Genomic DNA, 50708 nt, shown 5'->3' on the forward strand with positions numbered 1-50708 from the left:
TTTTCTGGCACAAGTCCATGCTTCAGAGAAAAGATGAAAAAAGCTATTGATCAGTTCTATGCCGAGGCTAGCGTAGATGGGCCGAAATTGAGTTCTGAAGCTTTCGATTCAAAATGGTCTTCAAAAGTCGAAGTGGTTACGCAGCAGATTGCCAATGAGTGCCCCAGTTCAGATTTGGACTTTCTCAGTGAGGTAGCGTTAAATGAATGCAAATATTAAAAAATGGGTCCTTCTGACGTCATTCTCAGATCGTTTGCAGGCGGATCTTGCGGCATGTGCAATACGAGGGTCTGGAATCAGAGTTGAATTGAAATCAGACGACGCTGGCGGCCTCTACCCGCCCCTCACGGTAGCCTATGGAGTTGAACTGTATGTTCCCGAGGAGCAGCTCGATCATGCCAAAGAACTTCTGCAAGGTATATCGGATGCGTAATATTCAACCTAAACCTTCTTAATGACTACAATGAAATACTAGCTTTTAACGACCTTGAAGCTTTTGAGCACGGGCTGCCTTGATTATTTCACATAGCAGCTCCAACATCAGCCGTAAAGACTCGCAGCGATGGACGACGTGTTTTTTTTACAAAGCCAAATTGGCTCTTTTGGTCCGGATTTTTAGATCGTGAGCCCTCCATCACCACCCTGTGCCTTGTGAATCGCGTACAGGAGAGCTTCACGATTCATGCGATGACTTCCTGGAATGTAGAGAGAATCCGCGAGGGCTCTTAGACTGATGATCGAATCGTCAGAATTGTAATCCTCTGGGGTGTCTTCTTTGAGGTTGGGCGATGTTTCGTTGCTCTCTTCCGGATGTAATGTATCTGCTGACATGACCGTCTCTCCCGAGAAGCTGGGCCGACGTGGGGCCTGTTTCACAACCCATCGTAAAGCCCCCCAGCGCCCAGGTGAATTCCTAAAGTTATGCAGACCGCCCGTCCTCAAGGGAGCCACTTGCATAATAATATCTTTTGACAGCATCACCACCCGGCCCCATAAAAAAAATTCAATGCATGTGCATGACACGAAGGGACACATCATGACAGTGACGCCTCTGATTCTTGGCAGTGGACGGTCCGGTCATGCCATTGCTAAGAGTCTCGCCTGTCTTCAGCTCGCACGGCCTGAGCTGAACATCGAAACCCCAGTGTGGCTGGAACGCGGCTCGTCGCTCGCTGACGCACGAAAAAAATATTCCCGTCCCGTTCTGTGCATAGCCAATCCCCACGGATTGCATGCGCCCTCCATCCTGGACGCTGACCGAGCTGGCTATGCCGCCATCCTCTGTGAAAAGCCTGCTTGTATTAACCTGGACGAAGTCCGCGCCCTCCGTGAGGTCAAAACTCCTGTCGCCATATTGCATGTCTATCGACAAACCTGGGGCCTTCAGACTTTGAAACGCCTGCTCGATGAGCAGACCCTAGGTCGCATCATTACAATCGAAGGCCGCTACTGGCAGGCGTCAGCTGCCGAACGCGCTTTGCACCAAAAAAGCCATCAAGCCCAAGGCTGGAAGGACGATCCCAGAATATCCGGGGCGTTTGATACGTATCTGGACCTCGGCACACACTGGATTGATGCCGTAAGCTTTCTCATGGGAGCAACGCCGAATCGCATCGACGGTTGGCGCTCGTATATCAATGCGGAAACACCCCATCGGGATACCCATGTGCAGCTCACACTGGATTATCCACAAGGACGGGCCTTAGGATCGATCTCCAAGACCGTCCATGGAGCCACCAATCATTTTGAAATCAACGTGCTCGGATCACAGGGTAGCGCGACCTGGCAATTCCTGCAGCCGGATGAAATTATTTTAGGTGTGGGTCGTGATCGGAAGGTGATGACTCGCAAGGATACGGAGTTGGGTTCGAGGCAGCCGCCCTATCATGGGATGGGGTGGCTGGAAGGTTACATTGAAATAGCGTCCTGCCTTCTCGATGAGGCTTTTGGCCAAAAAAAACGTTCCTATCCGCATCTCGCGACCAACCTGGATATCCTGGAGGCCATGTTTCAAGCGAGATGGCAGGAGGAACGTTGACTTTCAGAAGCGGAAACCAATGCCGCCGTACAGCGCGAACAGGTTTTCAAAACCCTGATCGGTGGCCAGAAGGGTCATGTTCCGCACATAGATCTTAATGTGAAACATGCGACCAAAGTGAAATTTCTGGCCCAGGCCAAGATTCAAAAGCGGATTGCTATCATCACGGGCCGTGGGACGACCGGCTGTGCCGTAGAACTGAGGTGTATCGGGCAACGCACCGATTTTATTATTGTTCGCAGCCGCTTGAGCCGGATCGTTATTAGGATCGGTCGGGTCAATATAAACGCCGCGCGGCAGGTTGCCGTTTTTCAGGACTTCCTGCTTCTTATAAAACTTGGATTGAGCCAAACCCACGCCCAGTTCCAAAAACAAATCAAAATAACTGGTGGTTGAACCCAGACTGAACAGCTGCTTGCCGTAAACTGGCGTCCAGATCACGTTGGCCATCAGCATCTGCTGGATTTCGCGAATCGGCACATAAGCAGGCCCGAAACGTGGAAACTGATCATTATTCTTATCAGCCGTTTTCAGATTGTCATTGCCGCAGGCTACGCCGACTTCATTGCTGGGATCATAGTAGAAATTTTCAATACAGGTCCGTTCCGCCTTGTCCTCGTTCACACCTTTGTTGACGACAAAGGAAAAACCGAGGGTTTCATTCAGGAAATAGGACGCGTCAGCGCCTATGAGGAAGGTATTCACATAGGATTGGTTCATGACAAAGCCAATAGCCGGCAGGCCAAGCTCAAAGCGCTCGGACTTGGGATAAAGCTTGTTCATCACCACGTCCCGACCTTCAGTGGCCTTTTTATAATCGGCCCATGCGGTTGGCATCGCACTTACTAAACCGATCAGAAACACAAGTTTTTTCATCGAGGCCTTCCTTGTCAAGGACGCAACGCCGCGGGGGCTGGGCACAATCGCTCATCACCTGCTATTGTATCATGGCTATGGCTGACGAGGGATAGGGCTCGCCAGGAACCGCATACACAGTCCTGGCTGTCGACTTGGGGCCTATCGGAAAAAAACGAAAAAACTTGAGCCTTGCCGTATGAATCCGCTCCCTCAGGACCGGGCCATCGCGTTAAACGCCGCTTCGAGCTCCGTCAAACGTTTGGCACAACGGGCCTTGGCTGATGATAACTCAGCCGGGGAGGCCGTCTTGCTTATGGTTTCATGGACCGAGAAATAAAATTTAATCTTCGGTTCGGTTCCCGAAGGACGGGCACTGACCTTGGAACCATCGGCGAGGACAAACTGCAAAACATTGGAGCGTGGCATATCATAGGGTTTGGTTACGCCTTTGCCCTTGTCAAAGCTTGTTTCCTTTTGCGCATCGACGTCGCGCAAAATGCGAACCTCCGAACCGGCGATCTCCCGAGGCGGATCAGACCGCAGACGCTCCATCATCTGACGGATGCGATCGGCACCCTCCTTGCCCGGTAGTGTCAGGGTTGCCAGCGACTCCAGATAAACCCCGTGACGCAAATAGAGCTCATCGAGCACCATGCTCAGGGTCTTGCCCTTGGATTTATAATAGGCCACCATTTCAGCCGCAAGGCAGCAGGCACTGACGGCATCCTTGTCCCTTACAAACGTGCCGGCCAGGAAACCGTAACTTTCCTCACCGCCGCACACATACTGGCGATAGGGTTTGCTACGACCTTTTTCAATGTCGTCCACAAGCTGACAGATCCATTTGAAACCGGTCAGCGTCTCTTCACAGGTGGCGCCGTAGTGTTGAGCAATATCAATCTGCTGATCGGTGGTCACAATCGTTTTGATCACCAAAGGACTGGCCGGCATGCGACCGGCATCCTTAAGACCGGACAGATAAAAATCCACCAGAAGGGAACCAATCTGGTTGCCGTTGAAAACGCGATAATCGTTCTCCTCACGCACCACGATCCCGATCCGATCCGTGTCAGGATCGGTACCAAGGACCAGGTCCGCTTTCAGTTTACGGCCCAGGTCGATCGCCATCTGCATGGCCTCGGGATCTTCGGGATTCGGAAACTTCACAGTGGGGAAATTACCGTCAGGCTTGGCCTGCTCAGGAACCACCGAGACATCCTTAAAGCCATAGCGCTTGAGGGACTCGGTGACGGGATAAGCTCCGGTCCCGTGGAGCGGAGAATAAACAATCTTAAAACCTTCACGGCCCTCTTTGCGAACGGAAAGCTTTTCCACTTCCTTGAAATAAATTTCATCGAACTCGACGCCCACTTCATGAATGAGGCCCTTCTTCACGCCTTCTTCAAAAGACATGAAACGAATCGATTCATACTTCGTTAGCGCCGCATAACGCGCAATCACAGCTTCATCATAAGGTGGCACGATCTGTCCGCCGGTTTCCCAATAAACCTTATAGCCATTGTATTCAGGAGGATTGTGGCTGGCGGTCACGCACACGCCGCCTTTGCAACCGTAATGACGAACCATGAACGACAGCATCGGCGTCGGCCGCAGTTCCTTGGTGATGTAGGCATGAATGCCATTGGCTGCCATCACGCCCGCGGTGGCTTCCGCAAACTCTCGGGAAAAATGTCGCGAGTCATAGGAAATCGCGATCGACTTCTTGGCCTGATCCTTGAACACAGAATTAAGTTCATCCGCAAAAGCCTGGCTGGCTTTCCGCACGTTATAAATATTAATACGCGCCGAGCCGGCCCCGAGGATGCCGCGCATCCCGCCAGTGCCAAACTCCAGATCGCGATAGAATCGTTCCGTGAGTTCTTTTTCATTTTGACTGCTGAGAAGCCCGGTGATTTCCGTGCGAGTCTTGTCGTCGAAAACCTGGGAAGTCGACCAATATTGAGCGAGCTTGCGGATATTGTCTTGCAAGGGGGCACCTCTTTGATGCTTCGTTGGCCATGGAACCGGTGCTCAACGCACACACAAAGCCATAGAAGCACAAAAGGATGCCCGGCTCAATCAGTCTAATTGCGGCCAGGCGGCAAATTCTGTCAACTCGCGCACACTGGACTGGCAGGCCTGAGGATAAGCCAACAGATAAGCGATACCCAGGCCATTGAGACGGTAATCACCGCAAAGCTTGCGACCTGCAACAGGCAGGTTGACATCCATCCCGACGGTCGGAAGATTCAGCAGAACGTTCGGCGCCCGCAACTGACTGACCCATGGTTTGGTCCGTTCCACAGGCCCGATCAAAGACGTCACCAGGGACGCTTCCGTATTATTCGAGGCCTGAATGGCCTGATCCACATCACGATAGCTATAAACAGCCACATCAGGACACATCAGGACGTTGCTCTGATAGGAACTGCTTGAATCCATGTCCGCAAAGAAGTGCACGCCGGGCGTTACGAAATAGCCAGCTGTCCCGGTATTGTAAACCTTGCCCCATACCCAGGTATCCGAGGCTTCACGCTTGGCCATGGTCTGATAGCGCAGAAACTTGTCCACGGCCTTCTGTGCGTAAAGCGGCCCAAGATGCGGATCTTCCGTACCATCGGTTGGCCCGATCCTCAGAGCCCGAACCGCACGAACCATTTCCTTTTTGAATGCCTCAAGTTTAGATTCGTGAATATAAACCTGGCTGGTCGAAGTATTCAACTGACCGGCGTTTTTAATCACGCCATACATCACGCACCGTACCGATTCTTTGACATCGGCTTCACTATCGACGATCACCGAATTCTTACCGCCGGATTGCAGCAGAAGCACACGACTGATCTGGCCCATGTAATCGCGGCGAATGGTATCGCAGTGTTCGCGGGATCCGGAATAGATCACAGCCTGAACGCGTTTGTCCTGAAGGATCTTCACAAAGGTCTGGTAGTTACCAAACACAATATTCACGGCACCCTTGGGCAGCTCAAGCTGATTCACGACGCATCCAAAGAGCACACCGGACAGCACCGCATGAGACGATGGCATGGCCAGCAGAGGTGCCCCTGCGATCAAGGCTCCCGCAAAAGTTTGCACGAACGTGGCGAGTGGCGTGGAAAACGGCAGAAAAGCCACGGTAATACCGTTGGCTTGCAGATTGAATTCCGTGTCAGGCCAGGCGAGCCGGACAGGCCCCAAAAGGGATTCACGGATCCGACTGCTTTCCGCCAACACCGCATCCAACTGCTGACAGGCGCTATGAAAGTCCGCCTGCGCTTCCCAGCGCGGTTTGCCAGCCTCGATACAGAGCGCATCGACAATCAGGGTCCGGTAATCTGTGATCACCTGTCGCAGGCGCGCGAGGTATTCCAGGCGCTTTTCCATCGACATGGCGGATAAATCCTTTTGCGCCTGGTCAGCGGCATCCACGGCCGATTCCAGCAATTTTTTACTGACTAAAACTTTGACGATGGCGTCCCCGCGGGATGGATTGAAAGATCCCTGCAGGACCTCGGACTTGGGGTCGAGGCTCCATTCACCACCAATAAAATGCCCCGGAAATTCCAGGGGAAATCGTCGTTCCTGGAGCGCCTGAAAGAAAGTTTCAAAGCCCATGGTCTCCCCCTTATTGGCGAATCTGGGCCCCGCATTCGAGAAAGGTCGAGTGCACGCGTGCCCGACGCCTTATATTCTTTCGACTTTTGTGCGGAAAATCTCGACTCTCCTGAATTGTATCGGGAGAGCCCCTTGAAGTCTAAGCTATTTTTGGCTCGAAAGCATGGGCTTGTTTTACTTTCCGACGCAAAAATCTCGAAAGATTTTATCCAATACATCCTCGACATCAATCGTGCCAAGGATACTGCTGAGTGCCCTTGCTGCATTTTGCAGCTCGAAGGCCAAAAGTTCATCGTAGTGACCGGCCGCTTCAGCGTTAAAATACGCGATAAGATCCGCCTTCGCCGTTTGCAGTGCAGCAAGATGACGAGCGGAACTCACGAAGGGTTCTTCGCTGAGTTTTCCCACAAAACCGTCAACTCTTTTTACAATTTCTTCTTCCAATTGTTCAAGTCCCCGCTCAGCCTGGCAGGAAATCATCAGATAACCCTTGGCCCAGGCGGGAACGCCGAGATCCGCTTTGGTCAAGACGCGCAGACAGCGTTCAGCTCCGAGCTGAGCTTCCAAACGGTCGGTTTCCTGAAGATCCTCGGCTTCGGCATCCGCTGCGTTCAGGAGGAGGATAAGATCGGATTCCTGCGCCAGCTCCAAACCACGCGCAATACCTACTTTCTCCACCGCATCCTTGGCTTCACGAACTCCTGCCGTATCCACAAGGCGAATCAGGCGACCACGTACGCGGCAGGGTTCCTCAAGATAATCGCGGGTGGTCCCTGCATGCTCCGTTACGATCGCCCGCTCCTTGCCCAGCAGCGTATTCAAAAGCGTGGACTTGCCCATGTTGGGCCGACCAAGGATCGTCACCATCAGCCCCTGGGCGGCGACTCGACCGCTGCCGTAGCTGTCCTCCAGTTTCTGAATGCGCTGCATGACTTTTTCCACGCGCACCCGCACCATGGATAAATCCACATCCTGGGTATCGCCCTCATCTGGAAAATCAATCCTGGCGGCGAGATAAGCCATGGACTCAATCACACTGGCCCTTAGCTCCTCGATCGTCCGCGCAAAACGTCCCGTGGCAAGTTGCCTTGCGGCCAACCACTGCTGCTCAGTTTGGGCCTCCACGAGCTGCTTAATGCCTTCCGCCGAGCTGAGATCCATTTTTCCATGCAGAAAAGCCCGCCTCGTAAATTCTCCAGGTTCAGCTGGTCGAAATCCATGCGCATAGAGAATATGCAGAAGGCGTCCCACAATATAGGGTCCGCCGTGACAATAAAGCTCGGCGGCATCCTCGCCTGTAAAGGAGGCGGGACCATGAAACACAGCCACCATCAGCTCATCCACCACAGCCTGGCTGGATGGATCCAAAAATTGGGCCATCATCATTACGCGAGGGGTGACCGGGGCTGCCGAACGGCGCCGCAGGAGTTTTTCCAGAAGCGGAAGAGCATGGGTCCCGCTGATGCGGATCATGGCCACGGCGGACGCGCCTGAGGCTGTGGCCAGCGCGGCGATCGGTTCGCCCACAAAGCGAAGCCCGGCAGATGCCGGGCTTGCAGTTGGCGCCGATGATGCTTGTCGATTGGAATCTTTAGCGTTCATCACCATACTCAGGTTCATCTTTTTTGCGAATCGGCAGGATCATCAGTTTGCGATTGGGTCCTGTGCCGATCGATTTGGTATAAACTCGGTCATCCTTATCAAGCGCCATGTGAATGATCTTGCGATCATACGAGCTCTTGTAATTCAAAACGATAGGGCGCTTGTTCTCGTGTACTTTTTCCGAAAGGTCCCGAGCCAGTTCCACCAGATCGGTTTCCCGCTTACGGCGTACACCCTGGACATCCACGAAAATCCGAAACGGCAGCTCGCGTTTGATATGCCGCGGCTTTTTCCGCAGGATGTGCTCCAGCGCTTCCGCCAGCTTGCTGTTTTTCATCATCTGACCCGCGAGGTACTCATCATCGCAGTCCAGGATCAAACGATTGCCTTCGAGTTCGGCTTTAACCGTCACGGGCTTATTGCTGATGGCACTGCAAATGTCCTGACAGAATTTTTGCAGGTCGCGTTTCAGAGCTTCGACTTCCTGCGGGCTCAGGGCTTCGACTTCACCATCGTTTTCCTGGCCGTCTTCCGTCATCAGCTGTTCAATGTCGATTGCTTTTTTCCAGGCAGCGATCTCTATTTTTTTGCCAAGAAAGGAGAAAAGGCCTCCACTTCCCTGCGATACCACTCTGTAATCGAGTTGGCTTTGATCCACTTGCAAACGAGTCGCGGCCTCGGAAAGTGCGAGATCCAAGGTTTTGGCAGTCACGCGAACTTCATTGCCTTTATTCTGCATCGAATACTCCTCTGTGATTGGGCCCCAGACAGCCATCGTCTGCTGATCCAGGCCGCATCCGCCCCTCTCGGCTCAACCCAACTGCTTTGCCAACCTTTTATTAAGCCACTGCTGCTGAACGATCGATACGATCGTATTGGTGATCATATACAGCACCATACCCGCTGGCATTGACAGCATCATCAGGCCGAAAATTACTGGCATCATTAACATGATCTTTTCTTGATTCTTATCCATACCGGGGTTGGGAGTCAATTTTTGTTGCAAAAACATACCCACGGCCAGCAGTATTGGGGTGATGTAATAAGGATCGCGAGACGCCAGATCCGTGATCCAGCCAAAGAAAGGCGCGTGCCGCAGCTCGATCGTCTGTGATAGCAGGTTGTAGAAGGCGATGAAGACCGGAATCTGAGGCAGGATCGGCAAACAACCTTTAAATGGGTTCACTTTGTTCTGAGACATGAAAGCCATCAGCTCACGCTGCTGACGTTGCGGGTCATCTTTGAATTTTTCACGGATAGCCGTCATCTCAGGCTGGAGCTTTTGCATTTTTTTCATCGACACCGCAGCTGCTTTTGTCAATGGATAAAACAAAAGTTTCAACAAAACCGTGATGACGATAATCGCAAGACCCCAGTTGTGAAGAAGTTTATGCAATTCCTTCAGAACGATCATAAGCGGATGCGCAAAAAACGAAAACCAACCCAGCTTGATGCTGCTGGCCAGAGCGGGATCATGAGCAGCCAGGATATCCCTCTGCTTCGGACCAAAATATCCAGACAGGTCCACAGAAACCGTTCCACCTGCCTCAACCAAGCCAAACTTCTGCCAGGCGAGGATTGTCGTCGGGCAGAACAAAGCATTCGCTTCGGACGATCGCTGCAAAAGATAATTCATGGGCTGATCTTTGGCCCAAAGGAAGGACAGGAAGTAATGCCGATCGATACCGATGTAATCAAGTTTCTCGCCGGTCAGGTTGAAGGCGGTGGGATCCGCATCTTCCTTGCAAAGATCGTGAACCAGCATTTCATTGGTTTTACCGTTTACGCTGTAGACAAAGGTGGTGGCACTGGCTGGATTGCCTCCAAACATGCTGCTTAGAAAACCACCGCTGCTGGGCGGTTGCGCGATATTCTCTTGCACCAAAGCGCCGCCGGTCAATTCCTGGGGAACCGCCGCGTTGTTCTTGAAATTCACTTTCACCTGCAGACCGTAGCCATCTTCGGGAACTGTGAAGATCTGTTCAATCGCCCAATTGTTTTCCGTGCGGCTGAAACGAATCGTATTGCCTTCGCGCTGTCCGGCAAAGCCTTTTTGTCCCAATTTATCCTGAATATTGGTCGTGCCCTGCACCAAAATCGGACTATCCAGCACTTCCACCTGGTAACCGGATTTCTGATCCTGCGCATAATCCTTCAGTTGAATGCTGGCGATGCCACCGAGACTTTGATCGAAACGGATGATCCGCGTTTTCGTGTCAAACGTGAGTTCCTGAGCCGTGAGGGAAGTGACCTGCGCGGGAGCCAGAGTCGCGGCGCCTGGAGCAGCTGCATCAGCAGGAGGAGCCGATGCGGCAGCAGCGGGGGCGGGATTCGGCGTGGTGGGCGTTGGGGCCGGTGTCGGCTCCTCCACCGTCTCACCTCGATTGCCCGCGTAAAAGTCGGGATACTTGCTTTGTAAATAGGTCATATAACCCATAAAAAGCAACGTACAGATAAACACAGCGACAATAGACTTCTTATCCCAATTCATGGAAGGTCCACTCCTCCTGGATGCCACGGATGGCACCTAAGTATGCGACAACAGATTTTCTTGATGGCTACGGAAAAAGGGTCCTTTTCCAGACAAGCAACGGCGTAACGGGAGCAGCTCGGATAAAACCGACAGCGTGGTCCCAGGAGCGGCGCCAGGCAAATCTGGTAGATTCTGATGGGCACGATGAAGATACGCCCAATCATGCACAACGCTCCCCGATGTGGCGTGAAAAGATAAAAGCAGGGGGCTGGACTCAAGACAGCGGCTGAATAGGACTAATCGTTTTTCCACCCGAACCCGGACGCTGTTGCAGGCGATTCTGCAAACGGTCCAATGCCGAATGAAACGAACGCGCGACCTCGTCAAAGTCAGCTTCCGCGGCCAGACCACGAGCGATCACAACGATGTCGATCCCCTCGGGTTTGTGCAGACGCGTCCGAAAAATCTCGCGGAGCCGCCGCTTCACCAGATTCCTGATGACCGCGCTACCGACCTTTTTCGACACGATAAAGCCGATTTTTGACAAAGTCTCATCATTGCGTCGACCGATCAAGACCAGATGCGGGGTCACCACTTTGGTGCCAGCATCCATCGTCCTGGTAAACTCGGTTCGGCGCAGCAGTCTTTGCTGTTTTGAAAACTCCAGCATGAAATTCTCTGGAGCGTTAGGTTACTTCTGATAGATCGTTGGAACGAGGCGCTTACGACCTTTGGCGCGGCGACGACGAAGAACTTCACGACCACCAGGCGATTCCATACGAGCGCGGAAGCCATGGGTACGTTTACGTTTCAGATTGCTGGGTTGAAAAGTACGTTTCATTAGTTACTCCTTAAAAGCAGCTGGCCCACGACTTACATTTTGAATATGGCCACCTGAGCTGAACAGCAGGCGATTCATGTATGAGACAGCCGCGAGACTCTAACAGAACACCTAAGGCATGGCAAGTTCTCTGAAAACCTTGTGGGCATTCACTTTTCACTTGCACTGAGTCAAAGAAGTCTATAAACATAGCCAAAACGACATTGGAGTGTGCCGCTATGGTTAAGACGTTGGCGTGTTTTCTCATATTTTTCAGTATGTTACAAACGCACTCCGCCGCCCTCGAAGCCGCTCCTTATGCCCTGGAAGTCCAGCCTGTACGTGTCCAGGCCGATTTCGATGGTGTCGTCAAAGTCGCTTACCTGGAGCCCTGTGGCGCTCAATTTGCCGGGTTTGTCTATCGAGTCGAAGAAGGCAACGAGCTCAAAGTGGCCGTTGTGCTGCGCCGCTATCACGCACGTTGCATGGGATTGCTCGGGATGCAGGAAACCACGCTGCCCTTGATCCAGGCTCGAAACTATGCCGCAATTACCTCGATGGATCCCAATCAGGAGCCTTTGATCGTGAAAGCGGCTCCGATTCAAAATCTGCATTTCACGCGCACGTCCGTGCAAGACCTGGGCTCAGCTTCCGGTCACGCCGTCTATACCTCGCAATGCGGGGAAGCCCGTGGACTTCTCGTACTTCCCGAGGCCACCGGCACACGCTTTGCGGTCCTGGAAAGCAGCACCACCCGTCCTTCAGCCTGTAACCGCAGCACCGCGGTTTATACCCTGGATGGACTCGATACGACCCATCTCGCCAACTTTCATCTGATGCAATCGCCGGCCGAGGAAAAAAATCCCGACTACAGTCTGCGCCGCGTTCCTGTGCAACTTCTTGCAACCGACGCTGTGGAACCTTTGACCAAACGCTATCAGGTTTATTATCTGCGCCGCTGCAATGAAGCGCCGATCGGTCTTGTGCAGCAGAATCACAAAAATAAATTGCAGGTGTCCATGCTGGTAGCCCATTACCCGGACATGGCCTGCTCGGATGATGTTCCTAAAAAGATCTGGACCGCTTTTGAGCCGGGCCTGACTGTGCCGGTTCAACAACTGGCTCAGGGTTTGCGGCAAGGCCCTCGGGAGGACCTGACTCTGGTTCGTCCGACCAGTTTTCGCTGGAATGAAACCAAAACCGCCAACGGTCGCGCCAACCTCGAAATCTTTACGATGAGTACCTGCGGTCGCGATCTTGGACTTGTCAGCCGCAGTAATGCAGCCGGATTGGCTGTTGGCATCCTGCAACTGCAGAGTGCTGAACCGTGCAATTCACCGCTGAAAAAGGTAAGCTACGCCTATGACCTGGAACTTCGTCCGCAGGCCAGTCGCGATGTCAAACCTCTGCAACTGGTAGGGACCTGATGCAAAGGAAATGATGTGCGCTGCTGGATTGAACTCAACGCTGCCGCCCTGAAACATAATGTCGAAGTCTTCCGCAAACTGGCCGGCGCAGCCGTGATGGTGCCGGTGATCAAATCCAACGCTTATGGTCACGGCCTTAAAGAAATCCATGAAATTCTTGCGCCTTTGCAACCGGAATGGTTGGGCGTCAACTATCTGAGCGAAGCGGAATCGCTGCGACAGCTCGGTTATCAAATGCGCATCCTGGTGGTCGGACCTATTCATCCCAAGGCCTGTCGGCAGGCATCCCAGCTTCATGCTGATATTTTTTTAAGCGAAGAAACCACACTTCAGGAATGGTTGGCCACCCCAGACGAGCACAAGCCACGCGCGCATCTGAAAATAGACACCGGCATGTCCCGGCAGGGTTTTTTGCCGGAAGAGGCCACCGCCCTGATCGCTCGTCTGCAGCCGCACAAGGACAAACTGGTCGGCATCTGCAGCCATTTTTCCAACGTCGAGGACGTGCTCGAACAAAATTACGCCAATCAACAGATCGATGCTTTTACCGGTGTCGTTCATCAATTCCGCGCAGCGGGCTTTAAACTCCTCTCGCACATGGCGGCCAGTTCCTCGGCGCTGATCATGCAGTCGAGTCGCTTCGATCTCATTCGCGTCGGCATCTCGATCTATGGCCTATGGCCCAGCCGGGCGACTCAGCTTTCCTTCCTGCAAAGCTTTGGTCAGCTGGTGGAACTGGAACCTGTTCTCAGCTGGAAAACGGAAGTGGCCATCGTCAAAGGGGTTCATGCGGGTCAATTCATCGGCTACGGCTGTACCTATAAAGCCCTGCGGGACATGACCATCGCTGTTTTGCCGGTTGGCTATTATGAAGGCTATCCGCGACTGGCCAGCAACCGCGGCCATGTCCTGATCCGCGGTCATCGCTGCCCTATTGTGGGCCGCATTTGTATGAATATGATGATGGTTGATATCAGTCATGTGCCCGCCGTGAAAACGGGTGAACCGGTCACGCTGATCGGCAATGATGGCAAGGAGCATATCGATGCCGCGCAGATCGGCGAATGGGCTGAAACCATTCATTACGAAATAGTCACGCAATTGAATCCAGACATCCCACGTCGTGTGAGTGCGTTATGATTCATCCGCATCGTCTCTGTCAGCTTGAATTGCATTCGGAAAACATCAAAGCATCCATCGCCTTTTTCGCCGAGATTTTTGGCTGGCCGGCGGTCCCGATCGCAATCCATGAATACACGGTGCTTGAGGTGCCGGATGACTGCACCTTCGGCATCAGCATTGTCGGTCACCTGCCGCAGGAGCATCATCCCTATAGTTCCGGTGTGGTGCCGTATTTTGCAGTGGATGGATCCATGCCTGGAATTTTGGAAAAGGTGGAGCAGCTGGGCGGCAAGCAGGTCTGGGGACCGCGCCCTATGCCGGGCTACGGTCAGCTATACTGCATTGAGGATCCGGGCGGCATTCGCATGGGTCTCTATTCGCGTGAAGAGAAAGAGAAACCAACGCCCGTTTGATCAGGCGCGAACTTCAAGCATGCCTCGGGAATTCACCCGCACGCCATCGGCAATGTAGCCATCAGTGAATTCCTGGGGATTGTCCACAGTCCACGCGCGATCCACATAGGCCTGAATCACGGCCTGTCGCAGACGGCGGTTTTCCGACGAATCATCTTTCAGAAACAGACTGATCTTGGGTTTGATCGCATCACTTTTCTGCGCGATCAAAAGTTCGGCCGCCGCAAAGCGCACGCGCTCATCAGGATCCTTCAGGAAATGAGCGATCTTGTCGATCGAATCAGGAATCTGGTACTCGCGCAGATAGCAGAGGATATCGTAATTTTTATCCACGGCCTGCTGATCAAAAGCCACGTCGTTATAATCAAGCGCGGCCTGCAAAGCGTCGACGACCAGCGATTCCTTGCCCAGCGACTTCAGACATTTAATGGGCCATGCGATGCGGCTGGTTTTCTTCAGCCAGTCTTGCAAAAAAGGAACGCCAGCTTCACCGAAGCGGACGATGCCTTCCTGGGCAAGTTCCTTTTCACGGGTGTCGTTAATACCGTGCTCAAGACTATATTCGAAGCGATACAAAAGCAGAGGGATGGCCTGATCGGCTTCCTTAACGTCCCTGGCTAAAAATTCCAGAGCCGCCCAGCGATCTTCCCGAATGGCCTTGGCATTGCGAATCAACTTGCCGGCCCGGTCGAGGCGCTTGGTTTTACGGGAAGCGAAATATTCCTTGATGCCATCAAAAAGTGCCATGGTTCCTGTCCCTCGTTTTGGATCACCAGACTAGTCTAATACCGGAAAAACGTCCAGCAAGACGTCCTCACCAAATTTATCCTGCAAGTCGCGTTTGACGCCATTCATTAGGGTCAATCGCGACGAGGGACATCCCTCACAGCCACCACCTAGACGTATTGTGGCAGTGCCGTCCTGATAGGCTTCCAGACGGGCAAAGCCGGAATGGAGAGCCAGCATCTCAGACACGGGACCTTCCAGATAAATTGCGATCTGATGAGCCATTCCCTCAAATCGATCCGAGGTGAAGGGTTCCAGGAGACGACCCGACGTATCCATGCCCAGAAGTTCTTTCATGGCCGCCAGGACCTCGTCCTCGCTGGAACCTTCCGTGATACGCCCGGATGGCTCATGCAAGGCGCGCCAATGGCCAGGAGTTTCCTGATCAACTGTTACAGCCGGAAGTGACATCGTCATGAGAATATCCTCGATCAAAAGACAAATCAGGGGTCGGCAATCCGCCGTTTTATCATACCTTATCTACACCAGCCATCGGCATGGATCAAGGAGACTCTCAAGGATAAAGACTTTTTGAGGCTGAGCCACTCAGCTATAAAGGAAGTTTCAACACTGACCAGGAGACGATCCGATGCGTGCTGAATCCCGCCAATTCGCTGCTATTGTTTTGGCTGCAGGCAAGGGAACCCGAATGAAAAGCCAGCTGCCCAAAGTTTTGCATCCCTTGGCTGGCGTACCGATGGTGGGACGGGTCCTATCCACCTTAAATAGCATTGGCATTCATGATATTTGCGCCGTGATCGGCGGTGAATTGGATCAACTCAGCGCCTGCCTGGAAAACTATCAGCCTTTGACCCTGACCGTTCAAACGGATCGGCTTGGAACGGGGGAAGCCGTCGCATGTGCGGGATTTGGTTTTAACAATACGCAGATCCCCTCTTATGCCAAAGGCTATTGGTGGAGCGGCGGCAAGCTGGACTGCACTCACGTTTTGATTTGCGCCGGAGACACGCCGGCCCTGGATGGGCAGGTCCTGCGTTCCTTTCTGGATTCCTGTCAATCGAAAGGGAGTCGGCTCGCGGTCCTTGCCATGCGCCATCCCCAGCCACGAGGTTACGGCCGCATCCTGATGAACGATCAGGGTCAGCTGCAGGGCATCGTCGAGGAAAAGGATGCCACCGCCACCGAAAAAAAGATTGAAATCTGCAATTCGGGAGTGATCTTTGCGGAAAAGGATCTGCTGTTTTCCCTGCTGGGGCAGCTGACCACGGCCAACGCGCAGAAGGAATATTATCTGACCGATTGCTTTGCCCTGGCGCGCAAGCAAAACATTGGTGCTGACGTTTGGGTGACGGATCACTATGAAGCCTTTGACGGCATCAACGACCGACGACAACTGGCTGATTTGGAACAAAGAATTTTACGCCGTATCCGCGAAAACTGGATGCTGGCGGGCGTGACCTTTCAGATGGCGGACAGCTGTTATATTGAGGAAAGTGTACTGATTGGCGAAGATGCACGGATTGGACCGCACTGCACTCTGCTCGGACGCACGCGGATTGGAAAATCGTGTGAGATCGGTAGCCATGTTTGCCTGAAAGATGTAATCATTCCTGATGGCACGAAGGTTCCATCCGGGACCATCCAATCCTCCACCACTGCTTCCTGACCCTGTTTGAGGAGTCCTTAGAATGTGCGGAATTATAGGTTATATCGGCTCGCGGAGCTGTTTGGACATCGTTTTTGATGGATTGAAGCGTCTGGAATATCGCGGTTATGATTCCGCCGGTATTGCCGTGTTGCACGAAAGCCACATCTCCATCACCAAGGAAGCAGGCAAGATCGACAACCTGAAGGCATCCCTTTCACAGCTGCCTGCTCTTGCCCAAATCGGGATTGGTCACACGCGTTGGGCCACCCATGGCACACCCACTAAGGCCAATGCCCATCCGCACGCTTCCGATCGTCTGGCTCTGATTCACAACGGTATCATCGAAAATTACCGGCAACTGAAGCAGGAACTCCAGGACAAGGGCGTTGCCTTCCGCTCGGATACGGACACCGAGGTCGTCGCGCACCTTTTGGGTCAGGAAATTAAGCAAGGCACGCACCCGCGTGAAGCTTTGATGCGGGTGATCAAGCGTCTCGAAGGGGCTTTTTCCCTGGCTCTGATCACCGACCAGGATGATCAGCACATCTATCTTGCCAAGCAGGGATCCCCTTTGGTGATTGGTCTGGGCCAGAACGAAAATTTCTTTGGCAGCGACATCACAGCGTTTGTCAGCTTTACCCAGAAAGCTGTGTTCCTGCACGATGGTGAGTGCGCATCCGTGGGCAGGAGCGAAGTCAAACTTTGGAACCGTCAGGGCGAAGAGCTGCCGCTCAAGACCACCTTTATTCAGTGGTCGCCTGGCAGCGCCGATAAGCAAGGCTATCGGCACTACATGTTGAAAGAAATCCATGAGCAGCCGCGCGTCATTTCCAAAACGATACAGGCTTTTGCCCCACAAGGCGCGTTCGATCATGAAGCTCTGGGCTTGAATAGCATTCAGCTGGAAAAAGTGAAGAGCATTCACATTGTGGCCTGCGGCACGGCTTACCTTGCCGGCATGGTTGCCAAGTATTTTATGGAGCCAGCGCTGGGAATTCCCGTCAACGTCGAGCTGGCGAGCGAATTCCGTTATCGGGAACCTTTGCTCCTCGGTGAAGGCCAGACCCTCGTGATGGCGATCTCGCAATCGGGTGAAACCGCCGATACACTCGCGTCCATCAAGCTGGCAAAAGACAAAGGCTGTCAGATCTTTAGCATCTGCAACGTTGCCTACTCCACGATTCACCGGGAAAGTCATAGCAGTATTCTCATGCATGCCGGTCCGGAAATAGGCGTGGCTTCCACCAAGGCGTTTACCTCGCAGGTGCTGTGCGCATATCTGTGGTGTATGGCCGCTGCGGAAAAATTGGGCCGTTTGACTCCAAAGGACAAGGAAGCTCAGCTCCAGGAGCTGAAGAGTTTGCCGCTTTATATGGATCAGGCCCTGAATGCCGAGGAATACATTGCGGAACTGGCGACCAGTCTCTACGAATACCCGAACTTTTTATTCGTCGGCCGCGGTCCCAATTGGATCATTGCTCTGGAAGGCGCGCTGAAGCTGAAAGAGATTTCTTATATCCATGCGGAAGGTTATGCGGCTGGGGAATTGAAACACGGACCGATTGCCTTAGTCGACAAGCACATGCCGATCGTTTGCATTGCCCCCCACGATTCGTATTATGAAAAAACCCTAAGCAACATCGAAGAAATTCGGGCCCGGGAAGGGCTTGTGATTGGCATCGGCGACGAAAAGGACACCCGTTTGCGCGCCCTAAGCCAGATGTATATTCCTTCGCCTAAAATGAATAACCCTTATTTCCAGGCTATTCTGACAACTGTTGCCGTTCAGTTCCTGGCCTACTATATTGCCATCAAGCGAGGGACCGATGTGGATCAGCCACGCAACCTTGCCAAATCTGTGACCGTTGAGTGAGTGAATGAGCGTTCTTCTCGAGTCCTTGAATCAAGTCCAAAAAACGGCCTGTCTCCATCGGGACGGGCCTTTGGTCGTTTTCGCCGGAGCTGGCAGCGGCAAAACCCGCATTATCACCACGCGCATTGCGTGGCTGATTGAGCAGGGTGTGCTGCCCTGGGAAATCCTGGCGGTAACTTTTACCAACAAGGCCGCCGAGGAGATGAAACATCGGGCCGAGGCTCTGACGCCGGAAGCCCGGCGTTGCCTGGTCACAACCTTTCACTCCGCCTGCGCCCGCTGGCTGCGTGAATTCGCAACCGAGCTGGGCTTTGATTCCAACTTCAGCATTTATGATGATGCCGATAGCAGCAAGGCCCTGAAAAACATTCTGAAGGAAATGGTGCCCAAGGGTGATCTGCCGACCCTGGTGAACGAGATGAAAAGCTTTATTCATCGTGCTAAGACGGCAGGACTGTTTCCCAACGAAGCGGAACAACTGGCCATCAACACAGCCAACCCGATTCCTGCCGGAGCTGTCCAGGTTTATCGGCAATACCAGGAGTATCTGCAGCATAGTAATGCCATGGACTTCGACGATCTTTTGATGAACCTGCTTCTGCTCTTACGTACCAACAAAAAAGTACGCGGTATTTTGAGCCAACGTTACCGCTACATTATGGTCGATGAGTTTCAGGACACCAATCGCACCCAGTTTGAAATCATCCAGATTCTGTCGGAACAGCACAGAAATCTGATGGTGGTGGGTGATGATGATCAGTCCATCTACAGCTGGCGGGGCGCGACGCCATCGAACATCATTGATTTCCATCAGACCTATCAAGAGGCTAAACGCATAGCTTTGGAGCAGAATTACCGGTGTACCGGCAACATTGTGAATGCTGCCAGCAAACTGGTCGCTCAAAACAAACGGCGCGCTCCCAAAACACTTTTCACCGAAGCGGATGCCGGTGACCTCATAGAGGTGCACCTCGAATCAGACGGCGAAATGGAAGCCTACTGGATTGCCGATCGCATCCAGGCCGAAAGGCGTCAGTTTCAGTATGATGACATCGCCATCTTCTATCGCACCAACAGTCAATCGCGTTCCCTCGAAGAAGCGTTGCGACGCAACAGGATCCCTTACACGATTTTCGGCGCTGTAGAATTCTATGAGCGTCTGGAAATCAAAGATATGCTGGCTTATCTGCGTCTTCTGCTCAACGACAGTGACAACATGAGCTTTCTGCGGGCGATCAACGTCCCCACAAGGGGCATTGGTGACAAAGCCGTGGATCAGATCGGACAGTATGCGCGGGCCAACAATCTGACCCTGATGCAGGCCAGTCGCATGCTGGCGACCACGCCCAAGGTGGGCCCTAAACTGAAATATTTTGTCGATCTGATTGCGGCACTGCGTATCGATATTCTGCAGGCCCCACTCAAGGACGCGATTAAAATCCTGCTCGAGGCTCTGGAATATCCGGATTATCTGAAGAAAAAGTATCCTGATCAGTATCTCGATAAGATCGATAACATTCAGGAATTGGCGGCCGCGCTGGCGGAATTTCAGAAGAAAAATCCGGAAGCCAGGCTTGACGAGTGGATGCAGACGGTCTCGCTCGTCCGTGACGATCCCGAAAATGATCAGGAGATCATCGGCGTTTCCATGATGACCCTGCATATGGCCAAGGGCTTGGAATTTCCGCGAGTCTATATCGCCGGCCTCGAGGATGGTCTTTTGCCGCACAAGAATAGCGTCGACGATCACAGCATGGTGGAGGAGGAGCGACGGCTTCTCTATGTTGGCATCACCCGGGCCAAGGTGAAGCTATCTCTGACCTGCGTCAAGCGTCGACGCAGCTACAACACCGAAAGCATGAATCCACCGTCCCGCTTTCTACAGGAAATTCCAAAAGAATATGTGAAATTTTCACAGAAAGCGGAAGAAGCTTTCAACCCGCAGCCTGCGGCCAGCGCTTATTCCTATGATTACGAAGATAGCGGCGACCCCATCCTCAAGGGCAGCCGGGTCTTTCACCCGACTTACGGCCACGGGGTTGTGGAAGGTTTCGATCAGCACCTCGGCCAGAACAAAGCCATCGTCCGCTTTCGCGAATTTGGTTTTCGCAAAATCCGCCCCAGCCAGCTGCAAAGTCTTGGAGAGCAGGACTGATCCGTGGGGGCATACGCCCCTTTCCCCCTTTATGGTATAATAGTTTCATCGTATGAAATCCCGAGGTCACTCATGGGCGTTCGCATCGTCTTTTGCCTGACGCTGACTGTGCTGGTTATCGGCACGTTGCGCGGCGAAGTTTCGATCATGGATTATTTCAAGCTTCGAAAAAGCCTAAGTATTCTGGAAGGAACTGTGGAAAAGCTCAAAACCGACAATCTGGAATTGAGCGAGGAAATTCGCAAAATCAAAAGTTCGCCGGCTTACGCGCGGAAAGTCCTGCGCGATAAATATCATGTCACAGACGCGAACGAGAAGATTATCTTCTTCGCCGATTGAACGGAGGTCCGAATATGCAAAAGTTTGCGCTTGCACTGGGTTCCGCCTGGCTTTTGACGGCTTGCGGGAGCAACAACTTCAACGCCTTCTTTAACAGCAAAGAGCAGGACCAGGCTCAGGACCAGCTGCGTATTCGGGCTCAATATGAGTACGATCAAGGCAACAACGACAAGGCCTTGGAAATCACTGACGATATTCTGAAAATGAATCCCTATGAAGAAAAAACCCTAGTCCTGCGTTCCTACGCTTATCTGGGCAAGGCCGGGCTGGACGCGTTCAGTCTTTCCAAAAACCTGATCAATCAGTCCGATAACAAGGATACGACCACATCCAGCGGTGATGCCACCTCCGATAACCTGAACTCTTTGGCTTCGGTGATTGGTCTAAGTTCCGCGGATTTTGATGAGCTGGGTGCCAAGGACTCCACCACAGAGACCACGATTTATATTCCCAAATCACGGACGGACGCCCGGGAATCTCTGAGCGACATCATCCAAAACATCGGACTTGCGGTGCAAACTCTGTGTCCTATCATCCAGGCTGGCGAGGCCAAGAATGCCACCAATGATCCAAGGCATGATTGTGTGAGCAGTCCCCAGGCTGTGCAAGGTCGCGCCCAGTCACACTTCGCCTGGGCCCTCGCGCATTTGGGCGAAGCCATCGCGTTTTATTCTGTGGTTCTTTATGATGATGGAGCGGTAGGGACAGATGGCAAGGCCTTGGGCGCCAACCTTCAGCGCGTTTCCTCAAAACTGAATCCAACCGGTGATGTCGGTAAGTTCCTGACCGACCTGACCGTTCTGACCAACGCAATTAATAAGATCTTTCCAACTGGAACCACAGAGGCGGCCGATTCCATGCTGAACGCCATGTTCAACAACATGAAGGTGACCAGCCTGGCGTTTTCTTCGATGGGTGGCGTGCCGGATTCCGTGACCAAATCGATTGATGAGTCGATCGCCAACCTGGAAACCAAGGTTTCCAAGGTTTCATCGACGACCGATAGCAGTGCAACTTCGGATGCTGCCAAGCAGAACGCCGCGATACGCAATGCGTTAACGACTTCCGTTGCCACGGACCTTAATGCCAAGATTGCCAAATTGGATGGAACACAGAAGCAGCAAGCCTGTGATCTTTATAAGTCGATCAACTCAGATCCAAGCAAAAAACCTGCGGGCTGCTGAACGCTTCGCGTGAGACAAGGCTAACCACCAACAAAAAAGCCGGGGAAACCCGGCTTTTTTTTGTCTACAGTTCGTCTTCGTCACCCACACCGCGTCCGGTCTTTTTCATTCGCTCCAGCTGCTCTTTGTATTTCACACTGTGGCGACACCAGGGGCGTACTTCCAGACGACGTTTGGGAATCGGTTCACCGGTTCCTTCACAGAATCCGTATTCGCCGGTCTTAATCTTTTCCAGCGCATGATCGATTTCACCAAGCAGCTTCCGGTCACGATCCAGAAGTTTGAATGTTAAATTCTGTTCGGTGGTGGCCGAAGCCAAATCCACTTCGTCCAGCATTTCATTCTTATCCAGCTCAATATTTCCAGCTTTCACGAGCTGAGCGGATTTGTGCAGGAGTTTGCCTCGTTCTTCCAGTAACAAGGCACGGAAGCGTTCGAGCTCCTCTCGTGACAGGAATTCGTGATTGTCTATTGGGTCGTGCGTGGCCATTCACATCATTCCTTCTTCTGAGCGGTCAAAGTCGATGTCTTCTACCGAAGCCCAAACTAGATAACAAATAGTAATTTCTTTGATTCAGGAATTCAAGACATTAGCACAGGTTCGGCGCTTCCGGGAAGAGTGAACCCTGATCTTTTTGTTCCAGATAACCCTTCAATTCATCGAGTATCGTCAACGCCTGTATTGGCGTGGTCTTAAGGATATTCGTGCGTTCCAGCCGTTCCAGAATACGCTGCAGAGCGATGCCATGGACGCCTACAGGCGGTGCCTTCTCAGGCACAAAGCCGAGCTCCAACGGCGGCAGGGACGAGGCTTTCGTGTCAGAGAGGCGCTTTTTAGGCGTTTCCTTCTCGGTCCAAAGCTCCGGTTCTGTCATCAGTTGTCGCGCTCGTGCAATAATACTAGCAGGAATTCCAGCTATTTTAGCCACATCAATCCCAAATGAGCTACCACTGGCACCATCAATCAATCGATGCGTGAAGCAGATCGCATCATCCTCTTCCTGAACTTCCACCTGAGCTATTCTCAGGCTCGGAAATTCTGCGGAAAACGGTACCAGCTCATGGTAGTGGGTTGCAAACAAAGTATAACAATTCACCTTCTTTGCAATATGCTCGAGGATAGCAGCCGCAATGGCCAGACCATCCTGCGTCGAAGTTCCACGACCAACCTCATCCAAAATGACGAGACTACGATCGGTGGCCTGCCTCAGAATTGTCGCGGCTTCCGACATCTCAACCATAAATGTTGATTGTCCGCGTGACAGATCATCCGCAGCACCCACCCGGGTAAATATTCTATCAAAGAGCGGCAAACTAGCTTCAGCAGCCGGTACAAAACTGCCGATTTGATGCAAAATCGCTGCCAATGCCGTCTGCCGCATGACCGTCGATTTACCAGCCATGTTGGGCCCGGTAATCAGCATCTGCCTCTGCTGATTCGCCAGCAGGACATCGTTCGGCATGAAGGCCTGGGACCCAACCCAGCGTTCTACAACAGGATGACGACAGGCTTTTAAACGGAGAGTGCCATCTTTCGCCATTTTTGGTCGTACATAATTATCCTGAAGGGCCTTCCGTGCAAAGCTTTGATACACATCAAGTCGCGCCAAACCCTCGGCTATGGCTCGTAATTTTTCCTGCTCCACTGCGAGTCTTTGCAAAAATTCCTGATAGAGTTTTTGCTCGCAATGAACAGCTTCTTCAGTCGCCGCAGCCAGGGTTTCACCAAGAGCTTCCAGCTCCAGGGTGACGAATCTCTCGTTGTTTACCATAGTCTGTCGACGAATAAAACCCGTAGGAACCTTGGCTAGATTGGCCTTGGTGATTTCAATCAAAAGCCCGTAGGATTTGTGTTCTTTAATTTTAAGACTGCTGATCCCGGTTTCCTGCCTGAGTTTCTGCTCATACGCATCGATCTGCTCCTGGCCATGGCGGGACAAGCCACGCAGTCGATCGAATTCAGCGTCGTATCCTTCCACGAACACGTCCAAACTTCCCAGCGCTGCTGGGATCGGGGCCAAGGCTGCCTCCATGTCCCGGGTGAACGCTGCGGCTGCTTCCAGACGGTTCTTGATATCACTCCATTCCAGTCCCTGCAGCTGGCCCACGATATCCGCAAGCTGCAGACTGGCTTCCAAACTTTTTTGAATCTGCAAAAGATCGGGCGGCTGAGCCTTGCCGGCCAGCACACGGGTGGTGAGCCGATCCAGATCACTGCAGGATTTCAAAAGGGTTTGCATGACGCCTAAGGTTTCCGCACCCGCCTGCAAAAGATTTTGTACAGCCTCCTGACGTTCATGAATCATGACTGGATTCAAAAACGGCCGCGCAAGGTCATGGCGCAAAAGCCGAGCACCCATGGGGGTACGGGTCGCATTGATTTCCTTGAAAAGACTACCTTCGGTATCACGCCGACGGGCCGTTTCAAAAAGCTCCAGATCACGACGCACGGTTTCGTCGAGTTGCATGCGATCGGCTTCACGGAGCGGACGGATGACCAGAAATTGCAGGGTTCTTTTATGCAGATCATGCAGATACTGGAGCACCGCTGCGACCAGGGCCTCTCCACCTGTCACCGCACCACACGGCAGGTTATGCAGATCCGTGCAGGCAAATTGATCTTCGATCAGTTTTTGCTGACCAGCCTTATCGCGAAGCAAAGCTTCGGAAAGTTGGCCAAAACTTACAGGTCCACGGGCCATATAATTGCGGATGCGTTCTTTCAATTCATCCTGCAGAAAGCGTCGGCACACGATTTCCTTGGGCTGCAAAATATCAAGCCAGCCGCTTAAATCCTCGGGTTGAATCACACCCAAACGAAATTCACCGGTGGAAATATCCAGGGCCGCCAGTGACCACTGTTTGTCACTTGGATTTTCGTGAACAGCCACCAGATAGTTGGGCTGATCCGCTTCCAGACCTTCCAGTTCGTCGATCGATCCAGGGGTCATCACCTGGGAAATATCCCGACGAACCAGACCTTTTGCCTCCGCAGGATCTTCCATTTGGTCGGCAATGGCCACGCGGTAGCCCAGCTTGAGCAGCTTCAGCCAGTATCCTTTAACGGAATGATGCGGCACACCACAGAAGGGTATGCGCTGTTTGTCGCCACGTTCCCGACTGGTTAAAACAAGGTCCAAAACTGGAGCGACCTCTTCCGCGTCCTCACCAAATACCTCGTAAAAATCACCCATCCGGAAAAACAGGATGGCATCCGCTGCTTTTTGCTTCAGTTCAAAGACCTGACGCATCATGGGCGTCAGTTGTTGCAACTCTTCAGCGGTGATATTCAGCATGCATGATCCTTTCCAGGGCGAACAGCCGAAGCCAGGGTATAGAATTCAAAATCAACATGTTTAAAAAAAGCTGCCAGCTCGCTCAGGGTGTGTCCGGTGGTGACAACGTCATCCACAATCAGCACTTTCAACCTGGCGCTCCGTAAAGGAGTCGGCGTATGCGGCTCAAAATACGAAGCATCATAAATTTTTTGGTGGCTTCTGAATACCCCTCGTCGCTGCGAATGATCCCGCAAAGCCTGTTTGTACCAACGAAAGCTCAGTGACCGAGGGGGTGGGCAGACCAAAAGACCGGCAGCATCGGCGAGTCCCTGCGCCAGCATCATGGCCAAATCCAAACTTCCGCGCCAACGGCTCCAGAGACTGGATGGAGCCGGCATGATGACATCGCATTGGCCCAATCGTTCCTGCAAAGATTCACAGGTCAAGCTACGTCGCACCAGCGCCGGACCCAGGCGTCGAAAACCCTGACTTTTACAGGCCAGGATACTCTCCCGACAAACGCCGCGATAGGCATAGGAACTCAAAATTGGTACGTCCGTCGAGTGCAATTTACCAAAACGTCTCGAACCTTGCAGCTGCGCCTCCAAAAAGCCAGCCTCGCATACGTCACAAAAATCCCGCCGACAGGCCCGAAAGCACAGCACACAAAATCCCATACCGTCTCCGCAGCAAAAGCCTCTCGTCCGCGACCACGACTGCTTCATGTCGGCTCCCATGCGCGCGCCACGTCAACGACCGCCCCACGTCGGCTTCCATGCGCGCGCCCCTTGTCAATTCCCTAACGAATCGCGCGCCCCTCGTCCAAGGACATTCATTCGTGATGATAAGGTGTCCCGCGCAGAATACTGGCAGCGCGGTAGATTTGTTCCCAGACCATGACCCAGGCCAGGTCACTCGGAAAAACGCCTTTCGAAAGGCGCCAGACAAAATCCGCCTGCTGGCGCAATTCATCTGAAATGCCATAAGGACCACCGATCACAAAAGTCAGCGATTTGGTATGACCCAGGTCCATTTTGCTTTGAATAAATTGGGCGAGTTCAGGCGAGGTGAGATCCTTGCCACGCTCATCAAGAACCACAACCGCCTGGTGCGGATCACCCGACATCCCAAGCTTGCTCTGCAGTTCCTTACCGGCCCTTTCGGATCCGGCGGCGCGTACAATATGTTCCTCAATCTTCCAAATGGGCTTGAGGCGTTTGGCGAACATTTCCGCCAGCTCTTCATAAGCCGCATGAGCCGGCTTGCCCACTTTGATGATCTGGATCTTCATAAACTATCAGTCAAAAAAGGTGGTATCGGCATCCGGCCAGAGCCGTTCCAGAGCATAATAATCACGGATCGAATCCAGAAAGATGTGCACCATGGTATGACCATAATCCATCAGAATCCAATGACCCGTCTGCTTGCCCTCAATCGCCAAAGGTTTGCCAGCTTTCTTTTCGCGCAGCACTTCCTCTATATGTCCGGCAATGGCCTGCGTCTGGCGTTCATTGCTGCCCGAGCAGATCACCTGATAATCACAAAGGCTCGACTTGCCTTCGATCCTTTGCACAGCAATTCGCGTGGCCTTTTTATCGCCCGCGGCATTTGCGATCAGCTTGATAATTTCCTTGGATTCCATTCTGGCCTCTCACTTTCTATAAATCCCGTGCCGCTGTATATAACCGGCAACTTCGGGAACCAACCAGTCTTTTTTCTGTAAAGAACTGGGATCTTTTCGTAAATCACGGCTGGCGGCATCGGAAACACTGCCAGGCAAAAGGTAAACACAGGTTCCAGTTTCCTGCCAACGCCAATGCTCAGGTCCCAGCTCATCCAGGTACCATCCGAGCTTCGATGCCAGCGTTTGTAACGCTTCGGTCAGGGTCTGGCCTTCGCCTCGACTGACCACCACCAGATCCGCCATCCGCAAAATTTCCGAGGGCTCGCGCCACGTAGAAAACTGCTCCAGCTGGTCCTGTCCGATGAGCAAAGCCCAGCGTTCACCCGGAAAATTCTGCTGGCAATGCCCCAAGGTCTGCACCGTATAGTTGGGTGCCGGCAACCTCGCCTCCAAATCAGTCAGTTGTGCCGTACCGCTCGTCATCGCCTCGGCAAAATTCAACTGACACATGTCCCGACGCTGTTCAAAGGAGGCGCCGGGTGCCTTATGCTGCTGACCAGCTCCTGCCGGTGCCGGTGCCACTGAAATCCAAACCTGGCTGTTTGGAAACAAGGCGCGCACACGCTCCACCACCCTTTGATGTCCAATATGGGGTGGATCAAACGTACCGCCGTAAAAAATTACCGACGGCACCGCATGCGACTTCGCTTCAGATGCCAAAATCCTGATCCTCGCTGGCACGCGACATCCACACATAGCCTTCGTCTTCAGCACGCTTCGGAGCGGATGGCGTCTCGACCACTTCCACCTTTTGCTTTTCTTCCAGCACCAGATTCCATACGCGCCGCTTGAAATCCATGACGCCATCATGGGCCACTGCGGAGAGACGCAGAACTTCGAGTCCGCGTTCTTTCAAAGGCGCTTCCACGTCTTCCCAGTCGAAATCCTCAGGAGCAATATCGGACTTGGTCAAGGCGATGAGATGCTTTTTATTGGCCAGGCTTTCGCTGAACGAGCGCAGTTCATTTTCGAGCGTGATATACGCATCCAGAACCGGCATTTCATCCAGAGCAAAGGGATCGATCACATAAACGACCACCTTGGTTCGTTCCAGGTGGCGCAAAAATTCATGACCCAATCCTTTGCCTTCGCTCGCCCCTTCAATCAATCCAGGGATATCAGCGGCCACAAAACTCGCGTTGCCCCATTCATCCGTATCGGGAACGGTGACCACACCGAGTTGAGGAATCAAAGTGGTAAAAGGATAATCGGCGATCTTGGGACGCGCGGCACTGATACTACTGAGCAGCGTGGATTTCCCTGCATTGGGAAAACCAGCAAAACCCACATCGGCGATCAGCTTCAATTCCAATCGCAATTCCAATTCAACGCCTTCACCGCCGCTGGTACTCTCATGCGGAGCCTGATGCGTTGCAGAAAGAAAGCGCATATTACCAAGACCGCGTTTGCCGCCTTGGGCGAGACAAATACGTTGTCCGTCTTCCAGCACTTCAGCGATCATCTTGCCGGTATCACGGTCATAGACCTGCGTGCCGACCGGTACTGGAATCTCCAGATCTTCGCCATTGCGTCCGGTACAGCCATTGGCTGAACCCTTCACACCGTGTTCAGCTATATAGCGACGACGATAGTAAAGACCACTCAAGCTGTTGAGCTGTTCACGACCGACCAGGTAAACGCTGCCGCCGAAGCCGCCATCGCCACCATCGGGACCAAGTTTGGGAGCATTCTTGGCCGCCTTGAAGCTGACCATACCAGCTCCACCATCGCCAGAACGCACGGTTATCTCTGTTTCATCAACGAATGCCACAACTTGGCCCTCCGGATAAGGGGGATCTTTTCAGGCTTGATTCCAATTGCAGGCTTGAGGTGGGGATAAATCAACAACCCTGCTCTGGCTCGTGCTTATACCGCTGAAGCCGAGAGAGGTCAAATTCGAACGTGTCAGAAGGTGAGAATCTTGAAATAACACGTTCGAATTTCGATTTGTCTCAGACTGGAACTACGCTGATCTTCTTACGCTTGGAAGTCGTGCTGAATTCCACTTTTCCGTCCACGAGAGCGAAGAGAGTATAGTCTTTGCCAGTTCCCACGTTGTTACCAGCATGGAATGTGCTGCCAACTTGGCGGACAATAATGCTGCCCGCAGTGATGCTTTCACCACCATAAACTTTGACGCCGCGATACTGAGGATTGGAGTCGCGGCCGTTCTTTGTACTACCGCCAGCTTTCTTGTGAGCCATGCTAGTTTACTCCTTGTTAGGGTCGCTTAGGATTTGATGCCGCTGATTTCAAGAACCGTGATCGGTTGCTTGTGACCACGCGTGCGCTTGTAGTCTTTACGGCGCTTGAATTTGCCGATCAGGACTTTAGGGCTATGAGTCTGGGTTTTCACCACAGCTTCAATGCTCGCGCCGCTAACGAAAGGAGCTCCAACGCTAGTTTTGTCGCCTCCAACCAGCAAAATGTTCGAGAAGCTGATTTTATCGCCCTCTTTTTTGCCTTCAAGAAAGTCGACGGTAATTTGATCGCCTTGGCTAACGCGGTACTGGTGGCCGCCGGCTTGGAAAACGGCAAACATGAATATCTCCTTCCGATTCATCCGGGTTTAAACCACCCGAAAAGGTCTATCTATCGTGCTTAAACCTATTCAAAGGAATAGGGTTCTAGCGAGCTGAGGCTAGAGAGCGTCACATAATCTTAAATCAGCCCCTCGCTGTCAATAACAATTCACCTGAAATCCGCATGCTCAAAGCCCGCGACGCGCGTTTCACCAGGCAAATAGCGCCGTCTAAAAGGCTATATCTGCCGAGTCCGGAGAATTTCCGAGCGCTAACCTATGAATTTGAGTGGTTCGTATTTATGGCACGGTACGTGCTGGTAAGTCATGAGAGAGCCAAACTGGTGTATCGGCATTCGAGAAGGAAACTTGAGTCGTGACAAATATCAACAACAATGGTTTCACGAAAAGCTCACGTGGGTCAGACAATGTGACGGTTGTCGACCCTAACCTCGGCAAATCGACGGCACCAAACGACCCTGCGCGTGCCCCATCGAAAAGTCGATTCGCCGAACATCTGGCATCCTCTGCGCCCAAGCCCAATGCGGCAACGCGCCCAACACCACAGCCGACCCGGGCTCACCAGCCGCGACCGGCCACGTCTGCCAAGGGATTGACAGCTCCCCAGGATCAGGTTTCCCCTCCTCCCTCGGGCCGAGCGCAACCACGTTCTGCAAGGAATAATAACAACCCGGCACCCTGGGAACGCGCGGCTCCACGCAGCATCGAGCCGGATTCGCCCCGTAGCCCTCAATCCAACGGTCCGGCGCGAACAGCAGCACCAGACGCGGGTGTCGAGACCGCACGAACCAAGGCTCCTCTCAAGCCGATGGCGCAGCCTATCCAGTCAACTCAAACACCAGCCTTGGCAGCACCGCAGGATGCCGCCCAGGAAGGCCTGACGGCGCCGACAGACGAAGCCATTCCCCTTGATTCTATCACAGCCGATTCCACCCCTTTGATGATGCCTTTGCAGACGCCCGAGACGGCTGAAGAGTGGCAACAAAGGCTGCAGGAAATGATAGCGGTTGACAGCCCGGAACTTTTTATGCAGCAAAGTCCAGCTTTGGCTCTGCTCGCCGGTCGCCTGGAATTTGTGGAGCCCTCACAACTCCCTGCCGCTGTGTCTCAAAGCCCGCTGCTGCAAGCCATTCTTGGCAATCCGCAAACTGCTGATGTTTTGCAAACAGCCTTGCCTCTTGATCAGAGTCTCCAGGTTCTGGGATTGGCTCCGATGTCCCCCTCGGCAAAAAATGCCGGCGCCGTGTCCATGACGGGAATCGAAGGGCAAATGCCCCAGCCTATGATGAAACTCGCCGATACTTTGGAAGCGCTTGGCTTTGAAACGAAGCGCATGATTCAGGAAGGCGATCTGCTCAAGGATAATATCAGTCTGGATGGATTGCAGTCCTATATGCAAAGAGCGGAACGTCTTCAGTCCACCTTGGGCCTGCCGGTTGAATGGCCCACCCTGTCGAACGCTCCGGCTGTACCTCAGCAACAAAAATCACCGGTTCAAACTCCTGTCATGCCTCAGGGTGTGGATCCGGCGCTTATGGCTCAACTTTCCCGCCTGGCGCCTCAAACCCAGGTTCCGATGGACACCATTCAACTCTGGTCACAAAATCCTGAGCGGCCTGAGATGATGCCTCTGACCGTGCTGGATGACGGCAAGCAGTCGCCGATCTTTCTGAATCCTAAGGATGCCGCCGTGGAAGCATGGGATCCCTTTTCCGGAACAGAATCCCCTTTAAATGTTGAGACCAACCCGCTGCCACCCACCATGGATGAAGTTCCTCTGGTGATGAATGTTTTGCATCGAGCCCCTACGGCCGCCCAGGATCCTTTCCTGGCCATGGCCCAACGCTGGAACACCGAAACACTGCAAACCCTGCGTCCCGAGGATTTTGTCCTGCGCGAGCGCAAGGAACCGCCATCCGATTCCACAGCCGCGTTTCAATCCCCACGATCTTTGGATGATCTTTTGAATTTTCAATTGCTTCAGGCGCCTGATTTCAATAACGCCATGGATACGGGATCACTGCCGACTCCAGACAATGCTTCCTTCGACATCAATTCCCTGCAGCTTTCCGTTCAGGATTTGGACACATCTGGAGGCGATCGAAGCGGTGATATGTCCGGCCGGCAGCAGGACCAGTCCTTTATGAATCAGGACACCAGCTCGATGTTCGCACCGACTCCTGGTTCCACCGCATCGAACAAAGCCTTTAGCGTGGAAACGGCGGCACCTCAGGCCCCTTCCGCACCGGTATCCCCCCAGCAGCTGCAGGATATTCTCGATAAATCATCCATGCTGATCAAAGATGGCGGCGGCTCGATACGCCTTGATCTGGGCAGCAAGGAAATGGGTTCGCTTGATCTCGCGCTTGAAATTCGTGATCAGACCGTCGAGCTGCGTATCGTGGCCCATTCGGAACAGGCCCGGGAAGCCTTGGTTCAGGAACTACCGAAGCTTCGTGAATCCTTGCAAAACCAAAACCTGAACCTCGAGAAAGTTGAAATCGGTTTGAGCTATGGCTCGTCGTGGTCGCAATCATCGGGCAACGGCCAGCAGAACCGTGAACAGTTTTTCGAGAATACCAGTGAAAGCAGCTCGCGCGGTCCCCAGGGCCTTCGCAGCACATCGCGCAGCTACCGCCAATCTTTAGCATCCGCTCCTGAAGCCCGTGTGCCCTTGCACAACGGCCTGATTCAAGTGAGGGTTTAATCGATGTCAACCGCATCCGTTCAAAACATGATAGCCCCGCCCGTTCCTCGCGGTAACATGCAGGACTTCAGTTCCGCGCAGGTCGAAGATCCCAGGGCTCCTGTGTCCACGGCCACGGATAAAACCGACTTTCGCACGCTGATCACCAATTCCATGGATGATGTGATCAAAGAACGCAAGGCCAAGGAGAACGGCGATCTTTCGTCGGCTAAAACCGATGCCGAGTTCTTGGAAAAACTATCTGACCAAACCAAGGAAAAGCGTGTTCCTAAAAATGAGCTGGGCAAGGATGACTTTCTCAAGCTGTTCGTCACCCAGCTGCAAAATCAGAACCCGCTGAATCCCGAAGCCGATACGGAAATGGCCGCCAAACTCGCTCAATTCAACGGCCTTGAGCAGATGCTGAACGTCAATAAATCCCTGGAAAAAATGCTCGCCGAACAGAACACTACACGCAACCTGCAACTCGTCAACTATGTGGGTCGCGATGTGATCGTTGATGGCGGACGGGTTCGCGTGGCCGAGGGCAAACCCACACCGACTGAATACAAGGTGGAAAATGATGCGGCTCAATCCGTTCTGGAGGTCCGCAACAGCAACGGTATTTTGGTCCATCAAATCGATTTGGGTCCTGTAATGGCCGGCACCCACTCCTTGAAGTGGGACGGCAAAACCAGCGAAGGCAAACCCATCCCGGACGGAACCTATACCCTGAGCATGACCGCGCGCAATCTGGATGGCAAACCCGTTCCGGTGAGTCTCACAAGTCGCGTGAAAGTGACAGGTATCGATATCAATAGCAAGGACGGTGGACTCTTCTCGGAATTTGGCAAAATCAAGTTTGAGCAAATCAAGTCTGTGGGTCTCAACGGCTATGATGCAAATATGGCCGACGTTCCCATCGTGTCTCCTCTGGCAACAGCGGAAGCTGAGGCTGCGGCTCCGGCTGCACCGGGAGCATCGCCTGCACCAGGAGCCAAGCCCGCTGCTGGACCGAATCCTGCGGCAGCAATCCGTGAGGCCCAGGCCATTCAAGCAGCTCAAGCGGCACAAACCTCGCCTCAAGCCAATGTCGGCGAGGATCTGGAACGCATGAAGGCCGAGGGCCGACTGAAACTGCCCGGCAAGGCCGATGAAGCCTCTGCCAAGGGCTCTCCCGCCGCTTCTGCGAAAAAATCCATTGACCAACGAAGGACCGCTTCCGCTAAACTGGATAAGGAATCCCCCGAAAAAGCCCCTCAATCCACACCGGCAACTGTTCAGGATCTGCCAGAGTCCACAGCTGCCGTGCCTTAATAGGCAGGAGCGGACGACATATGGTTCGGATCAGTTTTATACTCGCGCTTTCTCTGCTGCCGGCCTGCAAAACAAGCTCCGTATCCCAGGCAACTCTCGCCGCCGCGAAAGTTCCGGATATGGTGCAGGCCGCACCGGAAAAAGTCGACGCGCCTTTGGATAGCTGCCAAAATTTGAAAACGGATTGCCCCGCCGAGGAACGTAAACTTCCCTATCAATGTGTCGCCTATCGCCTGGCCGGAAAATTGCTTTGGCAAGAGGAGCGGGTTTATGCCTGGGGCACAAGTCTCTGCCAGGCCCGCCACAGCCTTCAGGTTGAGGCCTGTGCTCGCAAGCTGGAACCGACCGCTTTAGGCGATATTCATTGCGCTCCGGATTCGACAGCCGAGTCCTGTCCTGTTGTCCGTAAGAATTGCCCAGAGAAAGGTATCGCGTCCCGCTGCGTGGCCAAACGCTATAAAAATCAGGATATTCCCTGGAGTGAAAGGCCGATGGCATGGGGTACGAATGAATGCAAGGCGCGGGAATTGATGCTGGCTTCTGCTTGCCAGCGCGGCTTGAATCCCAATGATTTGGGAGATATTGCCTGTGAAGTCGATCCTGCACCAGGTGCCTGCCCCCCGACCGCACCGGTTTGCGATGAAACTGCAGGCGTGCCTACTGCCTGTCAGGTGAGCACGATCGGTGACATCACCTTGAAAAAGCCTTGGGTGGCTGAGGGAGCCACGGCCTGCGAAGCCCAATATCGGCTGAAGCAATTGGCCTGCCGCTTTGCAGATGGCGCAAAGAAGTTGACTCCCGAGCAGCTCGGAAGTATGGAATGTCGAAGTCTTATGGATCAGTAGTGACGGGAGATTATCATGCGTCGCATGTTTTGGATGATACTGCTTTGGTCAAACATCGTACTGGCTCAGGGCAAAGCTCTGATCGTTTTTGAGAAAGGCGAAGTTTCACCAGGTGTGGCCAGTTCCGTGGAAAAATCGGGCCAGGGTCAATATAAACTTAAAATTCCTGGCAAACCAGGCGTTCCCAGCGCGGACAAAATTCGCCAGCAACTTGAAAAAGAATTGAAAGCATTCCCCGGCCTCAAGGTCAGCACCCAGGCCGACCAGGTGATCATCAATTTCCAGGGCCCCGACACGCCCCTGCTTCAGGCTCTGTCGCGGATTGAGGTTCAACCCTGACTCGGGCCGGTTGCCGGCCCTTTCGATCCTTCAGCCAAGCACCTCGTAGGGTGACTCCTTCAACATGGAACTCCGCAATGTCGTCGGCTCCATCACCAGTTCAATATCATACTTTTCCTGCAGCACATTAAACAGCGGTCGCTCCTCATTCAGGAGCATATCCTGGACATCATCACGCACCCGCACACGGATCGACTTTTGCCCGGTACGGATATGAAACCGTTCCACATCGCGGACCATTTCATAGACCAGCGACTCCCGACTCTGCGTGCGTCCCCAGCCATCGCAATGGGCACAATCCGCAGTCAAAACCCGTTCGAGTGATTCCCGCGTGCGCTTGCGCGTCATCTGCACCAGACCCAGTTCATTGATGGCAAGCACATTGGTTCGCGACTTGTCCGCTTTCAACGCTTCCTGCAGAGCATCGTTGACCTTTTGCTGATCCGCGTAACTTTCCATATCGATAAAATCAATTACAATGATGCCACCCAGATTTCGAATCCGAAGTTGATGCACCACCTCTTCGATGGCCTCCAGATTGGTCTTGAGTATGGTGTCCTGGGCGTTCAAAGAACCAACAAATTTACCCGTATTCACATCAAAGGATGTCAAAGCTTCGGTCTGATCAATCACCAAATAACCACCCGACGGCAGCCAGACCTTACGAGACAAAGCCGTGGCGATTTCCATCTCCAATCCAAAGTGATCGAAAATCAAATCCGGTCCTTGGAAAAGCTTCAGTTTATCATGCGCGGACGGGATGGAATCCTGCAGAAAGTGCCGCAGCTGCTCATAAACCTGGACATCATCCACGACGATTTCCGCCACGTCATCGCTATAAAGATCACGCGTGGTTTTCAACACCAGATCCGGCTCCTGGTATAAAAGCGCCGGTGCCGAGGTTTTCACCCGCCGCTCCTGAACGCCTTCCCAGACTTTGAGCAGATAATCGAGATCCTTCTTCAAATGTTCCGGCGGCGCTTCCAAAGCTGCCGTTCGAATGATCAGACCCATTTCCGGCGGACGCATGGCTTCCACTTCAGCCAGCAACTTCTGCCGAACGGTTTCATCTTCAATGCGTCTGGAAATACCAAGGCTATTGAATTCCGGCATCAGAACCAGGTACCTTCCGGGAATCGTGGCCACCATCGTAACCCGGGGTCCTTTGGTGCCCAAGGGTTCCTTGGCGACCTGCACAATGATTTCCTGGCCTTCACGCAGCACCTTTTCAATGGGGGTGCGATTGTTGCTTTCGCGCGGGTCCTGGCCCTGGCTTTGACTTTTAACCGTGGCAATATAATCCGGATCGACCACGTCACCGCCATACAGAAAAGCGGAACGATCTGCGCCAATATTCACAAATGCGGACTGCATACCAGGCAGGACCCGACTGACCTTGGCTTTGTAGATGTTACCGACCATGCCGCGTTTGTGAGTTCGTTCCACATAAAGTTCGGCGAGACGATCCCCTTCAATAAGTCCGACGCGGGTTTCAGATACACTGCTGTTGATGATGAGACTTTTGGGCGTTTGGTTGCGCATATATCGTGTCTTCCCGAGGCCTAAGCCCCTGAATTGTTAGCGGCGTAAGTCACATGCGTCGGCTTGAATTGCTTGCAGAATGCGCCCCGTGGCTCCTCGATGCCGAATGATGGCTTCGTAAAGCTTTCGGTGGGGAGGATGGCCTTCCCAGTGCAGCCCCTGCATCCATTCCAGAAAATCGTTTCCGGAGGTGATGACCGTGACAAGTCCTTCCGCCACCAGCTGACGGGCTTCCTGACTCGTATGGTAGCGCGGGCCAAAACAAACAAATAGCCCCTGACAGGCTGGCTCCAACACATTGTGGACGCGATGATGCAGAGCCCCTCCAACCCAGGCTATATCGCCCAGCGCATACAGTTCAGGAAGGAGTCCGATCATGTCGACGAGAAGAACATTATCACCTGCTCCTGCCGCCGCCAAGCCTGCCGCCTGGGCGCGACAAACGCGCAGCTTCATGGCCTCAAGGCTCTGCTGCATTTTTCCCACCATGGCGGGACTGATATCGTGGGGCGCCACAATGAGTTTGATGTGAGGATGTCGAGCCTGCACAGCCGGATAGATATCCAGGAGAGCCTGCAGATCCTGCGGCCAGGCGCTGCCCATGATCAATAAAGGTCCACCGGTAAGAAAAGCAGCCAGCTGCTCACGAAGTTGCCGCCTTTTGCCTTCCCTTTGCTCCAATCGCTCCAAAACCCGATCGTACTTGGTATCACCAACCTGGGGAATGGACAGGGCGGGACGCTGTAAAAGCTCAGAGTAAAAAGCCTGATCCTCCGCGCCCACCACAAAAACCTGCCGGCAGAGTCGCACCAGGGCTCGCCGCAAACTGCGCGACAGACTCTTTTTCACAAGCCCCGGTGATTGCACGGCATCAATCAAATAAACCGGTGCATGAGCTCGCGCGGTATAAAGGAATCCAGGCCAAAGCTCATAACGAACAACGACAAAAGCGTTGGCTTGCAGAACAGCAAAGAGCTTCCGCCAGGCCCGAGGCGAATCCCAAGGCGCCATGATAAAAGGCACGGTTTCCTGCTGGGCCAACGCAAATCGCTTGCCCGAATAGGACACGAGGATCAGAAAAACAAACGTATCACCCTGCTGCTGCAGCCGATTCATAAGGGGCTTGGCCTGCTCATACTCACCGGCCGATGAACAGAAAAAGACCATGGCCCGCGCAAAGCGCTGACGTTCCGTCTTGAGTTTGTGCAGATTATCTTCGATCAGCTGCCGCCCCTCCAGCTGGGGGCGCAGAGAAGGGACGCGTTTCAGTAAGGGTACGATGACCGCACCAAGAAACCGCCAAAGCAGTTCATAAAGGGCCATAGCCATTTTTTGCAAGAACTCAGTGGCTGCCATTCGCAACATTTCGCTTCAGCAGGGTTTTCAGATGATCCACGATATGCGGCGGTTGAATCAGTCCAAAACATAACTTATCGCCGAAACGACAATCCGTTTGGCCATGTTTGGAACAGGGACGGCATCCCAGGAGCGAGGAAAAAGCCTTGCTCTCCGGGCGCCAGGGCGGAAATCCAAAAGCTTCCACCGTGGGACCAAAAAGAGCCGCAACCGGCGTACCGACAGCTTCAGCGATATGCAAAAGACCTGAATCATTGCACAGAAGACCGTCCGTATCTTTCAAAGCCAGCGCGGTTTCCCAAAGACTGAGTTTTCCAGCCAGATTCAAAATGGGTCCCGGCCAGTCAATGCTATCCAAAATGCCAAGGGCACTGTCGCGATCCTTGTCATTGCCCACAAACAAGAGTCCGGTCGGCTGCTCACGCATAGCCGGATCCTGCCGCAGATGCCGGTTCAGAAGTTCAAGCGTGTCGCGCAAAAGATTGCTGGGCGCTTTTTTTGCTTCGTGAGCGGCTCCAGGCGCCACTGCCAGCCAGTGGCCAAATTTCAATTCCTTCTGCCAGGGTTTTTGCCCTGGATCATGGGCGGTCGGCAGCAGAGGATGCGCCTTGATCTTATCCAGACCATCCATCATTTCCACCGGCAGGTGCACTTCCAGGGCCTGCCTCAGGGCACTCGTCATCATATCAAACTGATGCATGGACGTCGAAACATAGGACTCAGGCAAAGCCCGACGCCGTCCGCGTAAACGCGAGCTGATCGTCATGGTCCCGCGATCGATTGTCCTTTTGTAACAGACGTAGCTGGGAATTTTATAGTCGCGCTTCAGCGAGCGGCAGAGCAGTTGGGACCGCAGATTGGTCTGCAAATCCACTACAAAATGAATATCCTTCAGCTCTTGCAGAACTTTTTCCTGATAGTTGGTGATATCAGGGTCCACTTCCACCGTTTTGATTTCAGGAAAAGCACTGCCTATAAGCTGCAAGGCGGGTTTTCGACCCACCCAGGTGATTTGAACTGGTGCTGGAATCTGACGCAACAGATCCACACAAGCGGTTGCCAGCACTACGTCTCCAATACTTGTGGAGCGATAGAGAGCAAGCTTCATGACGGGCGATGTGGCCGACGGAGTAAACACGGCGTCCCCTTCTCTCTTGGTCCATCTCAAGGCGCACGTTCGCCAAGGAACGGCAAGATACCAGATACTGCGGTTTCATTCTAACTCGTAAATCAAGCACGCAGCATGAAAAAACGCTTGTTTGCTCAAATGTTCCATGCGCCCGGCGGAATTTTCCTAGTGCTGCCATTTGTCAGAGAAAGTCAAAGTGGTATAATGAAGCAGAGGTTGAAATCATTCCGTCCGCAGTTTGGGGGGTCTTTGATGACTCAAAAAAGCCAGGACGCAAAAGAAAAATCTGGCCAGCGTCCGCGCAGTGAGCGGAAGCGATACCTCAATATTATCTATTTTCTTGATTCGCACCGCACGCGCACACTGAAGTTCAGTATCCGAACCAGTTACTTGACCGTCGCCACGCTTGGGCTTTTGGTCAGCTGGTCGCTGATTGCGAGTCTTTTGCTGATCCGCGAGCACGGGCGCACCAGTGAGCTCCGCAACCGGAGTCGTAACCTCCTTTCGGTGATCTTTAACTATCAGACGCGTTATGACCAGGTTTATGAAAAAGCCTACCCGAACGACGGTCATCCCTTGTTATCAGGCTCAGGGGTCGCAGCCCGGATCCTCGCAACAGCCGAGGATCAACTGGAAGACGAATCGGACCAAAAACTCGAGGCACGACCTGATCTCAATATACGTCCCGCGCCACCAACCCTGGCAGCCAAAGTCGCTCCTCCCAGCCCTGTCGCCCACCCATCGGCGACCGCTCCCAAGGAAAAAATCATAGCCCAGGCTCTTGAAACACCTGCTGCGAATGACCCCAGCATTGCGGTCGAGAATTTTTCAAGTGCTGTTCATGATGAAACGCTGACCATTCGCTTTTCCCTGAAAAATACCAATAAAGGCAGCAAGGCCTCGGGAACCGTGACAGCTCAGGCCCGTTTCTTTGAGAGTGGCAAGGATGGCGTTTGGCTGGAAACAGAGTCGGCGTCCACGGAAAGCCAGGTTGATACCGGCGATCAGGACGATCCCAGCTCTGATCAGCATTTCAACATCCGATACTACAAGAACAAAGTCTTCCATTTTTCAAGTCCGACCCAAGGCAGTGGCCTCTTCACGGCCGTCCGGGTCACTGTGAAAGACGAACAAGGTCGCAGCAAGGAATTCGCTTTCCCTTTGACCAAGGAACCACGCGTCCAGCAGACCCGTTTGGATTCTGAAACGTCCGATGCCAATGAGAACGCCAGCACCCAGTGATCTGGCTCCGTTCTCCCACCCTTCGCTCCGCGTCGACCCCTCGTCGGTCTCCCGCCGCTTTGCTACAATGAAAGCAGGAATTTTTTGTATATGAGGGGGTTTCCATGAGTCGGTTGATCCAGACTCTTTGTCTTCTATTCGGCCTCGGGCTTATGGCCCTGGGTGTTCAAAGCTGTCGTTTCCTGAAAGCTGAAGCCACCTTTAAAATCCGTGTGACTGATGGTTCGGGAGAACCGATTCCTGGCGCTCAGATCTCCATTCAAAAGCAGCTCGTCGGGCAAACCAACGATCAGGGCCAGGCCCAGATCAGTATGGAATTGCCTGTCGATGAAGGCGTTCTGGTGGAAATCAATAAACCCAGCGCACAGCTCTTCTATGCACCTTTTTTTGAAACAGTGCGCATCAGCAAAGGCGATCTGAATCATTTCAAACTGCAAGCGACTCTGTATGCCGTGCCTAAGAACGTTCCGGAAACCCCAGCTGTTGCCGCTGAACCCGAGAAGAAAACCGAAGAGGCCCCCGCCGAAGTCCCACCAACCGCTGAAAATAGCGAAGACCCAGGTCTTGTCACCGCACTTCAGGCTGTGAATACGGACAATGCCACAGACCCTTCCCATGCTTTGGAACCCTTTGATCCTGAGCTTTCCGCCCAAAAGGCTGCCAATACTTTGCTGGAAAATGCCGAGCAAAGCTCTCGACTCATTACGTTTTATACAGCCAGCGGACGAGAGAACGTCAGCGATGCCCGCATACTCTATGGTGATCCGGAGCGCGGTCAATGGCTCGAAGGATGCAGCACCAACGCACGGGGCCGCTGCACGCTGACCTTACCAGCGAGCTTTGCCACCGATAACGTGCATATCCTGACCCGGGCCCAGAATTTTCAACCCCAGACCAAAATCATTTCCCTGGCTCATGGTGATAAGGTTCGGATCGACCTGATCCGTGGCCAGGCCATGGAAGTGTTTGCCCTGCAAAAAACCTATAAATCCATTCGCGGTCTCCACGATGTCACCATCAAACTTGGCAGCAAAGATCTCGGCCGCACCGATAACTTCGGTTACTTCTCATACAATTTCCCGCAAAAACCGGCCGAAGGAACGATTCTGACCCTGGAAGCCCCTGGCCAATTGCCGAACCGTATCACACAAAGCCTCAGCGCCTCCGGACCCTGGACCATCGTGCAAGGTTTTTCGAGCAAAACGCCGACCCGCGCCCGCCTCTTGCTCCTGCCTTTGAAAATCCAGAATTCCGGCAGTGAAACACCGGACCCGGATGCCATCACCAGCTGGGACAGGATCATCCATGAAGGCATTCGACAGAATCTCATCAATCAGCCGCCTTTTATGGAAGCTGATTGGGAACGCATATCCCAGGTCCTGGACCGCAACGGCCTCAGCCTGCAGCAAATCGGTCGTCAGGGGTGGAATCAACCGGATCTCCTGGCTGAATTCGAATGGGCTCTGCGTTCGACTCTTATCCTCGGTCCAGCTTCGTCCCTTGAACTCAGTCTCGTCAATGCCGATGGCCGCGTGGTCGGTGCCTCGCTGCAACGTCTCACAGCACGTCCCGATGCCAGGATCATGCGCTCCCTGTTTAGCCAGGCCAGCCGTGAACTCAGTGCTTATCTGCCGTTTGAAGGCAGCCTTGTGGAAGCGGAGAAGGAAGGCTTTCGCATCAATCTAAGCCAGCAGTCGGGCCATACCCTCAAAGTTGGGGAAACTCTCCGCTTGCATGGACTGCAGGTCGATGGCCCCGGTTCGCAACCGGGTTGGGCGGATATCGGTTCTGCGCAAATTACGGATCTGAGCGAAGGTTTCAGCCGCATTCGCATCACGGAGCTCAAGCCCCGGACCACCGCAAATGTCGGTCAAATCGTGGCCCTGCAGCGACAGCCAGAAGGTGGCGATAAATATATTACGATCACGGATGTCGCGGACAAAAGAGCCCTGGCCCAGGTCAATCTTTATCTGCAGGATCGTTGGATCGGCACGACGGACCGACAGGGCATAGCCCGCCTCACCCGCTTTGCTGCCGCCCGACGTGGAGTCCTGACGGCCGTGCGTACGGGGTATCGCCTGCATCAGGATGATTTTCTGTGGGTTGATGGCAAGGATAAGGCCATTACCTTGCAACGATCCTCGATTCCCATTCGCATTGAAACCGATCCCAGCAATGCACAAATCAAGCTGAATGGCCGCCTGATCGGCCGCAGTCCTTTGTACCAGAGCATCGATATTCCGGGTCCTACGGCCCAGATCGAAATCGTACTCAATGAAGAATACAAGGCCATCAATCAGGTGGTCAGTTTCGATGAAGAAGGTCTCGACTGGAGCGGCTCCCGTGCCGTCCATCTGGAAAAGGATCTGCGTCGTGAAGCTCGTCAATTGATCCAGGGTGGTCGTCTCAATGAAGCCGTCAATCTTCTGGAAGCTTTACCGCAATCGCATCCGGATTATCTGGTCGTGCAGCATGAACTGGGCGATATTTATTTGAATCAAAGTCAGGATCCCATCAAAGCAGCGGCGGCCTTTCATCGCGTCACCAGTCGCCCGGAAGTGGCCAATTTTGTCGACAAACGTTTCATCGGTACTCAGATCAATGAGGCCATTGCCATCTATCACATCGGTGAGAAGCTCAAGGACTCCGATCAGTCTGCTGCGATCAGCTCCTGGCAAAAAACCAGGGATCTCCTCGATCTCTGCGAAGGCCAGCTTCGTTTCATTCCGGAAGAGCAATACACCCAGGCCGTCCATAGTCTTTCGTACTACAGGGCCTTGAGCCTGCACAAAATCTGGGGGATGACCCAAAGGGGCGAGGACTTGAAGCATGCGCATGAATCCTGGAAAAAATATATTGAATCCACAGCACTCGCAACACCTGCCGACAAACACTATAACCTCGTAAAGAAAGCCGAGGCCTTCTACCGACAAACGCAAGGCCTTAGTGAACCAACAGAACAGGCACGATCCACCAAGGCCTCATCCGCCAAGACCATGTGAAGGGGCGACCATGAGCGAAACAACGGATAAGAAAAAGCCGGATACTATCGAAGACAAAACTGCGGCTAAAATCGAAGCCTATTTGCAGGGACCGCGTAAAAAACGCAAAAATTATGTGATCTTTGCCCTGGGTGATCGCTTCGACAAGGATCTGAGTTTTGCGATGGAAGGCTTCATCAAGAAAGAGTACGCCCAACTTGCCATCTCGACACCGCGGACGCCTGATGAGCTGACAAGGCAGTTTGGTCGGAATATTTCTCTGCTGGTGATGAATGATGAGTTCACGGAAAAAACAGCTGTGATGAACTTAATTCGGGCTCTCAAGGAAAAGCGCCGCAACGAAACCATTCCGGTTCTGTTTCTGACACGCGATGCCGAGGAGCTGGTCAAAATTTATCACAAGGAACTTCTGCTCTATCATGAGTCGGACGAGTATATCGTTTATCCTGGCAACGCTCGTCAGCAGATTATGGCCCGTATCAAGGCCGGCATCGACAATCAGAACCACCGTCGCAGCCGCCGCTACAATGTGAGTCTGTCGGCAACCGTCTTTCACCTGAACAAGAATACCGTGCTCGAAGGCAAAATCGTGGACCTGAGCATGCACGGCGCCCTGATAAACGCGGAAAAGGACGTGATCTTTCGTCCCGGGGATCAAATTAAAATCAGTATACCCATCCACGAATACATTCAGTACGAGTACGGTGATTTCATAAAAATCTCGGCCAAAGTTCGCCGGGTTTTTATTTCCGGCAATAAAGTGGCTATTTCCTTCGAGCATGTCACGGATAGCCAGTCACACCTCATAGGCCAGCTGCTTTTGGCTATTGTCAGCAAGCAATTCGCCCGCCAGACCGCCCGTTTAAAAGCCCAGTATGCAGCCCAGTCAGGTGAGAAGCGCCGTTAATTTCTTTTCATCATTCCGTCTCCTGAAACAACTTTCCTGGACAGACGCAGAAATACGCATTAATCCGGTGGGTGGCCCCTGCAAGGCCACCAATCCGTTTTCCCGTCGACAAGGCACATTACCCATGCAAACCCGGCAGATGAAACACATTCTGGTCAAACTTCTCCGGTGGCTGACCCATCCCATCTTCGTCTTTGTCGCCCTGCAGATCGTCTGGCTGACGATGATCATCCTTTGGGTCGTCTGGTTCATGAGCCAGCAGGAAACCCTTAGTAAGTTAAGCAGTATCATCGGCTCGGCCTCCACAATCAGCCCGACCACCGGCATCTTCACACTGGTGATCGGCTGCGTGCTGCTCGGCATTTTTTTGGTGGGCACCGTGGTCCTTTTCGTATTCACCCAGATTCAAAGCAGTCTCATTACCCAGCAGAAGTCCTTTGTCTCCAGCGTCACCCATGAGTTACGCTCGCCGTTGTCGAGCCTCCAGCTCAGCTTCGAAACCCTGCAAAGACATCAGCTGCCCGAACCCATTCGCTTGAAGATTTTTTCGATGGTCGAGAAGGATTTGGAACGCCTTTCGCACCTGGTCGAGCGGATCCTGATCGCCGGGCGCCTGGATCGCGGGATCATTGACTATAAAAATCAGCAGGATGAAATTCCACTGCGTGAGCTGATTCAACATGTCGCGGATCAGCAGCGCCATATGGATGATAGTTTGCATCAAAGGCTCAAGATCGACTGCAGTTCCGATCTGGTGATTGGTGCCTCCCGGTTGGCCCTGACCATCGTGCTGGGCAATCTTCTGGAGAATGCATTGAAATACTCGCCGGCGGGCGCGCCGATCCGCGTGCAGGTAACTGTGCAGGAATATGAGCTCTGGATTAGCGTCGAAGATGCCGGGATTGGCCTGACTTCGGGCGAGCAGCGCAAGATCTTCCGCATGTTTCATCGCTCGCCTCGAGCACAAAAGGCAGCCGTCCCGGGGACCGGTCTTGGCCTTTACATCGTAAAATCGATCGTCACCTCCATGGGTGGACGAATTTGGGTCCAAAGCGAAGGAGTCAGCAAGGGATCACGCTTTACCGTTGCACTTTCCCGCGAATGCATCTTGGCTTCCTGAGGCTCAGGGATTAAGGTGGTCCCCTGCAAAAGGATCACCACCTGGGATATGGGTTTAATACGTCGAAAGGACGTTTTGGCAGCATGATGACTGGACAAAAACATATCCTCCTTGTCGAAGATGAGCCGCATCTGGCCTTCAATATGGACCTGAATCTTCAGGCCGAAGGCTATCGGGTAACTATGGCCAAAGATGGCCGCGAGGCCGTGGAAAAATATAGCAAAGAGGGACCCTTTGCCCTGGTCATCCTCGATGTGATGCTGCCCGAAATGAACGGTTTTGAGGTGGCGAGCTATATCCGCCAGCGGGATAAGATCACCGGCATTCTCATGCTGACCGCGCGCGCCTCGGAAAACGATGTTCTGCAGGGTCTGGAAACAGGCGCCGATGACTACATGACCAAACCCTTCAGTCTGCAGGAACTCTTCCTGCGGGTCAAAAGGATGGCTGATCGCAGTGATCTTTTCAGTCCCTTGCGGACCGGCCAGCAAACCTCGCTGATTCAATTTCGTGAGGTCACCTGGAATCCTCAGACGTTTGAGCTCAAAGGTCCTCAAGGCAGTTTTGTTCTGACCGCTTTGGAAGCAAAAGTCCTGACTGAATTTTTAGAGCATCCACAGGAAGTCCTGAGCCGTAAGCATCTCCTGGGCCGCGTCTGGGGCGTGCACGGCAACGTCGAAACGCGAACAGTCGACAACTTTATCATGCGCTTGCGTAAATACTTCGAAAAAGACCCTTCGCAGCCTGAGATCTTGCAGAGCGTGCGCGGGCGTGGTTATAAATTCTGTGCTGATTTAAAAGAGGTATCCGGCTGATGGAGATCGAATTCGAAAAATGGCATGGCAATAAGAATGATTTTATCCTGACCTGGTTCAACCACGATCAGATCACCTTTGATTCCCTGCGCCGCCAGGCCCCTGCTCTTTGCCAGCGCGACGGCAGTGGTATTGGAGCCGATGGTATTTTGGTTCTGCACACCAAAACCGCGCGCGATCTCATGCCTCACAAGCTATCCATCATCAACAGCGATGGCTCGCTGGCCCAGACCTGCGGCAACGGCATTCGTTGTGCGGCGCTTAGTATTTTGACCCACCATCTGCAGGCCGATCAAAAAGTGGATATTCCCGATGCCCTTGATCTGCAGCTGGAAAGCAGCACGGCGACCTGCCGATTCCTGGGTCGTCTGGCACCGGGTCGCATGGGACTTTTGCCGCTCGTGGCCGTGGACATGGGGCACCCGAAGGTGAACAAGGAGAATGCCGACTATGACGAGGTGAAAACTTTCGTAAGTCGTAAAGCTCAGGAACTGGGCATGCCTGAATTGACAAGAGATTGGCATCTTGTTTCAATCAGCAATCGTCACCTCTGTTTCTTCCTCGACTCTGTGAACCGTGATATGATCCGGAAAGTTGGCCCCGCTCTGCAATCATCTTCGCTTTGGGACGGCATCAACGTTCACCTCTGCGCCAGTAAAAAAGTGCAGGATGATGACCGCAGAATATCGGCTCAGGCCTTGAACCGACCGATTGATGAACTTTATGAAGTTTTTGTTTGGGAACGTGGTGCTGGCGAAACCCAGGCCTGCGGCAGCGGAGCTTCCGCTATTGGGGCGTCGGCTTTTGCTTCTGGTCTCACCGATCGAAAAAACTGGCTTGGAATTGATATGCCAGGCGGCCGACTTTACATTAAACAGGAAAACACCGCGGATTCCGTCACGCTTGCTGGTCCGGCTCAAATGGTCTTTCGTGGTCGCCTCGTCATTTAACAGGCTAATCTATGGATGAAGAATTCACGCTTAAACTTCTGCCGTTTGTGAATGCTCTGCGGACATATCATCGGCATGATGTACATGGTCTCGAAAATATCCCCACCCGGGGTCCGGTGATTGTGGCCTGCAACCATAGTCTTGCCACTTACGATATGCTGATGCTGATGGCAGCTGTATACAGCGCCAATGGCCGCATTCCTCGTTCCCTGATCGATCGGGCTTTTTATGTGATGCCAGGTCTTGGTGAAACCATGGAACGGCTTGGCTGTATCGCGGGTTCGCAGGAAACAGCCGCAAAGCTGCTCAATAATGGTGAGATCATTTATATCGCGCCCGGTGGCATGCGGGAATCCCTGCGGCCTTCCACCGAGCGTTACCAGATACTCTGGAATAGGCGCCGGGGCTTTGCCCGACTGTCCCTGGAAACCGGCGCTCCGATCGTACTGGCAGCCTGTCCGCGTGCCGATGACATCTATAAGGTCTACGATAATAGCGTCACCAAACTTATCTATAAAAAATTGCGTCTGCCCTTTTTTCTAGCTCGTGGACTGGGTCCCACGCCTATTCCCCGACCCGTCAAGCTTGAGCACTATATCAGCAAACCCATTTACCCACCGAAGCCAGCCGATGATCCAGCGAGTTTCAAACGGCAGCTCTACAACTATCACAAGAAATTGATGGATAAGATGAACGCCATGATCGCGGAAGGCATTGTGCCCTCGCAGAAATCGCTATTTTAATATGCGACGTCTTTGGGAAAAATTCTGCGCCTTTCTCTTTGGCCTAATGGCTGGACTGGCACTGCTGATGTTTTTTTATCAGCCGAGTCGCCAGTGGCCGGCCGATCTTATCACGCGACACGATGCGGACGTGACCTCCGCTGATGCCGTGATTCTGCTTATGGGCGGGGTTTCTGACCGAACACCACATTGCGCCAGGCTCCTTAAAAAAGGCCTCGCCCCGAAAATCGTCTTTGTTGAAGCTGAGAAGGATGAACTGAATGCCTTGGGTTTGCGGCCGAGTGACGGTGAAGCCAGCCTCCGCTATCTGCAAAAACTTGGTATCAAAGACGACGCCATCATCTTTGATAACAGCCGCGCCGTGACCAGTTCGGCGGAAGAAATGGCGGCCGACTTCAAACTCATTAAAGAGCGCCTGCCCGCCGCGAGACGCCTCATCCTTTGCACCAGCTGGTATCACTCCAGCCGGGCTCACTGGATTGCGGACAAGGTTAACAATCATTATTTTGAGCTGAAATCCATGCCTTCACCGAAACCGAAGGTCTGGTATGCGATGGAATTTGATTTTCTGATGGTCTTTAATGAGTACCTGAAGTGGGCCTATTATTTGACCCACTACTGACGGCGTCAGCCTTTGGATTTCGCCATCATTTGTTCCACCAGCGCCCGCGGCACCATCGGCGGCTTGCTCAGCCATGCACCGCCGTCGACCACTATGGTTTCACCTGTTATATAACTGGCCGCTGACGAGGCCAGAAACACGGCGGTAAGTCCGATTTCTGCCGTTTCTCCGAAGCGGCCCAGAGGAATTTCTTTTTTCATTTTCTCACCACTGTCACCGGGAGCCAGACGCTTCATCCCCTCGGTATCACCGATGGGTCCTGGCGCGATCCCGTTGACGCGAATGCCTTCCGGGCCCCATTCGGCGGCAAGATTGATCGTCAGGGCATCAACCCCGGCTTTGGCTGCCGACACATGAGCTTGAAAGGGAGTTCCGACGTAATGCAAAGTGGCCGAAATATTAATGATCAGACCTTTGCTGGCTTTGAGATACTGAAATCCATAACGACACATATTGAAGGTGCCGTTCAAATCAATATCAACAACCGTCTTAAAACCATTGGGGCTTAGTTCTTCCGGTGGGCAAAGAAAATTACCGGCCGCGCCGTTGACGAGGATATCCAGTTTACCGAGCGCATTCACTGTTTCGTCCAAGGCCGCCTTACAGGCTTCCGCATTCCGGACATCACCACTCTTATAGAATGTCCGCACACCGAGCTTGGCAAGCTCCTGGCAGGCTTGCTGCAAGACTTCTTCCCGGCGTCCCATCATCGCGATATCGGCGCCGTGAGCCGCCAATGCCTTGGCCACACCAAAATTGATGCCGCTGCCGCCACCCGTAATGAATGCAACTTTGCCTTTGAGAATATCGGATCGAAACGGAGAAATCGCCATGAGTATCCCTTTCTGCCTTGAATCGTGTGAGGGTTGCCATGGAGCAAAGGAACACCATCCACGGCGTGGCAGCAAGGGATTTTTATGAGGCGTTAAACTGACTCGAGATGACCAACTTGCACGCGTTCCAGTTCCTGACGAAGCCGGAGCCCCCAGGGGTCGCCCTTCAAGGGATGGACGAGGTAATACCTGTTCGCCTGAATAGACTGCCAATCGCCTTTATGAGGGTTGATCGCCATGTCACAGGCCCAGTCAGGAACGAGTTCGGCCAGATCCATGAGGGGATGATTCAGAGCCTTCACCAGGATATTGGACATCACATCCTCACCAAATACCAGACCCAGGTTTTCCAAGGGTCTGCGGTCCAGCCAGCCCTTCCTGGACAATTCCATCAATGTGGATCCGGCAATAATCTGAAAAGGACCCCCAATAAATTCCCGATTGAATCCATAACGGAGCGCTCGCAGACCCAGGTCCCACCACCAGACGGCTCTCACACGCTTGAATTCCCACTTGTGTTCGACGATGCCATTCACCTGACGCCGTCTAAAACCAAAGGGCACGAGGTCGGCCAGCACTTGAATATAGTCACGCACCCGAAAGCGGGCGAAGGATCCTATCATGCCCTGCTTGGGCAGACGGTGGGACTCGAAAATCCCGGCTAAATCTTTACGATTAAAGAACAGATCAGCATCCACGCGCAGGACGTAATCGAAAGCCTGGCTTGAGTTGGACAGGTGGCGGAAGGCGAAGAGGGTTCGATCCATGGCCCCACGAAAACCGGATGATTTTTCATTGCGAAGAACTTCAAAGGTTACGCGCTTGCGACCGGCGTAAACTTGCACCAAACCCTGCCCCAAAAAGCTTGGCGAGGCATCATCCAAAATCAGGACATGCACATCATGGTTTTGCAAAATATCGAGCAACTGGCCTAAGGTCTGCTGAGCAAAGGCTTTTTCAGCCTCGTAAACCCCGAAGAAAACGCCAATTTTCATAGAATGACCCTGCCTTCATGGTAAAGGACGCACGGTACTCTCGATAGCACATCCTTATAAGCTGGACTGAACCAGTGTTGTCCCCGCAGCGCTTCACATGAAAATCACAGGTGTTTTCCTTTCATATTTTTACGGGTGTGTTCCGCAGCAAGATCCATGAACCGAACATATAGTGCCTTCAATAGCCCAACTGTTGTGGATTTGATCCTGCTTGCATCTAGGAACTTGAAGTCATTGGCGTTAGAAGTTTTTCGGTTACGACGCATATTTGTTTTCGTTCCCTCTAGGGGTTGTCATGCCAGATCAAGCCGGAAATCCAGGTTCCCATCTCGAGCGTCTCAATGTTCTTTCAAAAAATGTCAGCGATGCGATCAACGAGATTTTCTCGATGGCGTATGCTCAAACCCAGGAATTATCCTGGACTCCACCATCCGGATCAGACCCGGACAT

At 53.1% G+C, this 50708-nt stretch carries 49 protein-coding genes; 23 read left to right on the forward strand and 26 right to left on the reverse strand.

The annotated features are described in order from the left end of the window. Nucleotides 1-219, forward strand: a 219-nt coding sequence (locus VE954_RS39780; RefSeq protein WP_324963683.1) for a hypothetical protein, incomplete at its 5' end; no start/stop codon positions are given. Beyond that, complete coding sequence (locus VE954_RS39785; RefSeq protein ID WP_324963685.1) at nucleotides 203-433, forward strand: putative signal transducing protein; 231 nt, start codon at nucleotides 203-205, stop codon at nucleotides 431-433. The genes VE954_RS39780 and VE954_RS39785, both read left to right, overlap by 17 nt. Before the next feature lie 182 nt (nucleotides 434-615). Here the strand turns inward: VE954_RS39785 and VE954_RS39790 are convergent, their stop codons facing one another. Then, nucleotides 616-831 (reverse strand): Rho termination factor N-terminal domain-containing protein, encoded by a 216-nt coding sequence (locus VE954_RS39790; protein ID WP_324963687.1) that lies wholly within the window; start codon nucleotides 829-831, stop codon nucleotides 616-618. A gap of 205 nt (nucleotides 832-1036) precedes the next feature. On the opposite strand from VE954_RS39790, the gene VE954_RS39795 reads away from it, so the two are divergent. Further along, on the forward strand, nucleotides 1037-2038 hold the full coding sequence (locus tag VE954_RS39795; RefSeq protein ID WP_324963688.1) for a Gfo/Idh/MocA family protein: 1002 nt from the start codon (nucleotides 1037-1039) through the stop codon (nucleotides 2036-2038). A gap of 3 nt (nucleotides 2039-2041) precedes the next feature. On the opposite strand, the gene VE954_RS39800 is transcribed toward VE954_RS39795, so the two are convergent. The 9 genes from VE954_RS39800 to rpmH all read right to left on the reverse strand — a co-directional run bounded on the left by VE954_RS39800 (nucleotide 2042) and on the right by rpmH (nucleotide 11424). Continuing rightward, nucleotides 2042-2914: an outer membrane beta-barrel domain-containing protein gene (locus VE954_RS39800; protein ID WP_324963690.1), complete on the reverse strand. Its 873-nt coding sequence runs from the start codon at nucleotides 2912-2914 to the stop codon at nucleotides 2042-2044. A 192-nt stretch (nucleotides 2915-3106) separates the two neighbouring features. Next, entirely contained in the window at nucleotides 3107-4885 is a 1779-nt protein-coding gene (locus tag VE954_RS39805; protein WP_324963692.1) for a phospho-sugar mutase, read from the reverse strand. Nucleotides 4886-4975: 90 nt separating this feature from the next. Further along, complete coding sequence (locus tag VE954_RS39810) at nucleotides 4976-6508, reverse strand: aldehyde dehydrogenase family protein (RefSeq protein WP_324963693.1); 1533 nt, start codon at nucleotides 6506-6508, stop codon at nucleotides 4976-4978. Between the two features lie 174 nt (nucleotides 6509-6682). Continuing rightward, nucleotides 6683-8110 carry a tRNA uridine-5-carboxymethylaminomethyl(34) synthesis GTPase MnmE gene (mnmE, locus tag VE954_RS39815; RefSeq protein ID WP_324963695.1) on the reverse strand — a complete coding sequence of 476 codons (1428 nt, stop codon included), beginning with the start codon at nucleotides 8108-8110 and terminating at the stop codon, nucleotides 6683-6685. Next, nucleotides 8100-8849, reverse strand: coding sequence for a R3H domain-containing nucleic acid-binding protein (locus VE954_RS39820; RefSeq protein WP_324963697.1), 750 nt, complete (start codon nucleotides 8847-8849; stop codon nucleotides 8100-8102). The genes mnmE and VE954_RS39820 overlap by 11 nt, the downstream gene beginning before the upstream one ends. 72 nt (nucleotides 8850-8921) lie before the next feature. Further along, entirely contained in the window at nucleotides 8922-10601 is a 1680-nt protein-coding gene (gene yidC / locus VE954_RS39825) for a membrane protein insertase YidC (RefSeq protein ID WP_324963699.1), read from the reverse strand. Continuing rightward, nucleotides 10598-10807 carry a membrane protein insertion efficiency factor YidD gene (yidD, locus tag VE954_RS39830; protein WP_324963700.1) on the reverse strand — a complete coding sequence of 70 codons (210 nt, stop codon included), beginning with the start codon at nucleotides 10805-10807 and terminating at the stop codon, nucleotides 10598-10600. The genes yidC and yidD overlap by 4 nt, the downstream gene beginning before the upstream one ends. 50 nt (nucleotides 10808-10857) lie before the next feature. Next, nucleotides 10858-11253, reverse strand: coding sequence for a ribonuclease P protein component (gene rnpA, locus VE954_RS39835; RefSeq protein WP_324963702.1), 396 nt, complete (start codon nucleotides 11251-11253; stop codon nucleotides 10858-10860). 21 nt (nucleotides 11254-11274) lie between these two features. Next, on the reverse strand, nucleotides 11275-11424 hold the full coding sequence (rpmH, locus tag VE954_RS39840) for a 50S ribosomal protein L34 (RefSeq protein ID WP_141730911.1): 150 nt from the start codon (nucleotides 11422-11424) through the stop codon (nucleotides 11275-11277). Nucleotides 11425-11642: 218 nt separating this feature from the next. On the opposite strand from rpmH, the gene VE954_RS39845 reads away from it, so the two are divergent. Genes VE954_RS39845 through VE954_RS39855 form a run of 3 tightly spaced genes read left to right on the forward strand, consistent with a single transcriptional unit; the run spans nucleotide 11643 to nucleotide 14365 of the window. After that, entirely contained in the window at nucleotides 11643-12830 is a 1188-nt protein-coding gene (locus VE954_RS39845; protein ID WP_324963706.1) for a hypothetical protein, read from the forward strand. A 15-nt stretch (nucleotides 12831-12845) separates the two neighbouring features. Beyond that, nucleotides 12846-13970 carry an alanine racemase gene (gene alr, locus VE954_RS39850; RefSeq protein ID WP_324963708.1) on the forward strand — a complete coding sequence of 375 codons (1125 nt, stop codon included), beginning with the start codon at nucleotides 12846-12848 and terminating at the stop codon, nucleotides 13968-13970. Beyond that, nucleotides 13967-14365 carry a hypothetical protein gene (locus tag VE954_RS39855; RefSeq protein WP_324963710.1) on the forward strand — a complete coding sequence of 133 codons (399 nt, stop codon included), beginning with the start codon at nucleotides 13967-13969 and terminating at the stop codon, nucleotides 14363-14365. The genes alr and VE954_RS39855 overlap by 4 nt, the downstream gene beginning before the upstream one ends. Here VE954_RS39855 and VE954_RS39860 read toward each other — a convergent pair whose 3' ends face one another. Both VE954_RS39860 and VE954_RS39865 read right to left on the reverse strand, forming a co-directional pair. Then, on the reverse strand, nucleotides 14366-15112 hold the full coding sequence (locus tag VE954_RS39860) for a HEAT repeat domain-containing protein (RefSeq protein ID WP_324963712.1): 747 nt from the start codon (nucleotides 15110-15112) through the stop codon (nucleotides 14366-14368). Nucleotides 15113-15142: 30 nt separating this feature from the next. Further along, on the reverse strand, nucleotides 15143-15568 hold the full coding sequence (locus tag VE954_RS39865) for a NifU family protein (protein WP_324963714.1): 426 nt from the start codon (nucleotides 15566-15568) through the stop codon (nucleotides 15143-15145). Between the two features lie 172 nt (nucleotides 15569-15740). On the opposite strand from VE954_RS39865, the gene VE954_RS39870 reads away from it, so the two are divergent. The 5 genes from VE954_RS39870 to VE954_RS39890 all read left to right on the forward strand — a co-directional run bounded on the left by VE954_RS39870 (nucleotide 15741) and on the right by VE954_RS39890 (nucleotide 22311). Beyond that, nucleotides 15741-16778, forward strand: a complete 1038-nt coding sequence (locus tag VE954_RS39870) for an NTP transferase domain-containing protein (RefSeq protein WP_324963716.1) — start codon at nucleotides 15741-15743, stop codon at nucleotides 16776-16778. A 22-nt stretch (nucleotides 16779-16800) separates the two neighbouring features. After that, on the forward strand, nucleotides 16801-18633 hold the full coding sequence (gene glmS / locus VE954_RS39875; protein WP_324963719.1) for a glutamine--fructose-6-phosphate transaminase (isomerizing): 1833 nt from the start codon (nucleotides 16801-16803) through the stop codon (nucleotides 18631-18633). A gap of 4 nt (nucleotides 18634-18637) precedes the next feature. Then, nucleotides 18638-20788 carry an ATP-dependent helicase gene (locus VE954_RS39880; protein ID WP_324963721.1) on the forward strand — a complete coding sequence of 717 codons (2151 nt, stop codon included), beginning with the start codon at nucleotides 18638-18640 and terminating at the stop codon, nucleotides 20786-20788. A 72-nt stretch (nucleotides 20789-20860) separates the two neighbouring features. Beyond that, on the forward strand, nucleotides 20861-21127 hold the full coding sequence (locus VE954_RS39885; protein WP_324963723.1) for a septum formation initiator family protein: 267 nt from the start codon (nucleotides 20861-20863) through the stop codon (nucleotides 21125-21127). A gap of 14 nt (nucleotides 21128-21141) precedes the next feature. After that, a complete protein-coding gene (locus VE954_RS39890) occupies nucleotides 21142-22311 on the forward strand; it encodes a hypothetical protein (protein WP_324963725.1) in 1170 nt (389 codons plus the stop codon). Nucleotides 22312-22375: 64 nt separating this feature from the next. Here the strand turns inward: VE954_RS39890 and VE954_RS39895 are convergent, their stop codons facing one another. The 9 genes from VE954_RS39895 to rplU form a co-directional block, all read right to left on the reverse strand. Continuing rightward, on the reverse strand, nucleotides 22376-22801 hold the full coding sequence (locus VE954_RS39895) for a TraR/DksA family transcriptional regulator (RefSeq protein WP_324963726.1): 426 nt from the start codon (nucleotides 22799-22801) through the stop codon (nucleotides 22376-22378). Nucleotides 22802-22901: 100 nt separating this feature from the next. After that, nucleotides 22902-25607, reverse strand: coding sequence for a DNA mismatch repair protein MutS (gene mutS, locus VE954_RS39900; protein ID WP_324963728.1), 2706 nt, complete (start codon nucleotides 25605-25607; stop codon nucleotides 22902-22904). Continuing rightward, nucleotides 25601-26266, reverse strand: coding sequence for a hypothetical protein (locus VE954_RS39905; RefSeq protein WP_324963730.1), 666 nt, complete (start codon nucleotides 26264-26266; stop codon nucleotides 25601-25603). The genes mutS and VE954_RS39905 overlap by 7 nt, the downstream gene beginning before the upstream one ends. Before the next feature lie 155 nt (nucleotides 26267-26421). Continuing rightward, the gene (locus tag VE954_RS39910) at nucleotides 26422-26880 is read right to left on the reverse strand and encodes a 23S rRNA (pseudouridine(1915)-N(3))-methyltransferase RlmH (protein ID WP_324963732.1); all 459 of its coding nucleotides are present in this window, start codon (nucleotides 26878-26880) and stop codon (nucleotides 26422-26424) included. Between the two features lie 6 nt (nucleotides 26881-26886). Continuing rightward, entirely contained in the window at nucleotides 26887-27231 is a 345-nt protein-coding gene (rsfS, locus tag VE954_RS39915) for a ribosome silencing factor (RefSeq protein ID WP_324963734.1), read from the reverse strand. A 9-nt stretch (nucleotides 27232-27240) separates the two neighbouring features. Next, entirely contained in the window at nucleotides 27241-27933 is a 693-nt protein-coding gene (locus VE954_RS39920) for a nicotinate-nicotinamide nucleotide adenylyltransferase (RefSeq protein WP_324963736.1), read from the reverse strand. Then, the gene (obgE, locus tag VE954_RS39925) at nucleotides 27923-29044 is read right to left on the reverse strand and encodes a GTPase ObgE (RefSeq protein WP_324963738.1); all 1122 of its coding nucleotides are present in this window, start codon (nucleotides 29042-29044) and stop codon (nucleotides 27923-27925) included. Before obgE ends, VE954_RS39920 begins: the two co-directional genes overlap by 11 nt. Before the next feature lie 181 nt (nucleotides 29045-29225). Next, complete coding sequence (gene rpmA / locus VE954_RS39930) at nucleotides 29226-29477, reverse strand: 50S ribosomal protein L27 (protein WP_324963739.1); 252 nt, start codon at nucleotides 29475-29477, stop codon at nucleotides 29226-29228. A gap of 26 nt (nucleotides 29478-29503) precedes the next feature. Next, nucleotides 29504-29815, reverse strand: a complete 312-nt coding sequence (gene rplU, locus VE954_RS39935) for a 50S ribosomal protein L21 (protein ID WP_324963741.1) — start codon at nucleotides 29813-29815, stop codon at nucleotides 29504-29506. 355 nt (nucleotides 29816-30170) lie between these two features. On the opposite strand from rplU, the gene VE954_RS39940 reads away from it, so the two are divergent. The 4 genes from VE954_RS39940 to VE954_RS39955 are packed head-to-tail and all read left to right on the forward strand — an operon-like array spanning nucleotide 30171 to nucleotide 35002. Further along, complete coding sequence (locus tag VE954_RS39940) at nucleotides 30171-32522, forward strand: flagellar hook-length control protein FliK (protein WP_324963743.1); 2352 nt, start codon at nucleotides 30171-30173, stop codon at nucleotides 32520-32522. Nucleotides 32523-32525: 3 nt separating this feature from the next. Further along, nucleotides 32526-33818, forward strand: a complete 1293-nt coding sequence (locus tag VE954_RS39945; protein ID WP_324963745.1) for a flagellar hook assembly protein FlgD — start codon at nucleotides 32526-32528, stop codon at nucleotides 33816-33818. Between the two features lie 20 nt (nucleotides 33819-33838). Next, complete coding sequence (locus VE954_RS39950; RefSeq protein WP_324963747.1) at nucleotides 33839-34663, forward strand: hypothetical protein; 825 nt, start codon at nucleotides 33839-33841, stop codon at nucleotides 34661-34663. Between the two features lie 15 nt (nucleotides 34664-34678). Further along, nucleotides 34679-35002 (forward strand): hypothetical protein, encoded by a 324-nt coding sequence (locus VE954_RS39955; RefSeq protein ID WP_324963749.1) that lies wholly within the window; start codon nucleotides 34679-34681, stop codon nucleotides 35000-35002. 30 nt (nucleotides 35003-35032) lie between these two features. Here the strand turns inward: VE954_RS39955 and VE954_RS39960 are convergent, their stop codons facing one another. Genes VE954_RS39960 through VE954_RS39970 form a run of 3 tightly spaced genes read right to left on the reverse strand, consistent with a single transcriptional unit; the run spans nucleotide 35033 to nucleotide 39038 of the window. Continuing rightward, nucleotides 35033-36544, reverse strand: coding sequence for an Rne/Rng family ribonuclease (locus VE954_RS39960; protein WP_324963751.1), 1512 nt, complete (start codon nucleotides 36542-36544; stop codon nucleotides 35033-35035). Nucleotides 36545-36580: 36 nt separating this feature from the next. After that, the gene (locus VE954_RS39965; RefSeq protein WP_324963753.1) at nucleotides 36581-37909 is read right to left on the reverse strand and encodes a 3-deoxy-D-manno-octulosonic acid transferase; all 1329 of its coding nucleotides are present in this window, start codon (nucleotides 37907-37909) and stop codon (nucleotides 36581-36583) included. Then, nucleotides 37887-39038, reverse strand: a complete 1152-nt coding sequence (locus VE954_RS39970; RefSeq protein WP_324963755.1) for a glycosyltransferase family 9 protein — start codon at nucleotides 39036-39038, stop codon at nucleotides 37887-37889. The genes VE954_RS39965 and VE954_RS39970 overlap by 23 nt, the downstream gene beginning before the upstream one ends. Before the next feature lie 243 nt (nucleotides 39039-39281). On the opposite strand from VE954_RS39970, the gene VE954_RS39975 reads away from it, so the two are divergent. From VE954_RS39975 to VE954_RS40010, 8 genes are all read left to right on the forward strand, one after another. After that, a complete protein-coding gene (locus tag VE954_RS39975) occupies nucleotides 39282-40271 on the forward strand; it encodes a hypothetical protein (protein ID WP_324963757.1) in 990 nt (329 codons plus the stop codon). Nucleotides 40272-40375: 104 nt separating this feature from the next. Beyond that, entirely contained in the window at nucleotides 40376-43273 is a 2898-nt protein-coding gene (locus VE954_RS39980; RefSeq protein ID WP_324963758.1) for a carboxypeptidase regulatory-like domain-containing protein, read from the forward strand. A 10-nt stretch (nucleotides 43274-43283) separates the two neighbouring features. Next, complete coding sequence (locus VE954_RS39985; RefSeq protein WP_324963760.1) at nucleotides 43284-44180, forward strand: PilZ domain-containing protein; 897 nt, start codon at nucleotides 43284-43286, stop codon at nucleotides 44178-44180. 124 nt (nucleotides 44181-44304) lie between these two features. Continuing rightward, entirely contained in the window at nucleotides 44305-45300 is a 996-nt protein-coding gene (locus VE954_RS39990; RefSeq protein ID WP_324963762.1) for a HAMP domain-containing sensor histidine kinase, read from the forward strand. An 83-nt stretch (nucleotides 45301-45383) separates the two neighbouring features. Then, nucleotides 45384-46115, forward strand: coding sequence for a response regulator transcription factor (locus tag VE954_RS39995; RefSeq protein ID WP_324963765.1), 732 nt, complete (start codon nucleotides 45384-45386; stop codon nucleotides 46113-46115). Next, nucleotides 46115-47065 carry a diaminopimelate epimerase gene (dapF, locus tag VE954_RS40000; RefSeq protein ID WP_324963767.1) on the forward strand — a complete coding sequence of 317 codons (951 nt, stop codon included), beginning with the start codon at nucleotides 46115-46117 and terminating at the stop codon, nucleotides 47063-47065. The genes VE954_RS39995 and dapF overlap by 1 nt, the downstream gene beginning before the upstream one ends. Nucleotides 47066-47076: 11 nt before the next feature. Further along, nucleotides 47077-47808, forward strand: a complete 732-nt coding sequence (locus tag VE954_RS40005) for a lysophospholipid acyltransferase family protein (RefSeq protein ID WP_324963769.1) — start codon at nucleotides 47077-47079, stop codon at nucleotides 47806-47808. Between the two features lies 1 nt (nucleotide 47809). Then, nucleotides 47810-48430 carry a YdcF family protein gene (locus tag VE954_RS40010; protein ID WP_324963771.1) on the forward strand — a complete coding sequence of 207 codons (621 nt, stop codon included), beginning with the start codon at nucleotides 47810-47812 and terminating at the stop codon, nucleotides 48428-48430. Nucleotides 48431-48435: 5 nt separating this feature from the next. On the opposite strand, the gene VE954_RS40015 is transcribed toward VE954_RS40010, so the two are convergent. Together VE954_RS40015 and VE954_RS40020 are read right to left on the reverse strand one after the other, a co-directional pair. After that, nucleotides 48436-49263, reverse strand: a complete 828-nt coding sequence (locus VE954_RS40015; RefSeq protein WP_324963773.1) for an SDR family oxidoreductase — start codon at nucleotides 49261-49263, stop codon at nucleotides 48436-48438. A gap of 92 nt (nucleotides 49264-49355) precedes the next feature. Continuing rightward, entirely contained in the window at nucleotides 49356-50258 is a 903-nt protein-coding gene (locus VE954_RS40020; protein ID WP_324963775.1) for a glycosyltransferase, read from the reverse strand. Nucleotides 50259-50708 lie beyond the last annotated feature (450 nt).

This window comes from Oligoflexus sp., assembly GCF_035638955.1.
Taxonomy (GTDB): domain Bacteria; phylum Bdellovibrionota_B; class Oligoflexia; order Oligoflexales; family Oligoflexaceae; genus Oligoflexus.

What these genes read in the sequence shown, in the direction of transcription:
- VE954_RS39860 (WP_324963712.1), bottom strand. Translation starts at nt 15,112, where the DNA reads ATGGCACTTTTTGATGGCATCAAGGAATATTTCGCTTCCCGTAAAACC.
- VE954_RS39795 (WP_324963688.1), top strand. Translation starts at nt 1,037, where the DNA reads ATGACAGTGACGCCTCTGATTCTTGGCAGTGGACGGTCCGGTCATGCC.
- VE954_RS39845 (WP_324963706.1), top strand. Translation starts at nt 11,643, where the DNA reads ATGGTTAAGACGTTGGCGTGTTTTCTCATATTTTTCAGTATGTTACAA.
- VE954_RS39995 (WP_324963765.1), top strand. Translation starts at nt 45,384, where the DNA reads ATGATGACTGGACAAAAACATATCCTCCTTGTCGAAGATGAGCCGCAT.
- VE954_RS39785 (WP_324963685.1), top strand. Translation starts at nt 203, where the DNA reads ATGAATGCAAATATTAAAAAATGGGTCCTTCTGACGTCATTCTCAGAT.
- VE954_RS39810 (WP_324963693.1), bottom strand. Translation starts at nt 6,508, where the DNA reads ATGGGCTTTGAAACTTTCTTTCAGGCGCTCCAGGAACGACGATTTCCC.
- VE954_RS39895 (WP_324963726.1), bottom strand. Translation starts at nt 22,801, where the DNA reads ATGGCCACGCACGACCCAATAGACAATCACGAATTCCTGTCACGAGAG.
- rpmH (WP_141730911.1), bottom strand. Translation starts at nt 11,424, where the DNA reads ATGAAACGTACTTTTCAACCCAGCAATCTGAAACGTAAACGTACCCAT.
- VE954_RS39945 (WP_324963745.1), top strand. Translation starts at nt 32,526, where the DNA reads ATGTCAACCGCATCCGTTCAAAACATGATAGCCCCGCCCGTTCCTCGC.
- VE954_RS40015 (WP_324963773.1), bottom strand. Translation starts at nt 49,263, where the DNA reads ATGGCGATTTCTCCGTTTCGATCCGATATTCTCAAAGGCAAAGTTGCA.
- VE954_RS39790 (WP_324963687.1), bottom strand. Translation starts at nt 831, where the DNA reads ATGTCAGCAGATACATTACATCCGGAAGAGAGCAACGAAACATCGCCC.
- VE954_RS39990 (WP_324963762.1), top strand. Translation starts at nt 44,305, where the DNA reads ATGCAAACCCGGCAGATGAAACACATTCTGGTCAAACTTCTCCGGTGG.
- VE954_RS39980 (WP_324963758.1), top strand. Translation starts at nt 40,376, where the DNA reads ATGAGTCGGTTGATCCAGACTCTTTGTCTTCTATTCGGCCTCGGGCTT.
- VE954_RS39880 (WP_324963721.1), top strand. Translation starts at nt 18,638, where the DNA reads ATGAGCGTTCTTCTCGAGTCCTTGAATCAAGTCCAAAAAACGGCCTGT.
- VE954_RS40005 (WP_324963769.1), top strand. Translation starts at nt 47,077, where the DNA reads ATGGATGAAGAATTCACGCTTAAACTTCTGCCGTTTGTGAATGCTCTG.
- yidD (WP_324963700.1), bottom strand. Translation starts at nt 10,807, where the DNA reads ATGATTGGGCGTATCTTCATCGTGCCCATCAGAATCTACCAGATTTGC.
- VE954_RS39855 (WP_324963710.1), top strand. Translation starts at nt 13,967, where the DNA reads ATGATTCATCCGCATCGTCTCTGTCAGCTTGAATTGCATTCGGAAAAC.
- mnmE (WP_324963695.1), bottom strand. Translation starts at nt 8,110, where the DNA reads ATGAACGCTAAAGATTCCAATCGACAAGCATCATCGGCGCCAACTGCA.
- yidC (WP_324963699.1), bottom strand. Translation starts at nt 10,601, where the DNA reads ATGAATTGGGATAAGAAGTCTATTGTCGCTGTGTTTATCTGTACGTTG.
- rplU (WP_324963741.1), bottom strand. Translation starts at nt 29,815, where the DNA reads ATGTTTGCCGTTTTCCAAGCCGGCGGCCACCAGTACCGCGTTAGCCAA.
- VE954_RS39890 (WP_324963725.1), top strand. Translation starts at nt 21,142, where the DNA reads ATGCAAAAGTTTGCGCTTGCACTGGGTTCCGCCTGGCTTTTGACGGCT.
- rsfS (WP_324963734.1), bottom strand. Translation starts at nt 27,231, where the DNA reads ATGGAATCCAAGGAAATTATCAAGCTGATCGCAAATGCCGCGGGCGAT.
- VE954_RS39800 (WP_324963690.1), bottom strand. Translation starts at nt 2,914, where the DNA reads ATGAAAAAACTTGTGTTTCTGATCGGTTTAGTAAGTGCGATGCCAACC.
- VE954_RS39885 (WP_324963723.1), top strand. Translation starts at nt 20,861, where the DNA reads ATGGGCGTTCGCATCGTCTTTTGCCTGACGCTGACTGTGCTGGTTATC.
- glmS (WP_324963719.1), top strand. Translation starts at nt 16,801, where the DNA reads ATGTGCGGAATTATAGGTTATATCGGCTCGCGGAGCTGTTTGGACATC.
- VE954_RS39870 (WP_324963716.1), top strand. Translation starts at nt 15,741, where the DNA reads ATGCGTGCTGAATCCCGCCAATTCGCTGCTATTGTTTTGGCTGCAGGC.
- VE954_RS39905 (WP_324963730.1), bottom strand. Translation starts at nt 26,266, where the DNA reads ATGGGATTTTGTGTGCTGTGCTTTCGGGCCTGTCGGCGGGATTTTTGT.
- VE954_RS39865 (WP_324963714.1), bottom strand. Translation starts at nt 15,568, where the DNA reads ATGACGATGTCACTTCCGGCTGTAACAGTTGATCAGGAAACTCCTGGC.
- VE954_RS40010 (WP_324963771.1), top strand. Translation starts at nt 47,810, where the DNA reads ATGCGACGTCTTTGGGAAAAATTCTGCGCCTTTCTCTTTGGCCTAATG.
- dapF (WP_324963767.1), top strand. Translation starts at nt 46,115, where the DNA reads ATGGAGATCGAATTCGAAAAATGGCATGGCAATAAGAATGATTTTATC.
- rnpA (WP_324963702.1), bottom strand. Translation starts at nt 11,253, where the DNA reads ATGCTGGAGTTTTCAAAACAGCAAAGACTGCTGCGCCGAACCGAGTTT.
- VE954_RS39955 (WP_324963749.1), top strand. Translation starts at nt 34,679, where the DNA reads ATGCGTCGCATGTTTTGGATGATACTGCTTTGGTCAAACATCGTACTG.
- VE954_RS39820 (WP_324963697.1), bottom strand. Translation starts at nt 8,849, where the DNA reads ATGCAGAATAAAGGCAATGAAGTTCGCGTGACTGCCAAAACCTTGGAT.
- rpmA (WP_324963739.1), bottom strand. Translation starts at nt 29,477, where the DNA reads ATGGCTCACAAGAAAGCTGGCGGTAGTACAAAGAACGGCCGCGACTCC.
- mutS (WP_324963728.1), bottom strand. Translation starts at nt 25,607, where the DNA reads ATGCTGAATATCACCGCTGAAGAGTTGCAACAACTGACGCCCATGATG.
- VE954_RS39985 (WP_324963760.1), top strand. Translation starts at nt 43,284, where the DNA reads ATGAGCGAAACAACGGATAAGAAAAAGCCGGATACTATCGAAGACAAA.
- VE954_RS40020 (WP_324963775.1), bottom strand. Translation starts at nt 50,258, where the DNA reads ATGAAAATTGGCGTTTTCTTCGGGGTTTACGAGGCTGAAAAAGCCTTT.
- VE954_RS39950 (WP_324963747.1), top strand. Translation starts at nt 33,839, where the DNA reads ATGGTTCGGATCAGTTTTATACTCGCGCTTTCTCTGCTGCCGGCCTGC.
- VE954_RS39960 (WP_324963751.1), bottom strand. Translation starts at nt 36,544, where the DNA reads ATGCGCAACCAAACGCCCAAAAGTCTCATCATCAACAGCAGTGTATCT.
- VE954_RS39975 (WP_324963757.1), top strand. Translation starts at nt 39,282, where the DNA reads ATGACTCAAAAAAGCCAGGACGCAAAAGAAAAATCTGGCCAGCGTCCG.
- VE954_RS39965 (WP_324963753.1), bottom strand. Translation starts at nt 37,909, where the DNA reads ATGTTGCGAATGGCAGCCACTGAGTTCTTGCAAAAAATGGCTATGGCC.
- VE954_RS39910 (WP_324963732.1), bottom strand. Translation starts at nt 26,880, where the DNA reads ATGAAGATCCAGATCATCAAAGTGGGCAAGCCGGCTCATGCGGCTTAT.